The organism is Methylotenera sp. E1MeOHC1 (assembly GCF_058745595.1).
The window spans coordinates 1,211,099-1,268,769 of record NZ_CP196025.1 but is presented as its reverse complement, the minus strand read 5'-3'; the positions used below and the strand labels follow the sequence as shown (position 1 = coordinate 1,268,769).

The following is a 57,671-nucleotide window of genomic DNA, read 5'->3' as shown; positions in this document are numbered from 1 at the left end:
GGGTGTGCCTCAGCCTTTGAACGTGACTTATTACGAGCAGCGTGCCAGCGCTGGGCTGATTGTCACTGAAGCAACACCAATTTCGGCCATGGCGCACGGCTACCCAGCATTGCCCGGTATTTATACCGACGCACAAGTTGCCGGATGGAAGAAGATTACCGATGCAGTGCACGCCAAAGGCGGCAAGATTGTGATTCAGATCTGGCACGTAGGCCGTATCTCCCATCCTAGCCTGCTGCCGGAAGGTGCACTTCCAGTTGCGCCATCTGCCATTAAGCCAGCAGGGCAGGCATTTACTTACCAAGGTTTGGTAGATTATGTAGAGCCGCGCGCATTGGCGCTAAGCGAGCTGCCAGGTATCATTGCTGATTATGTGCATGCAACGAAAGCTGCGTTGGCCGCAGGGTTTGATGGTGTAGAGATACATGCGGCTAACGGTTATTTATTGGACCAGTTCCTGCGTGATGGTACTAACAAGCGCACAGATCAGTACGGCGGTAGTGTTGAAAACCGCGCACGATTTCTATTAGAAGTAACTAAGGCTGTGGTGGATGCAGCCGGTGCAGATAAAGTTGGTGTGCGTATTTCGCCTGTTAATCCATTTAACGATATGCAAGACAGTAACCCGCAAGCGCTGTTTAATTATGTGGCAGAAGCACTGAATCAATTTAACCTTGCCTATTTACACGTGGTAGAGGGGGGTATTCACGGTGGTGGTTTATCTGATCCGTTTGACTTTGATGCGTTACGCAAGCTATTTAAAGGCGGTTACATGGCTAATTTAGCTTACGATAAAGCGCGAGGCAATGCAGTGATTGCAAATGGTCATGCAGATGTAGTGGCATATGGTGTACCATTTATTGCAAATCCTGATTTAGTCGCGCGCTTTAAACTAGATGCGCCACTAAATGAAGCGGATTCATCATCATTTTACGGTGGCGCTGAAAAAGGCTACACCGACTACCCATTTATTGAGGAATAAATTAAATATGCATAACCCGGCCATTACACAAGTAACCATTGATAACACGCTAGCAAACCGATGGAGCGGGCGCGCCTATGATGCGGCTAAAGGCGTGACGCAAGCGCAAGTGATTGCTTTGCTAGAGGCCGCAAGATGGGCACCTTCTTGCTTTGGTGATCAGCCTTGGCGTTTTGTGGTTTGGGATAAAAATACAGATGCTGCCAGCTGGCAGCAAGCATTTGATTGCCTGGTGCCAGGCAATCAGGCTTGGGTGAAAGATGCACCATTACTGTTGTTAATCTGTGCGGATACATTGTTTGGGCATAACCAGAAAGCTAACCGCTGGGCGCAGTACGATACCGGCGCGGCAGCAGAAAATGTATGCTTACAAGCATCGAGTATGGGCTTAATGGCGCATCAGATGGGTGGTTTTGACCCTGATAAAGCACGCACTACGTTTAATATCCCAGAGCAGTACACCTTGATGGCGATGATGTCTGTTGGTTACCAAGCGGATATTGCTACTTTAGAAGGTGATACTTTAGCAAGAGAAACCGCACCGCGTACTAGAAAGCCTTTGTCTGAATTGTTTTTTGGTGCAACATGGGGTAAGCCAGTACCAGGTTTGAGTGAATAGCCCCATTGCGAATCTAAAACTTAACGAAAGATATGGCTTCTGATAAACTGCTATTTTTAGGCGTTACCTTACTCAATTAAAGGCAAAATTATGGCAGTTATTGCACTTACCAAAGCTAATTTTAAAGAAACAATAGAAAACAATCCTTTTGTGATTGTTGATTTTTGGGCGCAGTGGTGTGATCCATGTGTTGCTTTCACGCCTACTTTTGAAGCTGCGGCAGAGAAAAACCCAGACATCGTATTTGGTATGGTCAATACTGAAGCTGACCCTGAAATCGGTGAATATTTTGAAGTAACGCAAATTCCAGGTATTTTAGTGATTCGCGAGCAAGCAGGGATTCATGCGCAAGTGGGTGAAATTGGCGCCCCTGCATTTGATGAAGTTATCAAATGGGCACGTGATTTTGATATGACACCTGTGCGCGAGTATTACAAACAACAGGCGCAGGCAGCTAACTAATATCAGCTAGCATCCTGACAGTAACAATAAAAAAGCGGCCTAGCGCCGCTTTTTTATTGTATTGCTTCTATTGTGCTTTTTCTATCTCACCGGCTTTTACTCTAGATGGTGAGCAATTGCAGGGCTAAAAAGAGCCAGTTGTATATAGCCTAACCAAGTAGAATACGCCAACAGCCATCATGAAGTACATGGGCAGGTCGCCGCTTTTTTTAGTTTCTGATTTATTAGGTGAGCTGACCCACTTGTTCAGTAGCCATAGCGCCAGAATGATGACCGGAATCATCAGCATACTGGTGGTAGATTCAAACAGCTTGCTCATCAGGGTTGAAAGCCAACCATCTTCACGAAACAACTCTAAAGCAAGGCCAATAATACCCACAAGCATAAGACCCATGCGTATCGTAGCAGCCAGCACACTGGCTTTGCTCTCTGGCTTAATGTCTTTATTTTTTAGATATTTGTTAGGCTCTTGCTTTGCCATTTTTTTGCTCCTTAAGCGCTTATTTAATCTGCACTGAGAAACTTCATCGGGTCTACAGATTTACCTTGCTGCCTGATTTCAAAATGTAGTTTTACTGAATTGCTGTCGGTATCGCCCATTTCTGCAATTTTTTGGCCGCTAGTCACTTGCTGACCTTCTTTGACCAAAATCAGGCTGTTATTTGCATACACAGATAAATAAGTGGCGCTGTGTTTTACGATTACTAACTTACCATAGCCGCGCAAATCGGAGCCGCTGTAAATGACTTTGCCTGGCGCTGCTGCTTGCACTGACTGGCCCATTTTCCCCGAGATATCTATCCCTTTATTGCCTGCATCGTTAAAGTTGGCAATGACTTTACCTTTGGTTGGCCATGCCCAAGTTAAGGCGCCAGTCGGCTCTAGCTTGGGTTTTGTTTCAGCAACGGCGTCAGCTGGCTTAACTTCAGGTTTTGATTCCACCATTGGTTTTTCAGCTATTTTTTCTGCAATCGGTTTTTTAACGGCATTAGCAGTGGGGGTAGGCGTGCTGGCAATGGTCTTTGCCACTGGGAGTGGCTGCTTGTAAGCAGTATCACTGTATGGTTCCCGCAGTGCTTTGGGCTCGTTAATACTGATTGCGACCGGAGGTGTCTGTATTTTGCTGTTTGCTTCTGGGGCATTGTCAGCACCAATCGCATAAGTGACCACGCCATTGTTGTTATCCTGTGCGGGGCTAGGCTGTGCACTGGGTTCTACCGTGGCTGGTGCTTCATTTAAAGGCGCAAACTTAAGGGTTTGTCCAATTTTAATCAGGTAAGGCGCGCTGATATTATTAACCTGTGCAATTTCTTTGTAGTCGTAACCATACTCAAGGCCTATGCTATACAGGGTGTCGCCTTTTTTGACCACGTAGCTTGCCGGGCGCCAGTCTGTGCCAGCTTTGTGTGCGGCAACTTTGGTTTGCGGTTTATTGGATTTAGCATGCGGTATGCGATCAATCACCGGTGCCTGAGTGGTGCTGCATGCAAAGTTCAGCAATGAAATCAATAAGATGATGAAACAGCGTGATGCATTCATTGTGAGGTGGTGCCGCCGAGTAAGGGAACAAATTTTACAGGCTCCAACTGCGTCTGACGGTAGTCATTGGCAGACACGCGCTCTACAAGGTACAGGATTTGCTCATCGGTACCAACCGGGATGACTAAACGGCCGCCAACCGCTAGCTGTGTTAATAAATCCGGCGGAATATGGCTTGCCGCAGCGGTAACGATAATGGCGTCAAATGGTGCTAGCTGCGCTAAACCCATATTACCGTCTGCATGGTCTAGCTTGACGTTGATGCATTTGAGTTTGCGTAAATGATCGCGCGCTTTTAACAGTAAAGGGCGAATACGCTCTACAGAGTAAACCTCTTTAGCCAGTTTGGATAATACGGCCGTTTGATAGCCGCAACCCGTGCCGATTTCGAGCACTTTCTCTAAAGGCTGGCCATTACGCAGCAACTCAGACATACGAGCAACGATATACGGTTGCGAGATGGTTTGTCCAAAGCCAATTGGCAGAGATACGTCTTCATAAGCACGAATCGAAAGGGCTTCATCAACAAAAATATGGCGTGCTGTGCTGCCTATCGCGGAGAGCACCACTTCATCTTTAATGCCTTGCTCGCGCAGTCGATTAAGCATGCGGTCACGCGTACGTTGCGATGTCATGCCGATGCCAGCTTGCGATGATTTGATTAATGCCACGATTTTATTTCCAGTATTATTAGCTAGATAACCATTGTTTGATGTCATTCAGCTGTGCGTGGCAGGTTAAATCAACTTGAATGGGTGAAATTGAAACTTGCTTATTTGCAACGGCATAGAAATCTGTACCTACCCCGCCATCATTAGGTTGCCCTGCAGCACCAACCCAGTATACCGTCTCATTACGCGGTGTTTTAAGCTGCACCACTGGCTCTGCCTTATGGCGTTTACCTAGGCGTGTTACTGTACGCCCTTGTAATTCTTCGTACGGGATATCCGGCACATTGACATTGAGAAGTGTTGGTGCGCTGAACCCGTTTTTTTGATAATGCTGAATCAGTTCCACAGCGACTCTTGCTGCCGTTTCAAAATAGGTGGAGTTATGCTGTGACATAGAAACTGCGATAGATGGGATGCCAAGCAGGTAGCCTTCCATAGCCGCTGCCACTGTACCTGAGTAGATGGTGTCATCGCCCATGTTGGCACCATCATTAATGCCGCTGATGACCATGTCCGGCATAGTGTCCATCAAGCCTGTGAGTGCAATGTGCACGCAATCTGTCGGTGTGCCGTTCACGTAAAAAAAGCCGTTAGATGCTTTTTTTACGCTTAATGGGCGGTCGAGCGTGAGTGAGTTACTCGCACCGCTGCGGTTTCTTTCAGGCGCAACCACGGTAATATCTGCAATTTTTGCAATATGTTCGGCCAGTATATTTAAACCTGGTGCGAAATAACCATCATCGTTTGAGAGCAGTATTTTCATCTGTAGCTTATAAATCGTATTTTCATGCCTAAATTATAGTAGAAGACAGTATGTTTGGCGCGGTATCTATGTAAAAACTTATGTGTGTTTATGGGTTTTTTACGCTGTTTTGTGGCGGTTGGCGTGTCAGCCTTGCGTAAAAAATCGTGCACGTAAAAAATAAGATAGTCAGGGCGACTTCTGCTAACGCAAGTTGGGCGGAAATTCCCACATCAGCCCATGCGCGCACTACGCCTTCAGTGAAGTAAAATAAAATGAACATACATGACCATTGGTAGGTGTAGCGCTTGCCCCGTAAGATGCCAAATAACGGTAGCAATAGCGGCAATACCTTGAATATCAGTAATGAGCCGCCCGGTTTTAATGGGGCTAGAACAGCTTCCCAGGCCAAGGTTAATAGTATGAGCGCAATGAGGCTAATAGAAGCGCCCAGTTGGAGTCTTTGTATCATTTGAGGTTTATTCACGTTGGAGTTTGCTTACGTTAGGGGTTATTCAGGTTTGAGTTAAGCGTTGATTGATTTTGAAAGGCTGACCAAGGCTGCGCGTGCAGATTGTGCATCATGGATAGGCGTTGCAAACGCAAAGCGTAATGTGATGGTTTGACCGTTAACCATAGCGGCAACATCAAATCCGTCACAATCAATGCCCAGCATATTGGCTTGCGTGGCTTCAACGCCGTGTACATGCCGGCAATAGGCAATCAGGCTGTCGGCATGGTCTGTATTCATGTGATCGAGGATGTGCGCTTCCTGAGCAGCTAGCAATGCATCTGTAGGCATATCTGTCATCAGGTCACTCCCTGATAGCCAGCCCATTTTGCCAAAACCTGCAATATAGCGACATGTTTCAATTTGGATGCGATAAAAAGCAAAATCATGCATATCAAAGTAACCACTGGCTTGTGGCAGATAACGCAGATAGCGTGTGCGTAGGTCAGCATCTTCATTTTTATCAATGATATGTGCGTTACCTAGCAAGGTAAGTCTGGCATTGGCCTGCAAGTCCTCGGCGCCGGCAAATACCAGCAATGATACTTTCGGGTTGGTTGCGATGTTTTTGGTGTGTTCTGCAATGTTGCTAATTAAAATAATGGGTTGGCATTGATGATCTAGCACAAATGGCGCAACCGAGCTGAACGGATAGCCTTCAAACTTTGCCGAATGGGTTGATAGTATGGCGGTGCGAGTGCTTCTTAGAAACTGTCTCGCTTCTAGCTGTAGCTGGCTCATGATTTAAAGTTTTCTCGCGAGTTTTAGCGCGGTCTCCGCAAGGCGTTTGCCTAAGGCAATACACAGTTTTTTTTCATCATCTGTGATGGGCTTGTCATCCATAGTGCCGCCAATATGGCTTGCACCGTAAGGGGTGCCGCCAGAGGTGGTGGCCGATAGGGCTGGTTCGGAGTACGGTAAACCCACCATAATCATGCCATGGTGCATTAGCGGCAGCATCATGGTGAGGAGTGTGGTTTCGTTGCCGCCATGCATAGAGCCTGTAGAGGTAAATACAGCTGCTGCTTTGTTCGATAGCGCCCCCTTTAACCATAAACTGGTGGTGCCATCTAAAAAGTATTTCATCGGTGCAGCCATATTGCCAAAGCGGGTAGGGCTGCCTAATGCGACCCCAATACATTCTTCCAAATCTTGCAGCTCTGCGTATGGGTCGCCAGTGCTTGGGATGTCAGATTCGGTTGCTTCACAATTTGCAGACACTTTAGGTACCGTGCGAATGCGTGCTTTAATGCCATCTACGCTTTGCACACCGCGCGCGACCAACTGCGCCATCTCGCGCACTGCGCCACCTTGGGAGTAGTATAGGACTAGGATTTCGTTCATTTTTTTCTTTTATCTTTAATACGTTGTTTTTTTGCGTCTAGCTCGAATAAGCCAATGATGTTGATTAGGTCGCTAAATTTAGCATAACCATAGTTGCGAGAATCAAAGGCAGAGTAATTTTTTACGATATGCTTTTTAACCTCACCCGTATTCGCAAAGCCGTCATCATCTGAAAGCGACTCTATCGCGGAGCGAATTAATGACACCAGCTTTGTATCCATTGCTAATTGTTGAGAAGTTTTCTTCACAACAGGGGCTAGCAGTGTATTGTCGTTATTCGTGGGCGGATTCGATTTAGTTTCAGTTATTGTTTTAGATTTTTCAGACTTAACACTTGAAGTGTCTTGATTCGTTGTAATGATTTCAGTTGGTTTATCTAAAGAAAGAATCTCAATATAGATAAACTGGTTGCACGCGGCTCTTAGTGACTCAGGTGTTTTTTGTTCACCAAATCCATAAACTAGTTTACCAGACTCGCGGAACCGAATTGCCAGCCGTGTAAAGTCACTGTCGCTGGAAACAATACAGAAGCCATCAAGCGGTGCGGTGTAGAGCAAATCCATTGCATCAATAATAAGTGCGCTATCGGTTGCGTTTTTACCTTTGGTGTTAGCGTACTGCTGTATAGGCTGGATGGCGTGTTTTGGTAATATCTCTTTCCAGCGCACTAATTGACTTTGTGTCCAATCCCCATAGATGCGCCTGACACTTGCATCACCAAATTTGGATATTTCTTCAAATAATTCGTCAATGATAGGAATAACGTTAAATGTGTTATCTGCATCGATTAACACGGCTAGTCTTGGATTGTTTTTGTCTGCACTCATGTTGCTGAATCCAAATCTTATTTGAAGCTGAAAGTATATAACACATCGACGGCACTTTCATTGCCGGCTTCGGCGCGCAGTGCCCAGCGTGGTGTGATATTGAATGTGAGTCTGGCAATATCTTGCAGGCCGCTTATGCTTTTGGCATAGCTGAGGTAAAGCTGCGAGCTTAGTCGTTTACCCAGGGTGACCGAGGCGTTTTCTGCATCACCGCCGGCGAAGCTGAATTCATCCAGCCCGGCAGCACGTGCTATCTGGCTTTGTAATGGAACGGACTGCCCCTGAGAGAATAATGCACCTGCTGCTAGTGAGAGTATTGCAAAGTCTGATTTGCCTGCTTGTTCTGTGCCGTGGCCTAATACCAGCCATGCGAGCTTATCGGTATCCGGTACATTAGGGTCTGAAACCAGTTTAATCTCCGGGATTAAAGCGCTACCTGTAATTTCAACACCTGCATTGACTGGCTTGCTATCGCGCATGGCACGGATATTTAAGCCTGGATTATCCATCACGCCGTTAAAGTTTAATATGCCACGCTCTATGTTGAGTATTTGACCGTAAGCCATGAAGGTGCCTTTAGAAACAGCAATACTGCCTTCTGTGTGTGGTCTGTATTCAGTACGGCCGGTTAGTGTCAATGCCCCGGTCAGTTTTGCGTCCAAGCCGCGCCCGCGTAAGGTAAAGTCATCACCTAATTGAATATGTAGTCCGTTTAACAGCACTTGCAATAATGGCTCTTTTTTAATTGCGGTTTCCCCTAAGATAATCACATCATCGCTGAGCGTAGGGGTATCTTCTTGCGCCATTTCTATTAGGCCGTTGTTGACGGTGAAGTCACCTAAAATGCTAAGCAGGTTGTCAGCAAGGATGGTTTTGCCCGTCCCGCTAATGACTAGCAGGCGGTCAGCTCTAGAGAAGATGCTAAATTGATCGGCGTTCCAGCTCAGTTCTGCTTTGGGCTGCCCCTGCTCAAATCGCACCCAGCCGTTAGCACTCAGTTTGCCTGCGCCACCTTGCCAGATAGCTTGTTCGATTTGTAGTTGATTATTTTCAAAGTGTGCTTGGAAATTACCGTTGTTGAGCTGGATGCCCTCTGAGGGTAAGTTGAAGTTGATATTGTTGCCATTAAGCGTGCCGCTCAGGTTAGGCTGTGCCATGGTGCCATTTGCGGATACAGTTAATGCGATTTTCCCATCTAGGTCTGCATCCATCAAGGTTGTGGGCATGGGGAGCCAGGCTAGTGTACTGAGTTTTGCGCTGGCAGAAAGCTGCAGTGGTGCGTTGTTGAGTAAGCTAAAGCCTGCATCTGTTTTTGTGAGCTGGCTTGCAAGTTTTGCACTGATTGTGCCAAAGTTTTTACCATCGATATCCGTCTCAATACGTAGCGCATTGTCCACCACGTCAAGCGTCAGCTTTGCGGTTGATAGCCCTAGTGGCTGCGTGCTGCCATCTGGTTTTGTTAATGTGAAATCACCGTCGTCACGCCATAGGCCAAGGTGCGCATTGATTGAATTTTGCGTCTCTATCACCCATTCTCCTGAAAAACTGGGGCTGCCTTGTAGCGTGCTGGGCAACGACAATAGCTCTGGCGGTAGATCGCTCAGGCTCAGTTGAGTTAACTTGCCTTTGCTGGCCAGTTTCCCGTTGCCTAGAGCGAGCTGCTCGATATCGATGTTGCCATGATTCAGCACCAGATTCGCTTGTGTGAGTGTGATGCTGTCGATATCTGCACTCAGTGTTGCCGGTGCTTTGAGCTTGACTGGTGTTAGCCCAGAGTAATCCAGCTGTTGCAACAAGCCTTGCCACTGTCTTTTTAGCGAAGATGCATTGGTGGGTGAGTTTAAAGCAAGCCCGCCTTTTAACGTACTTTGCAATTTAGCATCGTTGCTATTAGCGCTAATGGTGATGACATGGTTTGCTTGTGTGCCGTTTAAGGTGATGTTGCTATTAAATGGCGCATTGTTGCCGTATTGGACGGTATTTGCTGCAATTGTTGCAGTCATCGTGCCACTATCACCGGCTAAAATGTTGGCATCACCGGTTAATTCGTTAATTTGTAAGCCATTTGTCAGGTGTAGTTTTTCACCAAGTAATTTGATATTTAGCGATGGGCTATCCAGCGCACCATCAATTACACCGCTCGCGCTAACCTTCCCAGCTAACGCTGGATCGAATGTTGCAAGGTTTGGCAGGTCAGCCTGCCAGGTTAGGTGGGTATTTTGTGCATTGATATTACCGGCACCTTTAATTTTGTTGGCGGCAACGCCCAGCTCGAATGTGAGCTGCTCTAGTGCGCTGGCGTTGACCTGCGCATTGGCAGATACAGCAACAGCTTGCGTTTGCCAAGTGCTGTCATGACTGTTGAGTTTGAGCATCACATTGGGCGCGGGTTTAAGTGCACCCTCTAGCGTTAAATCTAAATTAAGCTTGGCTGCAGGGTAGTTGCCTAAGCGTTCGGGACGTAACGCTAAAAGCTGGCTATGCACATGGATTGCATAATCATGATTCAGCTCAACTTGGCCATGCATCAGGAGCTTGGCCGCCGCTTGTTCACTCTCAGATTTTGACAGGCTGAGTTTGCCATCATGTGATGCTAACCAAGCACTGGTATCAATATTGAGCCTATTTAGGTCACCACTTAATTGTGCGTTTAAGTCATAAGGGTAAGGTGACTCGGTATTTTTGATTGAAAAGTCGCCTTTGAGCGCAAACGGGTTGGCGGCACTCATGTTGATGTGTGCTGCGGCATTACCCCACGGAGTTTGGGCGTGCGATAAACTGAGTTTTAGCGTGTTGGCGTTACCTTCAAATGCTAACTTTACGTTGTAAAAAATCAGGCGCTCATCTTGCGTAACAATGACGACTTCGCTGATTTCAGACTGTAGTACCGAGATAGGAAGCGGCAGGTTGATGCGCTTGGGCAGCGGTGCTTGCTCAGATTCACTATCACTGTTTTTAATGGTGATGATCAAGCGTTTGGCTTTTAATTGTTCAACCACCAGTTTGCCATCGCCAAAGGGTGAGAGCTGCCAGCGCGCGCTGAGCTTTTCTAGTTTCAGGTGGATATTGTCTAAATCATGGCTGAAGCTATCTAAGCTTGTGCTAACGCTAATGGGCATCTCGCTATGTGCGGGTGAAAATAGCAGCAAGCTGATGCTAATCAGCAGAATATGTAAGTAACTGCGCGCCATTAGAATATCACCCCGATATTAAAATGCATGCGGTAATCGTTCGTTTCTTGACCGTAGGCGATGTCAGCACCAATCGGGCCTACAGGGCTTTTCCATCTTGCGCCCAAGCCATAGCCATACACTGGTTTTAAATCTTTAAGGCTATTTGCTGCATTACCAAAGTCGGTAAAGATGGCTGCACCCCATTCTGGCGTTAACCATTGAATCACCTCAATGCTGCCTGTGGCAAGGTAGCGTGCCCCGACGATTGCATCGCCTTCAGTTACGCCTAGGCTCTGGTAGCCATAGCCACGGACAGATTGGTCGCCGCCAGCACGAAACAGGAAAGTAGCTGGTGCGCTGTTTTTCCCATGCACCATGCCAAGCTCGGCACGGGCGATTAACTGCGTGCTTTTGGTGATGGGGTAATAGGCTTGTGTTTTTAAATAGCTTTGTAGAAAAGTACCACTAGCAAGCGACGCCAAGGGTGCGCCATTAAACTGGGCATTGAATAAATAGCCACGCGTAGGGTTGAGGTTGTTATCTGTGCGCCGGAGCGTGATGCCGTAACCTAGGGTAGCAGCGTAATTGTCAGAGGAATCTGCACTATCTAGATTCACATGCTCTGCTAACAGATTGGCACCAACGTATTGTTCGCGTTTGAGTGAGCCCCATGCGCGCTTTACACCGGTTTGTGTGACTGTGGTAGTTTGCCCCTCAATTTCTGTTCTGGTGGCGGCGATATTGGCGCTGTCACGATAGCCAGTTGCCGTAGTGGGTAAGCGAATCGTGCCGGATAGAGATTGTAGTTTTTGCTCTAACCTGAGGCTGGATGTCATGCGCCAGTTACGGTCAAATACATTTAGGTGCTCTACGGTCAGCTGTGTGCGCGCCCCTGTGTTGGTACTAAAACCCGCACCAGTGCTGACCTTAATTGATTTGTTTTCATCCACTTTAATTTTAATGGGCGCCTGCTGCTGAGTGCCAAGCACAGCTTTGCTATCTGCAGTAACTTCTACCGTCCGGAAGTAGCCACTTTCCTGCAGACGGGTTTGAAAAGTGAGTAGCTGAGATTGGCTATACACTTCATTCGGTTTAATCGGGTTTAGATTATGTATGATGCTTTCCGGATAACGTTGCAGGCCTTCGATTTGTAGTTCGCCAAAATGTATAGTGCTGCCGCTGTCTATTGCAATTTCTAATGCCGCAGTTTGTTGCTTAACATCAATGCTGGCTTTGGTATCAGTGATAATTGCGTTTGGATAGCGATTGACCAATAACTTGGTCAGTAAGCTTCGTTTTGCCGCGGTCCAAGCAGCCTGTTGAAACTGTGCACCAGCCGGTAGCGGCCATTTTTCACGCAGTTGTTGCTCGTTGGGTATGCCTTGGTGCGCTTGTGTGATGTCACCAGTAAACGTGATGTTGACACTGCCAACCAGAGTAGGTACGCCGGGGTTAACTGACAGTACGGTGAGATTTTCAAGTTGGTCTTGCGTGGATTTCACGCTCACCTCGGCTGAGAAATAGCCCTCTGTTGCGAGCAGTTCTTTTATTTGCTTGGGTGCTTCAGCGGATAGGCGTTTCCACTCGTTGGGAGACATGCGTGGGTTTGTGCGCCACTTCATGATGTCGAGATGATTTTCTAACAGGGTCTTTAACGGGCTAGGGGCTTCGATTTCTACTTGGTAGCTCGCGTTATCGGCATACGCGAGCACTCCCCAACACAACAAGACTATGTAGATGATCAGGCTTCTAGTCAAATTCAGAAGCCCTTTTATCATTCATATTTACATGCATTTAAACTCACTTAATTGTTTTTACAAGCTCCGCCGCTTTACCTGTGTAGCTCGCAGGTGTCAGTGCCAGTAAGGCTTGTTTTGCATCCGCTGGGATAGCCAAATCACTAATAAATGCATGTAATGAGGTCTGGTTTATACCACCTTTACCACGTGTCAGCTCTTTTAACTGCTCATACGGGTTCTCAATCCCATAGCGGCGCATTACTGTTTGAATCGGCTCGGCTAGTACTTCCCAGCTGTTGTTTAAGTCTTCATCCAAACGTGCAGGGTTCACTTCAAGCTTATTCAAACCGCGCAGGCAAGAATCATAACCTAACAGTGTGTAGCCAAATGCTACGCCCATATTACGCAATACGGTAGAGTCGGTTAAATCACGTTGCCAGCGGGAAATTGGTAGCTTCTCAGCCATATGGCGTAACACCGCATTGGCTAAGCCTAAGTTACCTTCGCTGTTTTCAAAGTCAATCGGGTTTACTTTATGCGGCATGGTAGATGAGCCAATTTCGCCTGCTTTTACTTTTTGTTTGAAGTAGCCTACAGAGATATAACCCCAGATATCGCGGTTGATATCAATCAAAATTGTATTGATACGCGCTAAGGTGTCGTACAACTCTGCCATGTAATCATGTGGTTCAATTTGTATGGTCATTGGGTTGTAAGTTAAGCCTAATGACGTTACAAAACGTTCTGCAAAGCTTTCCCAGTCGAAATCAGGGTATGCAGACAAGTGAGCATTAAAGTTACCAACCGCACCGTTAATCTTGCCAAGAATTTCATTGTTAGCTAATTGTTTTTGCTGACGTTGCAAACGGTATACCACGTTGGCTAGCTCTTTACCCATAGTGGTTGGTGATGCAGTTTGGCCGTGGGTGCGTGATAGCATCGGTTGGTTAGCCAACTGCTCTGCTAATTCAGTTAAGCGTGCGATCAGGTTGTTTAAGAACGGCAACATCACGCTGTCACGCGCAGTTTTGAGCATCAAGCCGTGTGATAAGTTGTTGATGTCTTCTGAAGTGCATGCAAAGTGAATAAATTCACTGGCTTTTTTTACTTCAGGGTTGCTGTCGAACTTTTCTTTTAGCCAGTATTCCAGCGCTTTTACATCGTGGTTGGTACGTGCTTCAATCGCTTTCACTTGTGAAGCATCTACCTCACTGAAATTGGTAATAGCCGCATCTAACTCTAGGATGGTTTCTGCGCTAAATGGGGCGATTTCTGCTAATTCCGGTGCGCCGGCCAGTGCTTTTAGCCACTCAATTTCTACCCATGCGCGGTGTTTAATCAGCGCATATTCACTAAAATAAGGACGTAAAGCGTCAAGTTTAGATTGGTAGCGGCCATCAAGAGGAGAGAGTGCGTTTAATGTTGTAAGTGACATAGCAAAAAGAAATGAGCGTTTTATAAAAGTGCTATTTTACCTTAGTAGCAGAGTGGGGCAAAAAGTTTTTATTTTCATATCAATTGATTAGTCATGTGGTGCGTAAAGCTGCTTGGATTGTTCATGCAAAATGCATGCAAATTTCGGTCTATAATGGGCTCATCTCCATCAACCATCACGTTTAACACATGCCTCAAGAAAAAACTGGTCAACTTCACGCTTCATGGCAAACGATGATTGGTGTTGAGCTTGATAAGCCCTATATGCAATCACTACGCGCTTTTTTATTGCAAGAAAAAGCCGCTGGCAAGACGATATTTCCACCTAGCCCATTGATTTTTAATGCGTTTAATCACACGCCGTTTGATAAAGTACGCGTGGTGATTATTGGGCAAGATCCGTATCATGGAGTCGGCCAAGCGCATGGCTTGAGCTTTTCAGTGCCGGAAGGCGTCGCGCTGCCACCCTCGCTACTCAATATTTTTAAAGAAATTGAAAGTGACCTTGGCGTTAAAATGCGGGGAAAAGGCGATTTAACGTCTTGGGCGAATCAAGGTGTACTGTTATTAAATGCAACGCTGACGGTGGAGATGGCAAATGCAGGCTCGCATCAAAAGCGTGGCTGGGAAGCGTTTACCGACGCGGCAATTGCGGCTTTAAACTTACATCGGGAAGGCTTAGTGTTTGTGCTGTGGGGCAGTTATGCGCAGAAAAAAGGCGAGATGATAGACCCGAAAAAACATTTGGTATTGAAGTCGGTTCATCCATCGCCGTTGTCTGCACATCGAGGTTTTTTTGGTAACCACCAATTCTCGAGTATTAATGAGTATCTGACAATGCGCGGTGAAACGCCGATTGATTGGCAGGTTTAGTACATGACGGACAAAATGGAGATTTTGCCCGCCTATACATCAGGGGTTAGCCCTGCCAGAGCATATCTACAAATGCATTAACAGGCATTGTTTCTAGTGTTTTTTGCGCTAGGCATAACTCTAAAATTTCCGCTTGTTTCTTCGCATCAAATCTACGTGCTAAATTCACTTTGAATTTTTTCACTAATTCAGGGATGCCTTCACCACGGCGACGGCGGTGCCCGATAGGGTACTCAACTGCGATGTTGCTTGAGCTAGTACCATCTTTAAAGAAGATTTGAATCGCGTTAGCAATTGAGCGTTTCTCTGGGTCTAGGTAGTCGCGCGTGTATTCTGCTTTTTCTACACAGCTCATTTTGCTGCGAATCGCATCTATGCGTGGGTCTGCCGCGGCTGCATCTTCATAATCCTGAGCAGTCAGGTTGCCTTTTAATAGGCCGATGGCTGCCATGTACTGAATGCAATGGTCGCGGTCGGCTGGGTTGTCTAACGGACCAGTTTTATCAATGATGCGGATTGCAGATTCATGGGTGGTAATGACGATTTTGTCGATTTCGGCAATTTGTTCTACAGTTTGCAAGCGGTTGCCAACTTCTTTATTTAGCTGCAACGCACATTCCACCGCTGTTTGCGCGTGGAATTCGGCTGGAAACGAGATTTTGAACAGTACTTGTTCCATCACATAAGAGCCGTAAGCGCGTTGGAATTTAAACGCATTGCCTTTGAATAGCACGTCGTAGAAGCCCCATGTTTTTGCGGTGAGCGCAGATGGGTAACCCATTTCACCTTGCATGGTCATCCAAGCCAGCCTGACTGCACGTGAGGTGGCATCGCCAGCCGCCCAAGATTTACGCGAGCCAGTATTCGGGCTGTGGCGATAGGTACGCAAACTTTGGCCGTCTACAAAAGCATTAGAAACGGCATTGATAATGTCTTCTTTATTGCCGCCTAGTAGTTTGGTCACCACTGCGGTAGAGGCGATTTTCACTAAAATCACGTGGTCTAAACCCACGCGGTTAAAGCTGTTTTCAAGGGCGAGCACGCCTTGAATCTCATGTGCTTTAATCATGGCCGTGAGTACGTCTTTTACCGTGAGCGGAGCTTTGCCTTCGGTAATATTTTTGCGCGACATATAATCTGCCACCGCCAAAATGCCGCCTAGGTTATCAGATGGGTGGCCCCATTCCGCAGCCAACCACGTATCGTTAAAGTCTAACCAGCGGATCATGGCGCCGATATTGAATGCGGCCAGGATAGGGTCAAGCTGGAAGCTAGTGCCCGGTACTTTTGCGCCATTAGGCACGACGGTGCCAGTAATCACTGGGCCGAGTAACTTGGTGCAAGCTGGGTAATCCAGTGCTTCAAACCCACAGCCTAGTGTGTCCATCAGGCAATTGCGTGCGGTGTCGTATGCCTCGTCGCTATTGATTTCAAAATCTGCAACGTAATTAGCAATATCAACAATGACTTGGTCAGGTGCGGGACGGACGTTTGAGATGTGCGACGACATGTTTTAGGACCTTTAATATGAAAGTAATTTAATTGGGTTCGTCATTTCCGCGAAAGCAAATCCATATTTTTATCCTCCGTTTAAACATGGACTCTGCTTTGGTGGAAATGACAGAGTTAATTGTTAACGTTGCTCCAGCGGTACATATGCCCGATTTTCTGGGCCCACATATTCCGCATTTGGGCGGATGATTTTGTTATCTATGCGCTGTTCAATTACATGGGCTACCCAGCCTGTGGTGCGTGATATCACAAATATCGGGGTGAACATGCCGGTAGGTATGCCCATCATGTGATAACTGGAGGCGCTGTACCAATCCAGGTTAGGGAACATTTTTTTCTCACGCCACATGGTTTCTTCTATGCGGGCGGAAACATCAAATAGCGTCATATTGCCGTTATCTTCACATAACTTACGGCTAACAGCCTTGATAGACTCGTTTCTAGGGTCGGCAATGGTGTATACCGGATGACCAAAGCCAATGATGATTTCTTTGCGCGCCATGCGTTGCATGATGTCGGCCTCGGCTTCATCAGCCGTTTTGTAGCGTTCAATAATTTCCATCGCTGCCTCGTTAGCTCCGCCATGTTTTGGGCCGCGTAATGCGCCAATCGCACCGGTAATGCATGAATACATATCAGATAAAGTACCCGCCACTACACGTGCCGTAAAGGTAGAAGCGTTAAATTCGTGCTCTGCATACAGCACGAGCGATGTATTCATTGCGCTGATGTGTAAATCTGACGGTTTTTTGCCATGTAGCAAATGTAGAAAATGTGCGGCAATCGAGTCTTCGTCAGATTCCACTTCTATGCGTTTTTGGTTGTGACTAAAGTGGTACCAGTAAATCAAAATAGAGCCAAAACAGGCAATTAGTCTATCGCCCAAATCTTTTGCACTTTCAGTGTTACGGTCGCTTGCCTCAGGCTCTAGTGTGCCTAGCATAGAGCAGCCGGTGCGCATCACATCCATTGGGTGTGCGTTAGCAGGGATGTGCTCTAACACTTTTTTTAAGTCATCTGGCAGACCGCGTAACTTTTTGAGCTTTTGGTGATATGCCGCTAGCTCTGCTTTATTCGGTAGCGCACCATGAATCAATAGATGAGCAACTTCTTCAAACGTTGCAGATTTAGCTAGTTCGATAATGTCATAGCCGCGGTAATGTAGGTCGTTACCAGTGTGGCCAACGGTACAGATAGCAGTGGTGCCAGCTGAAATGCCGGCAAGCGCTACGCCTTTTTTCTTTTTAGGTTCTTGAGTAGTGGTGGGTTGTGTCATGCTACTTTTCTCCCTTAAATAATGCGTCTAGCTTTTGCTCGTAAGCGTGGTAGTTCAAATGCTCATACAGTGCTGCGCGTGTTTGCATGGTGTTGACTACATTGGCTTGTGTGCCATCTTTACGCACAGCCTGATATACATTGAGTGCAGCCTGGTTCATGGCTCTAAACGCAGAGAGTGGATATAGCACCATGCTGACATGGGCGCTGCGTAACTCATCTACGGTAAATAAAGGTGTGCTGCCAAACTCGGTAATATTGGCGAGCACTGGCACTTTGACTGCATCTGCAAACTGTTGATACATGCTGAGCTCGGTAATTGCCTCAGGGAAAATCATATCGGCACCAGCTTCAACGCAGGCACAGGCGCGATCAATTGCGGATTGCAAGCCTTCTACGGCAAGCGCATCAGTACGCGCCATAATCACGAAGTCTGGGTCTGTTTTTGCGTCAACAGCCGCTTTAATACGATCTACCATTTCAGCTTGGCTCACAATCGCTTTGTTAGGGCGATGTCCACAGCGCTTAGCTTGCACTTGGTCTTCAATATGTACAGCGCCTGCGCCCGCTTTAATAATGCTTTTAATGCTGCGTGCGATGTTAAATGCACCGCCAAAGCCGGTGTCGATATCCACCAGTAAAGGTGTTTCTGTCACATCGGTGATTCTGCGTACGTCGATCAGCACATCCTCAAGGGTCGATATGCCTAAATCTGGAATACCTAATGAACCTGCAGCAACTCCTCCCCCGGATAAATATAAAGCCTTATAACCAGTTTGCGTGGCGAGCAGGGCGTGGTAAGCGTTGATGGCACCGATGATTTGTAAAGGTGTTTCTGCGCTTAATGCGGCTCTAAAGCGTGTACCTGCAGTTGCTTGTTTATTCATGTTGCTGATTTCCTTCAGTTCATTTAATCACGCAGTATTGCCATGCTGGCGTGAGGTGGTATTCAAGCCCAAACTATCGGCATGAGTACATGCTGATAGTTGTTTTGTGGACGCTGGGGGCTTAGCTTGTTAAAAAAACGCTTCAACCGCAGCAGCTGGAATCTCGACCTTGGTTAATCTGGCTTTTTGCAAAACTTCCCAAAAGTATCGGTAGGTTGCACGGTCATGTAATTCACCGGCGTATTGAATTGGCCCCCATTCCGCTTGCTGTGCGGCAAGCATGATGTTTGCTGCATCAATCACTTCATCAAAATTAGGTTTCATTGCATCTACAATGGCCTGAATTTGTGTCGGGTAAATGCTCCACATGCGCATAAAGCCAAACTCATTACGTGCGCGGCTGGCATCGCTCAATGTTGTTTCTACATTTTTTAAATCTAGCGTAACGTTATGCGCGGGGACAACGCCATTAGCGAGTGCTGCTGCCACTACTTCTGATTTCGCACGGGCTAGTAATCTGTGCTCAAACTGGCCCGGGCTGCGCATTGCACTGGCCGGGATGGCGCCATGGTGAGCACTCACAAAATCCATCAAGCCGAAATCTAATACTTGCAGCCAAGGCAGTGCGGCAATTTCATGCACTTGTTTGAGTGCGCCATGGGTTTCAATCAGTATATGGATAGGGATCACGCGACTAATATTGTTCTCTTTCGCCACGGCCTGAACGTACTCAATCATTTCACGTGCTTGATCGATGCTAGTACATTTAGGGATGGTGATATAAGTCAGTACCTTGCCCGCACCAGCTACTAGAATATCGATATCTAGTTTCCATGCTGGGTGTGTGTAATCATGGATGCGCGCACCAGCCATTTTGTGTTTGTTGGCGTCTGAATTTAATACCCGCACAATCATCTCTGCGTGTTCGCGCTCTTGCCCAGCAGCGGCGCCATCCTCGCAATCGCAAGTAATATCAAATACCGCACCTATGCTATCTTGTAGTGATAGTGCTTTTAATATGAGCTTTTCACTACCGGCAAAATGCTCGCAGGCAGGAATCAGCGGAAATGGTTTTTCTCCGCCAAATAGTGCTTCATTCGGGTGTTTTTTATAAGTCACAGCCATTATTTGTTTCCTTTGCGAGGCATCAGTACGGTGTAATCAAGATCAAGTACTACATTGGGGTGGTAACTGTTAAATTGCTTGGTTTCTGCTAAATCGGCAGGATTCATGTTCTTAATGCCAACCATGCGCAGCCTGAGTGCGCCAATATCGCTTCTATTAGGTAGCTCCCAGCTATCTAGCACTTCAGTGAAGGTGTAGATGGTGTCGCCGGCAAAGCTTGGGTTGGCGTGGGTGCCTGCATTAATTGCCGCAATGCTGATTGCATTTTCCAGGCCCTCGTAGCTCAATGCGCGGCATGCCGAAATGACAATACCGCCATATACCAAGCGTTTACCAAAGGTTGAGCTTTGCATTAAGTGCGCGTCAAAATGTAAGCGCGCATTATTTTGATAAAGGCGGGTAGCCAGTGAATGGTCACTTTGGTTAATGGTCATGCCGGCCGCGTGATTAATGCGCTCGCCTGTTTGGTAGTCTTCCCAATAGAATTGGCCGCCTGTTGCTTGTTGGTCAAAGTTGCCAGCTGTTAGGTATGCTGGGATGCTTAATTGATCCGCTGCAACAAATGCTGGCAATTCAGGTATTGTCGTTTCCGGTGCTGGCACATTGGCGTCATTTTTATGTACCATCACCCAGCGCACCCAGCTTAAAACTGGCTGATTATGCTGGTTAACGGAGGTGGATCGTACATAGACTACACCGTTTTTACCGTTGGAGTTTTGTTTAAGCCCAATCACTTGGCTGGATGTGCTTAGGGTATCGCCTACAGATACAGGCTGTAAGAAGCGAACATCTGCGTAGCCCAAGTTTGCCACTGCGTTTACGGAAATATCAGGTACAGTTTTGCCAAATGCGATATGAAACGTAAGTAGGTCATCTATTGGAGTGGCGTGGTAGCCCACGCTCTGCGCAAAGGGTTCGCTGCAATGCAATGGATTACGGCTGCCGGTTAATGCGATATAGAGCGCGACATCGCCTGCGGTAATGGTGCGTGGCGTGGCGTGATTAATCACTTCATTAAGTGTGAAGTGTTCAAAAAACCGGCCTGATGATGTTTTGTTTGATTGCATGATGGTCGCCATTTATATGTATTCTTCTTCAAGCTCGGTAATTGCTTCATGTAGTTTAATTAAGCGTTGTGCTGCTTTAATGTGGTGATGTTCCACTAACTTGTCGTTAACTACCACGGTGCCACGGCCAGCCTCATTCGCCTCTTTTAGTGCTGTGATGATCAGTCTGGCGTTGGCGACTTCTGTCGCTTTTGGTGTGTATGCATCATTGCAGTAGGCAATTTGGGCAGGGTGTACTAATGATTTTCCATCCATGCCCATGTCGCGGCCAATGCGGCATGCATATTCAAAGGAGTGCATATTTTTAAAGTCGCTAGTAATGCCATCAATCACTGCTTTACCATAAGCGCGTGCGGCTAAAATCACCAAAGATAATGAGGTTAAAATCGCCACGCGTTCATGGGTAACATGCGCATGCAGTTGTGAGATAAGGTCTGAAGTTGCCATCACAATACAGATGACACGGTCAGAGGCTGCGGCAATTTCTTTTGCGTTCAGCACCGCAATCGGGCTTTCTATCATCACCATCATCGGCACGTCATGTCCGCCAGCATCATCGAGCAGCTGTTGTGCTTTTAATACATCTTCGCGTGATTCAATATTAGGGAACAGAATTGCATCCGCACCGATATTCGCCACCGCTCGAATATCATCATGACCCCAGATTGAATCAAGGTTATTCACACGTACTACAACCTCTCTAGAGCCATAGCCACCTTGTTTGATTGCGGCTACTACATTGGCTCTGGATTGTTCTTTGGCGTCAATAAGGATAGGGTCGCCCAAGTCCAAGATGACAGAATCGGCTGCCAATGTGCGTGCTCGATCAAGATAGTGTTGATTGCAGCCCGGTACATATAGCACGGAGCGTCTTGGACGGATGTGATGTTCCATAATCAATATGACTTTATAAAAATGTTGATTTGATTATATAGATGAAATTAAACTAGTGTCAACATTTATCTTATGTCTTATATAAGATATAAAACACTGGACTAATTTAATTCGGCATGATATAAATTCAACCATGGAAATTAAGCATACTTGCTGTTAACTAAAATGCATAGGTTGTGAAATTATGGATAAGCAATTGAGTTCACCCAGCTACAGGCCTTTATATGATCAGATTAAAGTGTTAATCACACAGAGTTTGATTGGCGGCGAGTGGAAGCCTGGTGATGTGATCCCTAGTGAAATAGAGTTGGCTGCGCGTTACAAGGTAAGCCAGGGTACGGTGCGCAAAGCGATTGATAGTTTGTCTGCTGAAAATATTTTGATTCGTAGGCAGGGTAAAGGCACTTTTGTTGCTACGCATAGTGAAGAGGTGACTAAGCTTAGATTTTTAAGATTGACTGCGATTGATGGCAAAAAAGAGTTGCTGCACAACGAACTGATCTCATGTGTTAAATCAAAAGCAGATAACTATATTGCCAAAATTTTAGAGATTAAAGCTGGTGCGGCCACTATAGAAGTGAAGCGCTTGTTGACTTTCTCCGGTCGGCCATTGATTTACGATCATCTTGTGGTGCCTGCAGTTTCGTTTAAGGGGCTTAATGGCAACAAGGTGGAAGAGTGTAACGGTTCAATGTACAGCATGTATGAGTCACAGTTTGGTGTGCGCATGATTCGTGCGGAAGAGCGCTTGAAAGCGGTTGCCGCAAATCAGGAGGTGGCAAAATCCTTGGGTCTAAAAGAGGGTTATCCCTTGTTAAGTATAGAGCGTGTTTCTTTCACCTATGGTGATAAGCCCATGGAGTGGCGCTTGGGTCTGTGTTTGACCGATGACCATCACTACATGAGTGAGCTTGAGTAAGTGAGCTAACTTGAATAAATATTTTTTAAAACTAGCATTGATGCTGTCTGGCTCGCTTCTTGTGCTCTCTGCGCTTGCTTTTCTGTCCTTGCAGATTTTGAAAAACATTTTGACAACTTTGAGTTGTAAATTAAGGCTAAAAAAATGGATGACCTAAAAAAGCGCGCATTGGATTACCACCAGTTTCCTAAACCAGGAAAGTTGAGTGTGGAGTCGTCAAAATCTTGTATTACGCAAGATGATTTGTCGCTCGCATATACACCAGGTGTTGCCGAGCCGGTGCGCGAAATTCATGCAGATGCAAGTAATGCCTACAAATATACCAATAAAGGTAATTTGGTTGCGGTGATTACCGATGGTACTGCGGTACTGGGTTTGGGTAATATGGGTGCATTGGCGAGTAAGCCAGTGATGGAAGGTAAAGCCGTATTGTTTAAGCGTTTTGCTGGCATTGATGTGTTTGATATTGAGGTGAATGCAAAAACACCTGATGAATTTATTGAAACCGTGGTGAATATAGCGCCGACTTTTGGCGGCATTAATTTAGAAGATATTGCGGCGCCACACTGTTTTTATATAGAGAATGAGCTGAAAAAACGTTTGGATATCCCAGTGTTTCATGATGATCAGCACGGAACAGCGGTGATTGTGGCTGCAGCATTGCTCAATGCGCTGACCTTGCAGGGTAAAAACATGGCAACGGCAAAAATCGTATTTCTAGGTGCGGGTGCCGCTGGCTGTTCTTGCGCAAAATTGCTGAAAAGCATGGGCGCTAATCATATTACGATGGTAGATAGAACCGGCGTTTTAGATACTAATCGACCAGATCTGCATGATAACAACCGAGCCCTTGCCATTGCGCCGAGTGCGTTAAAAACGCTGGCAGATGCCATGCAAGGCGCGGATGTGTTTATTGGTGTTTCCGCCAAAAATGCACTTGATGCAAGCTTAATCAATGACATGGCGGTTAACCCGATTATTTTTGCTTTGGCAAACCCAGACCCAGAAGTGCTACCGAGTGTAGCGCATGCTATACGTGGTGATGTGTTGATGGCAACCGGGCGTAGTGATTTTCCTAATCAGGTCAATAATGCGCTGTGTTTCCCATATTTGTTTAGAGGGGCGTTAGATGCTAAGGCTAAGCAAATCACAGAGGCGATGAAAATTGCCGCAGCGCATGCCTTAAGTGAGCTTGCGCGTGAGCCAGTGCCAGCAGAGGTGTTGGCTGCTTATAATCTGCACTCACTTGCGTTTGGCAAAGATTATATTATTCCTAAACCATTTGATCCGCGCCTGTTAGCGCGAGTATCAAAAGCAGTAGCTGAGGCAGCATAAGTGGCTAAAAAAACTCCCATCCGCAATCGGCCCAAGAATCTTAATCTATTTACGATTCGCTTGCCTATCAATGCTGTGGTGTCGATTTTGCATCGCATGAGTGGCATGTTGCTGTTTTTATTGATTCCGGCATTAATTTGGGCGCTGCAAACCTCACTCAGTAATGAGTCAAATTTTGATAAGTTGGGTGTGATGTTTAGGCACTGGACGTTAAAGCTGATTTTAATTGGTTTTTCCTGGCCGTTTTTTCATCATTTGTATGCAGGGCTAAGGCATTTAGGGCAAGACGTGCATTGGATGACGACGCTCAATAAAGCGAGATTCTCCAGCCGCATAGTGTTGGGGTTAGGCGCCTGTTCCATGCTTAGTTTTGCTTATTATATTTGGTAACAACCACCGTTATGTTGATAGAACTACTAACAAAAAAATATCCGGGCATGCGTTTATGGCTCACGCAGCGTATTTCGGCAGTGATTATGGTGATTTATCTAATGCTGATGTTGCTTGTATTAGCAATTAAGCAGCCGCACGATTATGTGTCATGGCTAGATTTAATGTCACCTTGGTGGTGGCGGTTGTTAACGCTAGTGTTTTTTACCAGTTTATTTACGCATGCTTGGCTTGGGGTGCGGGATGTATTTAAAGATTATGTGTTTAACCTAAAGTTGCGTGCTGTGATGCAAGTGACGGTGGATATATTGTTGATTGTTTACCTGTGCTGGGTATGCATTATTTTATGGAAGCTTTAGTCTCATATGAATATACAAAATCATCAGTTTGATGCAGTGATTGTTGGTGGTGGCGGCGCAGGCTTGCGCGCCTCGCTACAACTCGCCGAGGCCGGTGTTAAGGTTGCCGTGCTGTCTAAGGTTTTCCCCACACGCTCACATACAGTGGCGGCACAGGGTGGCGTGGCCGCTGCTCTGGGTAATGTGTCTGGAGATAACTGGCTTTGGCATATGTACGACACGATTAAAGGCTCTGATTACCTAGGTGATCAGGATGCGATTGAGTTTATGTGTAAAAACGCCGCCAAGGCGATTATTGAACTTGAGCATTTTGGCATGCCGTTTGACCGCCTAGAAAACGGCAAAATATTTCAGCGCCCATTTGGCGGGATGACGCAGAACTTTGGTGAAAAACCTATTTCACGTACTTGTGCTGTGGCTGACAGAACCGGCCATGCCATGCTGCATACTTTGTATCAGCGCAATATTCGTGCAAATACACAGTTTTTTGTCGAATGGTTTGCACTGGATTTAATTCGCGATGCGGATGGCGATGTGCTGGGTGTGATTGCGTTAGAAATTGAAACTGGCGATATTCATGTGATACAGGCTAAAACAACGTTGTTAGCTACAGGTGGTGCAGGGCGCATATTCCAAGCCAGTACCAATGCCTTTATTAATACTGGTGATGGGCTGGGTATGGCGATACGCGCTGGTTTACCATTGCAGGATATGGAGTTCTGGCAATTTCATCCGACTGGCGTACTGCATGCTGGTGTGTTGATTACCGAAGGTGTGCGTGGTGAGGGTGGCTATTTGGTGAACTCTGAAGGCGAGCGTTTTATGGAGCGCTATGCACCTAATGCCAAAGACTTAGCAAGTCGTGATGTGATTTCACGTTCAATTGCCACAGAAATTAAAGCCGGCCGCGGTGTGGGCAAAAATAAAGATGCAGTGTACTTAAAACTAGACCATTTGGGTGAGGAGTTGATTAATAAGCGCCTGCCGGGTATCCGTGAAATTGCTAAAACCTTTGCCAATGTTGACCCAGTGGTTGACCCGATTCCGATTGTGCCAACAGCACATTACATGATGGGAGGTATTCCTACCAATTTAGATGGGCAAGTGGTTGAGCCGGAAGATGGTGGCGAAAAGGTCGTGAGTGGCTTATATGCCGTAGGTGAGTGTGCCTGTGTTTCCGTACATGGCGCAAATCGCCTAGGCTCTAACTCGTTATTGGATTTAGTCGTGTTTGGTAAAGTCGCAGGCGACCAAATGGTGAAACAGATTGCCTTAAACCAAGCACACAAGCCGTTGCCTAGTGATGCAGCTGACAAAACATTGGCGCGGGTTAATCGTCTAAACCAGCAAACCAATGGTGAAAATGTGGCTGAAGTTGGCGCGGCCATGCGTAGTGCCATGCAAGCGCATTGCGGCGTGTTTAGGTTCCCTGATCTGCTGGAAGATGGCGTGACTAAAATCAATGAGATTGCCGAACGTGTGAAGCATATTGAGATTAAAGATAAGAGCCAGGTGTTTAATACCGCGCGCATCGAGGCGTTGGAGCTGGACAATTTAATCGAAGTGGCTGTGGCGACCATGCATGCTGCCAACAACCGCAAAGAAAGCCGCGGTGCACATGCACGCGAAGATTTCTCCGAGCGTGATGATGAAAACTGGTTAGCGCATTCACTTTATTATAAAAAAGACCACCAGCTGCTTTATAAGCCTGTGCGTTTGCAACCATTAACTGTAGAGCCATTTATACCTAAAGCGAGGGTTTATTAATATGAAGTTTTCTATTTATAGATACAACCCGGACACGGACAAAAAGCCTTACATGCAAGACTATGACATTGAATTGCAAGAAGAGGACCAAATGTTGCTGGATGCGCTGATTCGTATCAAGCAGCATGACGATACCTTATCTATGCGTAAATCCTGCCGTGAGGGTGTGTGTGGTAGTGATGCCATGAACATTAACGGTAAAAATGGCCTAGCCTGTACCACTAAGTTGTCTGAGCTTGAGCAGCCTGTGGTACTTAGACCCATGCCGGGTTTGCCAGTGATACGCGACTTGGTGGTTGATATGACGCAGTTCTTTGAGCATTACAACTCAGTAAAACCTTATTTGATTAACGATGACCCGTTACCTGAAACTGAGCGCCTGCAAAGCCCGGAAGACCGGGCAAAGCTGGATGGCCTGTACGAGTGCATTATGTGTGGCGCCTGTACCACGGCTTGTCCTAGTTTTTGGTGGAATCCTGACAAGTTTGTAGGGCCGTCTGGCTTGATGCAGGCTTATCGATTTATTGTTGATTCACGCGATCAGGCAGAAGCAGAGCGTTTGGAAAACTTGGAAGACCCATACCGCTTGTATCGTTGCCACAACATTATGAACTGTGTGGACGTTTGCCCGAAAAAACTTAACCCTAATGCAGCGATTGCCAGCATTAAAGATTTAAAAATTGAGCGGGCAAAAGAGGCGAAAGCCACGAAAAAAACGGTGTCTATTAAGGCGATTTGAGGTGGCATGATGATGAATGCAGAAAACCTGAGAGATGCAGAGCAAAGACGCTTTGCGTGGCGTTGCAGAAGAGGCTTGCTAGAGCTTGATATTGTGCTGCAAGACTTTGTGCAACATCACTACGATGCATTGACCTTAGAAGAGCTGCAAGTGTTTGATGCGCTACTCGCATTGCCAGACAATGACTTTTGGATGCTGATTAATAATACCAGCGCCATGGGTAAAGCGCTTGGGGCGCAAGAGAGCGCCAGAAGCGCCATGATTTATAAAATTAAAACTGCCCGATTAAATAAACCCGAGTCAAGCAAACTACAGGAGGCTGAATAAGATGATGATGCATATAGGTGAAGAGCCAATCGCTTTTGACGCCAAAGCGCTGGGCGATTATTGGCCTGGCATCCAGTTGTATTATCCGCCGGTCAAGTATGCGCCTAGTCTGGGTATTTATGAAGACATGGAGCAGGCTGCTGCGCGCATGAAAAAACATGCGCATTTTACGCAAGCACACACCCTCATTTTTGACTTGGAAGACGGTTGCCGACAAAAAGCCATGAGTCGTGATCTGCTGCGCAAAGAGCTACCATTGCTGCGCAAAACCAATGAGCGTGTCACGGTTGCTATCCGCGCCAACTCATTTAGAACCGATGAGTACGAGCAGGATATGCAATTGGTGCGCGACATGGGCGACTATATTGATGTAGTGATGCTGGCCAAAGCAGGTGAGGCGTATGGCGCGGCAGAGGTGCGTGATTTATCCAGTTTCCTATTGAGCGTTAATCCGCATATTACGATTCAGCCTATTATTGAGCACCCTAAATCGCTAAAAATAGCACCAGACTTGATGCAGTACAGCACGGTTAAACATGTGGTGTTTGGTATTCATGACTTTTCAAAAGCGATGGGTATACAAATTACGCCTGAAAACTGGATTGATGAACTGCAGTTTTACATGAATACATTGATGTTTGAAGCACGTATCGCCGGTAAAGGTGTGATTGGCGGCGTGGAAACGCTAATCGGCGCGAGTCCGATGCCGGAAAAATATCTTGAGCCACATGATGTGCGCCGCTGGCTTGATTTGCATGGTGATAATGAGTCGCGCGTAGTTTACAAACATGCTTGTAAAGAGGCGGCAATGGGCTTAACTGGCAAACAAGTCATACATCCAGGGCATATACATCTTTGTAAAACTGCATACACGCCATCCCCAACCGAAATTGCACAAAAAGTATGTATTTTGAAGGCGGCGATTGAGGCGGATGCTTTGCTGGGTGGTGCGATTAAGTTTGAAGGCGAGATGTTGGATCCGCCAATGTTTGGTAAAGCCTTACAAACATTATTAAGGGCGCATGCATTACGCGCGCTTAAATCCAGCGATATGGAATTTGCTTTACATGTTTTGCAACTACTACCTGCACAGGTTGTGCGAGAAAACTGGCCATATGGAGTGCTTTTATAATGTTGACTGACTTTCCAAAGTGGGATTGGCAAATTCCAGAGTATTTTAATATTGGTGTGGCTTGCTCAGACCGTCATTTAGGCACGGCGCAAGCAAATGAAATTGCGATGATTGTTGAGGATGATGCCTTAGGTACCTCCACCATTACTTTTGCAGATTTGGCACTTAAAACTGATTTATTTGCGCAAATATTACGTGATTTTGGTGTTAAAGTCGGCGATCGAGTGCTGATTCGCTTGCCGAATAGTTTGGATTACCCAATCGCGTTCTTAGGTGCGATGAAAATGGGAGCGATATCTGTACCCACATCTACCTTGCTTACCGCAGAAGAAGTTGCATATTTGGCAAAAGATTCAGGCGCAACCGTACTGGTGACCGATGCGGCGGCGTGGGCTGGGATGCAGTCGCAACTGGAAGGTGCGTTGGGTAATACGCCTAACCTGAAACATGTGCTACTGACACAGCTGACGCAAATGCCTGCAGCCGGCAAATTGGTTGTGCACGATTTGCAGCAAACAATGGCTAACGTAAAAGCGGTAGACGCAATGCCGCGCACTAAAGCTGAAGATCCTGCTTATCTGGTCTATACCTCTGGTACTACCGGTTATCCTAAGGGCGTGCTACATGCGCACCGCGCTTTATTAGGGCGTCAGCCCGCAGCACAGTATTGGTTTAATTACAGCGAGCAAGTGCAAGATAGAATCATGCACTCAGGAAAGTTTAACTGGACCTATGTACTAGGTACTGGTTTGATGGATCCGCTGTATTTGGGTAAAACCGTGATTGTGCATGAGGGTAAAAACGATGCGCAAAAATGGCTGGATTTAATCCAAAAACATCAAGCCACTATTTTTATTGGCGTGCCTACTATTTACCGCCAGATTTTACAAAAAACCACCACGGCCAAAGAACAGTTGCCTAGTATGCGCCACTATATGAGCGCGGGTGAGCACTTGTCAGATGAGGTGTTAACGCAATGGCGTGCGCGTTTTGGGTTAGATATCTATGAAGCGGTTGGCATGAGTGAGTTTTCATACTACCTCTCGCAAAGCAAGTACCGTCCTATCCGTGCTGGTTCAGCTGGTTTTCCGCAGCCTGGGCACGATATTCAGTTACTTAATCCAGACACGCGTGAGCCTGTAGCCGCGGGTGAAGAGGGCATGATTTGCGTCACGGATACAGACCCTGGTTTGTTTTTACGTTACTGGAATCTGGATGAAGAAACTGCCAAATATAAGCATGATAGCTACTTCTTTACCGGAGATTATGCAAAATATGATGCTGATGGCTACATCTGGTTCTTAGGGCGCAAAGACGACATTATTAAAAGCTTTGGCTACCGTGTTTCACCCTATGAGATCGAGCGTGTGTATAAAGGCCATCCAGATGTGTCAGATTGCGCTGCCATTGGTGAAGAGATTGAGAAAGATAAGCTGCTAGTGGTGATTTATGTGATATTGAAGCCAGAGGCTAGCATCACGCCGGATGATTTATTGCATTTTGGTAAGCAGCATCTGGCAGCTTATAAATCGCCCAAAACGGTTTATCTGGCAAAAGATTTTCCACGCACTAAGAATGGTAAAATCTTACGTAAAGATATCAACTCAACCATTGCCACAGCAAAATCAACACGATAAACCAATACGATGACTACGATTAAACAAGAGGACTTTATTGCCAGCATTGCAGATGCTTTGCAGTATATTTCTTACTACCACCCCGCTGATTTTATTCAGGCGTTAGCCGCTGCTTATACGCAGGAAGAATCTCCAGCCGCCAAAGACGCGATTGCGCAGATTCTGACTAACTCGCGCATGTGTGCAGAAGGCAAGCGCCCATTGTGTCAGGATACCGGCATTGTGGTGGCTTTTGTTAAAGTAGGGATGAATGCACGTTTTGATGCTGAGCTTTCATTGGAGCAGATGGTCAATGAAGGTGTGCGTCGCGCTTATTTGTTACCTGAAAATAAGCTGCGTGCCTCGATTGTGAGTGACCCGGCTGGTAAGCGTGCCAATACTAAAGACAACACCCCGGCTGTGGTACATGTAGAATTGGTAACTGGCGATAAGGTTGAAGTGAGCATCGCAGCTAAAGGCGGCGGTAGTGAGAATAAAGCAAAACTAGCCATGCTTAACCCGAACGACAGCATTGTTGATTGGATATTAGAGGTAGTGCCAACTATGGGCGCCGGCTGGTGTCCGCCTGGTATGCTGGGGATTGGTATTGGCGGTACCGCTGAAAAAGCCATGTTGTTGGCTAAAGAGTCACTGATGGCGCCGATTGATATGCACGAGCTGAAAGCAAACGGCGCGCAGAATAAAATTGATGCTTTAAGGTTGGAAATCTATGAAAAGGTCAATAATCTGGGGATTGGCGCACAAGGCTTAGGCGGCTTAACTACCGTACTGGATGTGAAAATACTAGATTATCCAACGCATGCGGCCAGCTTGCCGGTGGCGATTATTCCTAATTGCGCGGCTACACGACACGTACATTTTGAGCTGGATGGCAGCGGGCCAGCAGTTTTGGAAGCACCAAGTCTGGATGATTGGCCTGATGTGCATTGGGCACCAAGCGCACAATCGTTAAGGGTGAATCTGGATACGATTACGCAGCAAGAGATTGAAGCATGGCAGCCAGGACAAACCTTGCTGCTAAGCGGTAAGTTGCTCACCGGTAGGGACGCTGCGCATAAACGTATGGTGACCATGCTGAATAATGGTGAAAAGCTGCCAATAGACTTTACCAATCGCTTTATTTATTACGTGGGCCCTGTAGATGCGGTGGGTAATGAGGCCGTAGGGCCAGCAGGCCCAACCACAGCGACGCGTATGGATGATTTTACAGAAGCTATGCTCAGCCAAACCGGGCTGTTAGGTATGATAGGTAAGGCTGAGCGCGGGGAAGAAACGATTGCAACCATTGCCAAGCATCACTCAGTTTATTTAACGGCAGTGGGTGGCGCAGCTTATTTGGTGAGCAAAGCGATTAAGAAAGCTGAAGTGCTAGCATTTGCTGATTTGGGCATGGAAGCCATTTATGAATTTACCGTGCAAGACATGCCAGTAACGGTTGCAGTTGATAGCCACGGTAGTTCAGTGCATACCACTGGCCCTGCGGAATGGCAACAAAAGATAGCACAGCGTAAAGCCCTTGATGAGGTGATTGTCATTCATCCAGCTTAGTAGGTAAGCACTAGTAAATAATCATTAGTTAAGTGATAGACTGAGTGAATTATTATCTAGATTTTTACTCTTAACTCATGCAAAGGAGTAAGTTGATGAAATCACATGGAATTAGGTTGTTTATCTTAGTTGCTGGGGCGGCTGGTTTGATGGTTGGTTTAATGGCGGTGATGCCTGCGCATGCTGCTACTATCCTTGATGTGCTGACCGATACCCAAGGCCGCTATACAGGGCCTACCGTTGAAGAAAACGTGGTGTCGATGGACACCGATAAAAACGGATTTGCCGATGCTAGCGAGGTGCGTGCTTTTTTAGAGCTCAAGCATGGCAAAGGCTATGAAAGTGAAGTCTTAGAAAGATTCGAAGCTTCGCTTAAAGGCGCGAGCTGTGGTACCCCTTTCGCAGGGGCATCGCAACTAACAAACTAGTTTGGCTGATTATTAGATTTTGCAGGTGACGTACACGGTGAAAGTGCGCTAATCCTCACAAATGCATGAATCATCACACATGCATTAATCAACATTAAGTTAAGCTAGTTTATAATAAACACAATTTTATTTAACTAGAAATCTAAGCAGAAAATCGTTATGTTAAAAGCCTATGCAGCGCACGTGCAAGAACGTGCTTCACAACAACTTCCTCCATTACCATTATCAGCTGAACAAGTCGCACAACTTGTAGAGCTACTCAAAAACCCGCCAGCGGGTGAAGAAGAACTGTTGGTCGATTTGCTAGAGAATCGCGTACCAGCAGGTGTGGATCAGGCTGCCTATGTGAAAGCAGCGTTTTTGTCAGACATTGCGCACGGTAAAGCTGTATCACCGTTAGTCAGCGCTGAAGCAGCGGTTGCCTTATTGGGCACCATGCTAGGTGGCTACAATGTACAGGCTTTGGTCGGGCTGTTAGATTTATCTGCGACTAACCCAGCCATGGCGGATGCTGCGGTTAAAGCCTTATCGCAAACGATTTTAATGTTTGATGCATTCCATGATGTTGATGAAAAAATGAAAGCAGGCAATGTGCATGCTAAACAACTCATCGAGTCTTGGGCAAATGCAGAGTGGTTTACCAATGTGCCAAAATTGGCTGACGAAATTAAAGTCGTTGTATTTAAAGTGGATGGTGAAACCAATACTGACGATTTAAGCCCAGCTCAAGAGGCATGGAGCCGCCCAGATATTCCATTGCATGCAAAAGCGATGCTAGTGACTAAAATGCCTGATGGCTTAAAAACGATTGAAACCTTGAAGCAAAAAGGTTTGCCACTCGCTTATGTGGGTGACGTGGTCGGTACTGGTTCATCACGTAAATCAGCCATTAACTCTGTACAGTGGTTTATGGGTAATGATATTCCTAATATTCCTAACAAACGCACTGGTGGTGTGATTCTAGGCACCAAAATTGCGCCAATTTTCTTTAACACCGCAGAAGACTCAGGCGCGATGCCGATTCAATGTGATGTGTCAAAAATGCAAACGGGCGATGTCATCACCATTAAACCTTATGCAGGCCAAGTGTTAAATGCGCAAGGTGAGGTCATTAGCACGTTTGAGCTAGCACCAACCACCATGCCGGATGAAGTGCGTGCTGGCGGCCGTATTCCATTGATTATTGGCCGTGGTTTAACTACCAATGCGCGCCATGCACTAGGTTTACCAGCATCTGATTTATTTATTCAATCTATTGCACCAAAAGATACAGGCAAAGGCTACACGCTGGCGCAAAAAATGGTGGGTAGAGCATGTGGTTTGCCTGAAGGTACAGGCGTGCGCCCTGGTGCGTATTGTGAGCCTAAGGCCACAACGGTTGGTTCACAAGATACGACTGGCGGTATGACGCGTGATGAGCTTAAAGAGTTGGCGTGTTTGGGCTTCAGCGCTGATTTAGTGATGCAAAGCTTCTGCCACACAGCCGCTTACCCAAAACCAGTTGATATTAAATTACAGCACAGCTTGCCAGAGTTTATGAGCAGTCGTGGCGGCGTTAGCTTACGCCCAGGTGATGGCGTGATTCACTCATGGTTAAACCGCATGGTGTTGCCAGATACGGTTGGTACAGGTGGCGATTCACACACACGTTTCCCGATTGGTATTTCATTCCCAGCGGGCTCTGGCTTGGTTGCCTTTGCAGCAGCTATGGGCGTGATGCCATTAGATATGCCTGAATCTGTATTAGTGCGTTTTAAAGGTGAAATGCAGCCTGGCATTACCTTGCGTGATTTAGTGAATGCAATTCCTTACGCAGCTATTCAAGAAGGCACTTTGACAGTTGGTAAGCAAGGTAAAAAGAATGTATTTAACGGCAGAATCTTGGAAATTGAAGGTTTGCCAGATTTAAAAGTAGAGCAAGCGTTTGAGTTTGCCGATGCCTCTGCTGAGCGTTCTGCTAACGGCTGTACGGTGAAGTTGAACAAGGAGCCAGTGATTGAGTTCCTGACTTCAAATATCGTGTTGTTACAGAACATGATTGATAATGGTTACCAAGATCCACGCACATTGCAACGCCGTATTGCAAGCATGCAGGCTTGGTTGGCTAAGCCTGAGTTATTAGAGGCCGATAAAGATGCTGAATACGCACATGTGATTGAGATTGACCTCAACACCATTACTGAGCCATTAGTAGCTTGCCCTAACGACCCAGACGACATCAAACCATTAACAGCGGTAGTCGGCGATAAAATTGATGAAGTATTCATCGGTAGCTGCATGACTAACATCGGTCACTATCGCGCGGCGGCTAAAGTGTTGGAAGGTTCAGGCGGTATCCCTACGCGTTTATGGATTGCACCACCGACCCGTATGGACGAAGCGCAATTACGTGATGAAGGTGTTTACTCTGTATTTGGGGTTGCCGGCGCCAGAACTGAAGTGCCAGGTTGCTCATTATGTATGGGTAACCAAGCGCGTGTAGCAGATAAGGCCACTGTGTTTTCAACCAGTACGCGTAACTTTGACAACCGCATGGGTAGAGATGCTCGTGTGTACTTGGGTTCAGCGGAATTGGCTGCGGTTTGTGCCAAGTTAGGCCGTATGCCGACACATGCAGAGTATTTGGACACGGTAGGCAACAAACTGGCTAACACAGCTGAAATTTACAAATATCTGAATTTTGATCAAATGACAGACTACACGCCAGCATTAGAGGCGCTTTCTAATGGTAAAAAAGTCATTCCTATCACCGAGCAAGTTTAAGTGATTGGTCAGATGGTAGTACACTGTTTGTTTCAGTTGATTCAGCAATGACCGCACAATTAATATGACCAAACCTCTGCCGCAGGACAATCGGATAATTTTTGACCCAAAGATCATCACGCCGCCACCTCAACGTGGCGCGTGGAAGCGGATGTTGCCGTTAAGTCTGTTGCTGGTCGCGGTTATCTGTGCTGCCTGGTATTTTGGCTGGGACGCCAAAGCAGTGGGGGCTGGTGTAATACTGTTTGGTGTAGTGTCTAATGTATTTGTTTGGATTATCGGTGTTATTGGCTTGGTCCCTGTCGTTGGTCCCTTGATTGTCAAGGTACTAAGCCTCTCCATCATTTGGCTGCTGAATGCCATTGGCTATATTGTTTCATTTGTCGCCATTAAACGCGGCTATTCAAAAGATGTACTCACTTATCGCGGATTAACCATTGCGTTAATCATAGGTATTATCATTGGCTATGTTATCGGCCATTTTCTGTAGTTCTATTCGTTTTTTCTGATATGTTTAGCCAATTAACCAATGTAGCTTGGGTGCAAACCGCCATGCGCCATGTGCGTAAAGTTGCAGATTTTATGCCTGCCGTGTTCTTTGTGGGAGGGTTCGCCTGGGATGCACTAACCATAGGTCGCAATGTTGCCGCCTTGGATTTATGGATATTCGCAGGCTACCTGTTTTGTGCTGCAGTCATTCTTTATCTGATTGGCCGCCCGATTCCTCTTGAGAACAGCTCGAGTAAGTTGGTGTCTGTGGTTAAAAAGCATTACTCACCACGCGTGCCTTACTTTTTATTGCAATTTTTGTTTGGCAGCCTGTTCAGTGCTTTATTTATTTTGTATTTTAAAAGTTCTAGTCATTGGCTGGCATGGCTGATGTCACTGGCGCTGGCAGTATTGTTGGTGGCGAATGAGTTTTTAGAAAGCGAATACAAACGTTTCACACTAAGCTGGTCTATGTTCGGCTTATGTGCCATGTTGCTATTTAACTTTGCCTTGCCGTTTATATTGGGCAGCATACATGCGGTGTGGTTTTACTTAAGTACGCTACTTGGCGCCAGTTTGGCATTTTGGCTGTATAAGAAAACACCTAACCACTTGGGGAGCATCAAGCCAGTTGCTGCCATTGCAGCGCTACTCATGTTGGCCTATGCGGCGGATATGATTCCCCCTGTGCCTTTGGTCAAGCGTGATGTGGTGGTGGCCTTTGAGTTAGAAAAAGCCAATGGACAATACCGGTTGTCGCAGCAGGCGTCCCCATGGTGGGTATTCTGGCGTAAAACCAGCAATGATTTAGAAATGACACCAGGGCAGCGTGTGTATTGTTTTTCTTCTATATTTGCTCCGCCAGGCTTGCAAGCAAAGCTATATCATCGTTGGCAACATTACGACAAAAAGCAAGGCTGGGTGACGCAGTCACGCATAGGTTTTGACTTATCTGGTGGACGTTATGAAGGTTTTAGAGGTTATACCTACAAGAGCAATTTAGCGCCGGGTGAATGGCGCGTGAGCGTGGAAACTGAAAACGAGAAAACGATTACCGTGCATAAGTTTTCTGTACAGCAGGTAGAGGTAGCACCACAGCGAGTGGTGCTACTATATTAAGATTTAGTGCTCGGTCGGTTGTGGATGTGACATGAGTTTGTCGATATAAGCAATTGCCACTGCAGATAGCACAAACGTCATGTGAATCACGGTTTGTGCAATCAATACTTTATCAGATAGGTTTTGTGCATTGATAAAGGTCTTGAGCAAGTGAATTGACGAAATGCCGATGATAGCAGTCGCCAGTTTTACTTTTAATAGGTTGGCATTCACGTGAGATAGCCAATCCGGTTCATCTGGGTGGCCTTCCAAGTTAAGGCGTGATACAAAGGTTTCATAGCCGCCTACAATCACCATAATCAGCAGATTTGAAATCATCACTACGTCAATCAAACCCAGCACGATTAGCATAATATCTGCTTCAACGATTTTATTTGCGCTTGCTACCAAGTGAATAAGCTCTACGCCAAAAAAGAACACGTATACCGCTTGTGCCACAATCAAGCCCAAATACAGCGGTAATTGCAGCCAGCGGCTACCAAATAAAATATTAGTCATAATGCTGCCTTGTTTATAGGCGGTCGCATGTTGTTTTGATTTTTCTTGCATTAGTAAAAGCCTTTAAATTAATTACGAAACTTAATAACGTAAACGTGGGTGTATTGTAGCAGTTAGATTAAGGGTAAATTTACTCAATCTGGCTGTCTAACGTGAAGTTTGCGGCCGTATCCAGTGCCAGTAGTTCGGTTAAAACTGGCATGCTCTCTGCCAAAGTTTTAGGTAGGGTCCACGGTGGGTTAATCACAAATAAACCGCTACCATACATGCCAAACCCTTCTGCTGACGGCGCCGCAACCGATAAAGTGACATGTAACCAGTTAGGTAAGTTCAATGCCAAGAGGCTATCTCGCATTTCTGATGGCTCTGGGCGCTGTAATAACGGGTACCAAATGATGTAAGTGCCAGTAGGAAATCGCTTCACACTGTCTTTAATTGCATCCACAACATATAGATAATCCTGCTTATCTTCATAAGGCGGGTCTATCAGTACTACCGCGCGGCGGGGTGGGGGTGGTAAGCATGACTTTAGGCCTTTAAAGCCATTTTGCATTTCCACTTTGACCTGTTTGCCAAAGCCTTCAAAGTTATCTGACAATAGCTCGTAATCGCTAGGGTGTAGTTCAAACAGGCGCATTTTGTCATCTGCTCGCATATGCGATTCAGCCACCATGGGTGAGCCTGGGTAAAACTCCAGCGTATTGCTGGTGTTAAAAGATTTAATCTTGGCGACATAATCAGCAAGACTGTGCGGCAGGTGCTGTGCAGATAAAAGCTTGCTGATGCCTGCTTCAAACTCTGCATTTTGGGTTGCGTAACCCTGTTGCAGGCTGTACATGCCTGCACCTGCATGGCTGTCTATATACCAGAATGGTTTGTCTTTTTGTGCGGTATGGGCAAGCACTAAACCTAGTACGTAATGCTTAAGTACATCGGCGTGGTTGCCTGCATGAAATGCGTGGCGGTAACTGAGCATAGAATCATGAAAAATTGTGATAAGGCGACATTATCCCAGATTTTTGGGTTAGCATTTAGCTTATGAATACATCTACACACCACAAGCACGATGATCACGATCATTATTTCGTCCCATTTTTATTAATTCTTATTTTTGCAATCGTAGAAGCCGTTGGTAGCTGGTACACCGGCTCCTTAGCGCTGTTAAGTGATGCGGGACATATGTTTTCCGATGTTGCCGCACTTGGCTTAGCTTGGATAGCGTCTGTAATGAGTAAGCGTGCCAATGTTGCACGCCACCGCTCTGGGGTGAGCTATGCAGAGCTAGTTGTTTCCATCATCAATGCAGTCGCTATGTTGCTGGTAGTGGTCTTTATTGTGATAGAGGCAATTACGCGGTTTCAACAGCCGCATCAAGTGCAGGGGTTTGGTTTAATTGTTATTGCCAGCATCGGTTTAATTGTTAATTTGGTGGTGGCTAAACAATTGCATCATCAGGCGCATCATCATGGCGAAAGCTTAAATAATAGTGCTGCTTTTCTGCATGTTTTAGGCGATTTATTAGGCTCTGTTGCCGCAGTGGCCGCGGGTGTTGTGATTTACTTTACAGGCTGGATGTTGATTGACCCTATCTTGTCATTGTTAATTTCATTGTTGTTATTGATGCTGACTTTAAATTTAATGCGAGATATTTGGTTAACCTTACAAGGTCAGCTTACTAAATACCATCAACACGCACATGACCACGAGCATCATCATGAGCACGAGCACTAAATCAACTTAGTAACGTTAATTGCAGCCGATGCTCATGGCTCGCGGTTTTATGTAGGTAGTTTTCTGTCGGTAGTGTAAGTGCATCAATTAAAGGAGAATGAAGCATGCCATATGTGAACATCAAATTAGCTGGTGAAGTTACGCGCGAGCAAAAAGCGCAAATCGCCAAAGAAATCACCGAAACATTAGAGCGCGTCGCGCATAAGCCAAAGTCTTATACCTATATTACGTTTGAAGAGGTTGCTTATGAAGATTGGGCCATCGCAGGTGAGTTGTTAGATGCCTAGCGTTGTTTAGGTTAGATAGTCGTACAGATTATTGCTTGTAATATCTGGCATGCTTTTGCATGCGTCAATGATGTTGTGTCCCCGTTGTTTTAATAATCATGTATATTCTTGTGCGCTCGCTTTTGGCGGGCGCATTCTTAAATAATAATATTTCGAGGTTTTTATGAGTAAATTTATGACAGCAATGTTGGTTTCATTGTTTGCGTTTACAAACCAAGCATCTGCTGCGATTGACGAAACAATCCGTGTGAAAGAAAGTATTGAAATCAATGCGCCAGCGGATAAAGTATGGGCAGCGGTAGGTAGTTTTGCTGATATGCGCTGGCACCCAGCAATCGCTAAAACTGAAATCACTAGCGGCCAAGCTGCAGAGGTTGGCGCTACGCGTGTATTAACCACACAAGATGGCGGCAAAATTAATGAAGTGCTAACTAGTTTTGATGCTGATGCTAAAACCATGAAGTATGAAATCACAGAAAGCGTATTGCCACTACGTGAATATGGTGCAACTTTAAAAGTTAAAGCCAGTGCAGACGGCAAGGCAACTGTGGTTTGGAGTGCAAACTTTAAACGTAAAGATCCGGCAAATCCGGGTGCTGCTGGTCAAGATGATGCAGCAGCTAAAGCCGCGATTTTAGGTATTTTTAAATCAGGTTTAGAAAACATTAAAAAGATTTCAGAGTAATTCACCTCTGGTTTGATGATCACGGTAAATATTCATTTTGTAATATTTACCGTGTTTGATTTAATCCAATTCAATTAATGGGCTGTAAAATACGCTCATGTTCGATGCCAAGCCCATTCTAAAAAACTTGCCCAACCTGCCGGGCGTCTATCGCATGATTAACGCTAGCGATGAGGTGATTTATGTTGGCAAGGCCAAAGACCTCAAGAAACGCGTTTCCTCTTACTTTAATAAAACCTTACCCAGCCCGCGCACACGCGTGATGGTGAGTAATATTGCACGTATAGAAACCACGGTGACGCGCAGTGAAGCAGAAGCGCTATTGCTGGAAAATAACCTGATTAAAGGCTTAATGCCGCGCTATAACGTGTTGTTTAGGGATGATAAGTCATACCCCTATATTACATTGACCGGTGATGAGTATTCTCGCCTAGCGTTTCATCGTGGCGCGCAGCGCAAAGGTAACCAGTATTTTGGGCCATTTCCTAACTCGGTAGCGGTGCGTGAGAGTATTCAATTACTGCAAAAGGTTTTTAAATTGCGCACTTGTGAAAATACCGTATTCGCCAACCGTAGTCGTCCATGTTTGCAGCACCAAATAGCACGTTGCACTGCGCCGTGCGTAGGCTTTATTTCGGCAGATGATTATCGTAATGATGTACATCAGGCCGCCATGTTCCTGCAAGGTAAGACCACTGAGGTAATCGATACCATTGCCGAGCAAATGAATACTGCTGCGGCTAAGCAAGATTACGAGCTCGCAGTTGTGTTTAGAGACCGCATACAGGCACTGCATCAGGTGCAGGCTAAGCAGTTTGTTAGTGACTTTAACGTATCGGACGCTGATGTGATTGCCGGCGCGGAGTTGCAGGGGCAGCACTGTGTGAATTTGGTGATGATTCGTGGCGGACGTCACTTAGGTGACCGTAGTTATATGCCAAAGAACACCGATGGTGAAACATTGGAAACCACGGTGCAAGCCTTTTTGGCACAGCATTATGTTGCCCAAAATACACCGCCACTGATTGTGGTGGGCGTTAAAATCGAAACCGAGTTGATTGAAGAAGTGTTAAGCGAGCAAGCTGGCCGTAAAGTAAAAATCAATACCAATCCTATCGGCGACAAGCGCGTGTGGTTGAAAATGGCGCAAACTAATGCTGATTTGGCATTGGGGCAGCGTGCCGCCACCTCTGCCAATCAGGAGGCTAAATTGCTTGCACTGCGTGAGGCCTTGCGCCTACCTGATAGTACTGAGCGTATGGAGTGCTTTGATATTAGCCATACCATGGGCGAGGCCACAGTAGCTAGCTGTGTCGTGTTTGATCGTGGCGATATGCAAAATAGTGAATACCGCCGCTATAACATTACGGGCATTACCCCGGGTGACGATTACGCGGCGATGCGCGATGTGCTTACCAGACGCTATAAGAAAGTGGCGGCGGGTGAGGGTAAGCGTCCGGATTTGGTGTTTATTGATGGCGGTAAAGGCCAGCTTGGTGTGGCGATTGAAGTGATGGCCGAAGTTGGGCTGGACGATATCCTGCTGGTAGGTATTGCCAAAGGAGAGGATCGTAAACCCGGTCTGGAGACCATGATCTTTTCAGATACTGGTGAGATGATTAATCTGGAGAAAGATAACAAAGGTCTGCACCTATTGCAGCAGATTCGCGATGAAGCACATCGTTTCGCCATTACCGGGCATCGTGCTAAACGTGCCAAAGCCAGATTGCATTCCAGCCTGGAAGATATTGAAGGGATAGGTGCAAAACGTCGTAAGGCGCTGCTTACCCGTTTTGGCGGTTTAGATGGCGTAAAAAATGCTAGTATTGATGAACTTGCCAGTGTTGAAGGCATCAGCCAAAGTTTGGCTGAGAAAATATATGGCGAATTGCATTAAGCTACCGCTAAGAATCGTTACTTTTTTGGATATCACTCTATGATTTGCAATATTCCAACCATGCTGACATGGCTACGTATCTTACTGATACCAGTATTTGTGGTTATTTTCTATTTGCCAACCAATCCACACGCTTTTGGGGCTATCCCTGCACATTGGGTCAATTTAACTGCGACTGCCATTTTTGCCGTGGCTGCATTTACCGATTGGCTGGATGGCTACTTAGCACGCAAACTTAACCAAACTTCATCATTTGGTGCTTTCTTAGACCCGGTCGCTGATAAGTTGATGGTGGCTGCTGCGCTAATTGTATTGGTTGAATTTGAGCGTGTAGGCGCGGTGGTGGCATTGATTATTATTGGCCGTGAAATAGCCATTAGCGCATTGCGTGAGTGGATGGCGGGCGAAGGGCAGCGCAGTAGCGTAGGTGTTGCCATGATAGGTAAGGTGAAAACAGCAGTGCAAATGGTGGCAATTTTATTTTTATTGTATTGGGACAGTGTAGAGATTGCGAACGTGGGTACATTCCCCACAAAATTATTTGGACAGGTGTTAATCGTGATTGCGGCATTTTTGACATTGCTATCAATGGCTTATTATTTACGTGCCGCGATGCCGAAAATTAAGCGCAAATAATTTAATAAAAAATGCGCATCTAGTACTTGACGATATCTTCAAACCCTCTATAATGGCGCCTGTCTTAACGACACGCGGGAATAGCTCAGCTGGTAGAGCGCAACCTTGCCAAGGTTGAGGTCGCGAGTTCGAGCCTCGTTTCCCGCTCCAAATAATAAACGGCGAATGCATAATAGCTTCGCCGTTTTAGTTTTAAAAAGTATGGTTTTTGGTTTTATAATCAATCATAAATACTTTATGATGTATAGTAATAATGCTAGAAATGGCGCGATAGCAAAGCGGTTATGCCGCGGCCTGCAAAGCCGTTTAGGCCGGTTCGACTCCGGCTCGCGCCTCCAGTGTTTTTAGCATAGATTTATCGCGGGAATAGCTCAGCTGGTAGAGCGCAACCTTGCCAAGGTTGAGGTCGCGAGTTCGAGCCTCGTTTCCCGCTCCATCTGCAAAACGGCGAATACAGTTATGTATTCGCCGTTTTTGTTTTTACGCGTGTGAATTTAAGTCTGAATCAGAAAATCCATCTTCACTCCACGTCGTCTCAGCGTTAAACTGCCTAGTGTTACAATATGAAGCAATCAACAAAATTTTGAGTCTATATTCATCCATGAATACACCGAATGATAGCGCTGCTGATGAGGTTATGTGCCAATGCAGTGGCACCACGCGCGGCGAACTGCAAAAGTACTTTGAGCGGGGTATGGATATGGAAGCAATCTCGCAATGGACTGGCGCGCTTTCTGGCTGCGGTGGTTGCGAGTGGGATGTTGCTGACTTTCTGAAAGAATTAGCTGAGCAACAAAAAAATCGTGTGTGACCTCCAGTTGGCTCACTCTAGTTTTAGGTTGAGTAACATTACTGATATATCCTAAAAACTTGTATTAACGAAATTCACACGGTTGTTTGTTGTCAACCATCCGAATGGATAGGTGCGTATTCCTCTAGAAATTAATAATATTTAACATTATTTCTATTGTAGTGAGCGCTTAATACTTAGTACGATACGTAGATTCGTAGCATAATGTAATCAAAATTGATTCTAAGAAAGTGAATTCATGCGCCAGGATGATGTGAGCCAGTTAGCTAGTGAAGGTGTTGTTGATACATTGCTAGAGAGTCTACTCTTGGTTTGCCGCTTGCATGGTGTAGCTACTTCACGCGATGCACTGGCTGCAGGTTTACCGCTACGTGATGGAAAAATGACGCCAGCATTAGTGAAGCGCTCTGCAAGCCGCGTGCATTTGGCCACTACTATTTTAAAAAAATCATTGGATAAAACCAAGCAAGAATTTTTACCGGCTATTTTGCTGTTAAAGGATGATGAAGCTTGCGTGGTGACCAATGTAAATCTTGAGAGCAAGTCCGCAGGTGTTATTTTCCCCGAGCTAGGTGACGCTGAGGTTGCCGTGCCCCTAGATGAGCTAATGGCCAGAAGCGCGGGCTATTTTATTGTCGCTAAACTCAGGTTTACTTTTGATCAGCGTGCGCCTAGTGTTGGCAAGGTCACCGTACGACATTGGTTTTGGGGCTCTCTGGCGGAGAATAGCCGTATTTACCGAGATATCATGGTGGCTGCATTTGTGGTTAATATGTTTGCATTAGCCATGCCGCTGTTCACCATGAATGTTTATGATCGTGTGTTGCCTAACCGCGCCACAGAAACCCTGTGGGTGATGGCGCTTGGTATCTCACTGATATTTATCGGTGATCTGGTGCTGCGTACCATGCGCGGTTATTTTCTGGATTGGGCCAGTACCAGAATCGACATTAAGCTTACCGCACGTATTATGGAGCAGGTGTTGGGCATTCGTTTAGAGCAGCGACCAAATTCTGTAGGGTCTTTTGCTTCTAATTTGCGCTCGTTTGAAACTGTGCGCGATTTCATTACTTCTGCCACCATTACCACCCTGATTGATATTCCGTTTGGTTTGATCTTTATCGGGGTGATGGCTTGGATTTCTTGGCCGATGATCATTCCTGTCCTGCTAGGTGCAGTGGTGATTCTTATTTACTCATTTAGCGTGCAAACCAAAATGCATGATTTATCTGAAACAATGTACCGTGCTAGCGCCACCAGAAACGCCACCTTAATTGAGAGCTTGGTGGGCTTGGAGACAGTGAAGGCTTTAGGGATTGAAGGGCAGATGCAGCGTAAATGGGAGCACAGTGCGCATTTCTTAACGGAGGTTTCTAGCAAGTTACGTTTGCTGTCGTCATCTATTAATAATGGTGCTGCAACTATGCAGCAATTAATCACCGTCAGTTTGGTGATTCTTGGCGTTTATCTAGTGATTAATGGCGAGCTGACTATGGGTGGCTTGATTGCTTCTACCATGCTTGCTTCACGCGCATTAGTACCGATTGCGCAAACTGCAGGTTTGTTAACGCAGTACCATAATGCGGCAACCTCGCTCAACTCTCTTGATGAAATTATGCAAAGACCGGTAGAGCGTCCTGCCGATAGTACTTTTTTATCCAGGCCCGTATTTAATGGCGATATTGAGTTTAGAGAGGTTTCCTTTAGCTACCCAGGTGCTGAAAGCAATGCACTTACTAAGGTTTCTTTCAAAATTAAAGCGGGTGAGCATGTGGCAATTCTTGGGCGCATGGGCTCCGGCAAATCGACTATACACAAATTGATTCTTGGCTTATACCAGCCCACAGAGGGTGCTGTGTTGATTGATGGCATCGACGCGCGTCAAATTGATCCGGCAGAATTACGACGTAGTATTGGTTATGTGCAGCAAGATACGCAATTGTTTTATGGTTCTATGCGTGACAACATAACGATTTCGGCACCGCATGTGGATGATGCTGCCGTCATTGCTGTAGCACAGATTGGTGGGATTGATGAGTTTGTAAACTCGCATCCTAAAGGCTTTGATATGCTAATTGGTGAGCGTGGCGAAACTTTGTCTGGCGGACAGCGGCAGGGGGTAGGGGTGGCTCGTGCCTTTATTAACAAGCCGGCAATATTGTTATTGGATGAGCCTACCAGTGCCATGGATCATTCCGGCGAAGACGCGATTAAGACACGCTTGGCTGAAAGTACCCAAAACAAGACTTTATTGTTAATCTCGCACCGTTCATCACTTTATGCGTTAGTGAATCGTATCATCGTGATTGATTCCGGGCGAGTGGTGGCTGATGGGGCCAAAGAACAAGTGACTGACGCATTAAGAAACGGCAAGATTGGTAAAGCGCTATGAGTGAAGACTTGTTTAAAAAATTAGGGACGATTAATCATTTCCTTAAAAGCCAAACTTGGCTGACCAAGCCTATTTACTACTTTTTGGATAAATGGACGCCGACTGAAACCAAAGAAGATTTACCTTGGCACGAAGAGGCTGATTTGGTGATTTTGGAGCAAACGCCAGTGAGGGCTAGGCTGCTTCTGTATACGATTGCGGCGTTGATGCTGCTGTTGATGTTATGGGCTTTCTTTGCTCGGGTAGACGAGGTAGTGCGTGGTGATGGCCGTGTGATTCCATCTAAGCAAGTGCAGGTGATTCAATCACTAGATGGCGGGATAGTTTCAGAGATATTGGTGAGTGAAGGTGAGTCAGTCGCGGTAGGTGCGCCATTGATTCGTATTGATGAAACACGTGCGGTATCCTCACTGCGCGAGAATCAATCTCAGTATCTAGCATATTTAGCGAAGCAGTATAGGCTGAGAGCATTGGCAGAAGGTACAAGCTTTAACCCGCCTGACGAGGTGAAGAAGCAGGTACCTGAGACCTACGACCAAGAATATGCGCTGTATAACTCCAGCAAAGAAGAGTTGACGTCTGCGATTGCCATTGCGCGTGATCAGATGGTGCAGCGCGAAAAAGAGTTGCTTGAAGTGCAGTTTCGCAAAGAAATTGCTGAAAAGAACTATGAGTCTTCTAAACGCGAGCTTGCAGCAAACAAGCCTTTGTTAGCCAGCGGTGCCGTGTCTGAGATTGATATTTTAAAGCTGGAGCGAGAAACGAATAAAGCAAAAGGTGATATTGACCAAGCGCGTGCCCAGATCAGCCGAATTGAGAGCTCGATTGGTGAGGCGAGGCGCAAGGTTTCTGAAGTGCAGCAGACCTTTCAAAGCAAGGTGCGTACGGAATTAAATGATATTACGGCACGTTTGAATAGTGTCTCTGAGGTCAGTGTTTCACTTAAAGATAAAGTAAATCAATCCACGCTGAAATCTCCGGTTAACGGTAAAGTAAGTCGGCTCTTTTTCAATACCGTAGGCGGGGTGATTCAGCCAGGTAAAGAGGTGTTGGAGGTGGTGCCGACGGATGATGCTTTAATCTTGGAGACTAAAATACAGATTAAAGACATTGCTTTTATTAGCCTGTTACAGCCGGCCGTAGTCAAGTTGACTGCTTACGACTACACGATTTATGGTGCATTAGAGGCGGTAGTGGAAAATATTTCACCGGATTCTATTGTGGATGAAAAAGGTAATGCCTACTATATTGTACGCGTGCGTACGCTTAAATCTAATCTTGGTAAGGGGCTGCCGATTATTCCGGGGATGGTGGCGCAAGTTGATATTATGACTGGTAAAAAAACCATACTTTCTTATTTGTTAAAACCAGTTTTAAAAGCAAAATCATACGCTTTCAGTGAGAGATAGATGCGGGATATATTTGTTAGTAATTTATCTGAACGCATTAGTCATTGGGTTGATGCATTTCCAGAGTCAAAAATCATTACGGACTTTGTGCAGAGCATTCAAAAGTTAGATGCTGCCACAGTTGATTGTGATGGATTGCTATTTTGGTTACATGTGAATGAAGAAAAGCCGGATCGGTTAAGTCACATGATTACCAATCTTATCAATCAATTTTCATCCGCAAAGATTGTGGTATTGGCCAATACACCGAATCAAGCCGATTGCTTTGCTGCATTAAGTGCTGGGGCAGTGGGCTATGCGCATGCTTATTCACCGCCTGCGATGTTAAAGGAAATCAAGACTGTTATTGGTCATGGTGGTTTATGGTTGGGACAGGAGTTGTTGCTACGTTTGATTGAAACCTCTACGAAATTGGCTGGCAATCAGCCGGCTTACGTAAGTGGCTTGCTAGCCCAATTGACCAGCCGTGAACGAGAGGTAGCGGTTGAGGTGGCAAAAGGCTTGAGTAATAAAGAGGTGGCAAAGCTGCTGAATATTACAGAGCGCACCGTTAAAGCACATTTGGCTGCAACTTTTGAACGCTTAGGTGCTAAAGACCGATTGCAGCTAGCGTTAATGCTCAATACACACTAGCTGGCACCAAGTTTTGCGCTGTTAGTTTTAATCGTACCTAGCATCGCGAACTTATGCATCAGGCTTAACCTGAGTTTAGCCTAACCCTAGCGTTGCTCTAACCTCGGACTGGCTTTAATTCAGAGCGAAATACCTGGGCCTGTCATTCCATCAATACCCAGTAGCTTCAGTGCATTAATTTCATCGTTGTTTTGTACGCCTTCGGCAATGGCGATTACGCCAATCGAATGTGCAATCATGCAGAGGCCTCTTAGTAGCGTTTTATTAGCTTCATTTTTATTAATATCGCGAATCACCGACGCATCAATTTTAATGTAGTCTAAACCAATATCATGTAGCTCACCCAAGCGTGAGATGCGTGTGCCTACATGTTCTATACCCACTTTGCAGCCCAGCGCTTTTACTGCGATGCAGAATTTTCTGAACTCTGGTAAATGATCAAAAGCGCTTTGTTCAGGTACCTCAAAATATAGCTTATCTGCAATCTGAATTTGCTGCTTAATGCTAGTCATTGCCGCATCAATAAAGGCTGGGTTGCAAATGGCGCTGGCTGAGATGTTGAGCCCGATAGGCATGGCGCCATTGGCTAGCGAATTAACCGCTGTTTGTAATACAAGTTCATCTACCCGATTAATTAAATCTAACTTGTCTGCCCATGTGATGAACTCCCCTGCGCAGAACCACTTTCCATCGCTGGCAAGCTGTAACCTGACGGGTGATTCGTAGTGGATTAAGTCACCCATTTGATTAACCACAGCGTAGCTTTCTAGCTTGATTCTTTTGTTATCCAGTGCTGAAGTGAGTAGGTTTTTCCACTCTTGCAAATTGTGGTCCTGATATTGATTCAGTTCACCGGAATTGATGACATGTAAATTGTTGCTAGCTTCGGTGCCGATGTCATCCAGTACGTGATGTACCGAGTTTATGATGTGTTCCGCACTGTCAGATTTGGTGATCCGTGCTGAGATGGTGAGAAAGTTGACCAAGATATCTTGGCCTGTAATATGGCTTACTTTTTCAAATACACTGTTGATGCTAGTGCCAAGGCTGTAGCAATCTGCGGGCTGGTTTGAGAACACTGAAAAATCAGCACCGCTTAGTCGGCTGGCAGATAACGTGGTGTTTTGCTCACATAAGTGCTGTAATGCATCCGCAATCGTTTTTAGCAGTTGATTGGTTTCTTTGTAACCCAATTTCTGGTCAATTTCTGCAATGTTCAGTATTCTGGTAATTACCATCACACCTTCATTGAAGTATTCTTCGTGGCTGATGCTGGCGTTGACTTTTTTAACAAAGTAATCATGGTTCATTAAGCCTGTTACATGGTCAAAGTTGTTATCAAATCTTAGTTCTTCTAACCTTGCGGACTCTTCTGTGACGGTCTTTTTTACGCGGTTGGAGAGGGTGTTCATGGCGTTGACTACAGACTTAAACTCTTTAGTTTTTGGTACATTAATCATAATGAACCGGCTTTCACCGATTGCCTGCGCTTGGTCTACTACATCGTCAAGCGGCTTTAGGATTTTTTTAAGTAACTGGCCACCTAAGTAGCAGCTAATTAAGCCGATTAGCAGCACCCACAGTGCAATTTGTATAGTTGAATCCCATAGTTTGTTGTAGGCAAAAGTGGTGTTACTTTCTAGTTTTAATGTGCCAAACTGTGCCCAGCCTTCTTGGATATCAGCGATGCCTGGTTCTACTTGTAGTGGGATAGCATTGATAAACCACTGTGGTGCGTGGGTTTTTAGGTTTTTATTCACGCGCTCGCTTAGTGGCTTGCCATTAGCATCCAGTAGCGCAATGTATTGATAGTAGCCAGAGTCAAACTGTGCGGAAAGTAGCAGGTCCAGCGTGACGGGGTCTTTGGGTAGCTGGGTCATCGATAGCGCGAGGGTGACTGCGTTATCGTTATTTTTCATCTGTAGCTGCTTTTCTAGATATTGTTTGCTAGATAAAGTGCTTAAGATAAAGCTGCCGCTAGACGCTAAGGCTAAAATTAAAATAATGGCTAACCACAATTGTTTAATTAGTGACATAAGTTCATCCTTACTTTCATTTATTCAATTCCATCTGCGCGCATGCGTGCTAGTACATCTCGCCATCTTGATAGGTTGGATTGGGAGTCTGATTTTGGTTTTGCGCTATTGCCAACCCACAGCCCCTTATCGTTAAAGCTAAATACCGGTGATAAGTCTTTTCTGCTTGATGCTGGAGATATCTGCGGTATCAGATTATCTAAAATGAGGGGTTCTGATTGCGGTGTCGCATAGTAGCTCAGCACCATATGTGCCTTGACAACTTTTCTATTATTTTCTAAAAGCTCAGCTCTAACGTAGGTGAGTCTTAGTTTGTCATTGGGGATGTTAACTGCTTTTAGAAACATATATTTAGCAATGCTAAAGTCTTCGCAGTCGCCTGCATGCAAACCTAAAGACTCAAGCGGTGTTGCCCAGTAATCCGATTGTCCCCATACGTAGGCGTCGTCTGCAAACATGACTTTTTGGTTAAAAAAGTTATTAATTTGGGAGAGCTTTTCGGCTTCGCTTGCGTTTTTGAGTGTAATGGTGAGTTGTTGCAGCTCTAAGAAATCATTAGCAGCCTCATCCCCATATTTTTGCTTTGCTAGGGAGGCAAGTTTGTTGAAGTCGTAACCTTCAGCTGCGATGTAGCTAAAAAACAATGACAAAAACATCATCACAGCGATGCATAGTTGCAACCTCAGTGTGCCTAATGTTTTGTTAGTGATACCAGCCACGCATGCTCCAAAATTTAATGTCGTAACGACATTGGTTTTTAGGCATCATACCCTAACTGACTTGGATTTTTACACTTGCTGAACTAGCAGGTCTTTGTATTGGCCATTAGTACAATATGTTTTAGCTAACTTAAGGTGTTTAATGCTAAACAGCTCATAAAAGTTTAACGGCAACATCTAATATTTCTTAGGATATTAACATGGCATTAATCGGCAAAATCATTGCAATGACAGGTACTGCGTCATTAATTTCAAATAACGGCAACCAACGTGATTTGAGATTAGGCGATAACATTCAGACTGCAGATACGATTAAAACAGGTATTGGTGTTGAGGTAGACTTGCAATTGGCGAATGGTCAGGTCATTCACATTGCTGCTGAGCAGTTAGTGGCATTTGATGATGCGATGCTTAATACCTACGTGGCAGATGCCACAGATAGTGCAATTAATGTAGCTACTATTGATACTGTGATTAAAGCAGTTGAAGAAGGTAAAGATATTAATGAGGTTTTAGAAGAGACGGCCGCTGGTGTGGGTGTTAGTGAGGAAGGGTTTGGATTTGTAGATTTATTAAGGATTACTGAAAGTGTTACACCAATAAGTTTTGAGTTTGAAAGTGCTGGTCGCGTGGATGTTGAATTTACGACTCCTAATTCTGTGCTTTACGCTCAATTTGCAATCGGTAGTGTAAATGGTAGTGGAGGTGCTGGCACGATTGATGAAAGTGTTAAAGTCGCAAAATTTACCGATAATTTTGTTAATGGCGTCAGTTACACCACATCTTCAGGTCTGAGTGGGCTTACAGGTGATACTGGTATTGCTGGTCAGTTTAACTATAGAGTAGGCGATACAGTCACTTTCAAAATTGGCAATATCGTTGTTGGGCAATTCAGTGCAGATGCTATTCATGGGGATATATTATTCCTGCAAGATATTGCTGGTACTTCGCTATCTGATGCTAACAGTATGTATGTGGAAAATATGGCAATTCTTCTGCAGGCGTTGGATGCTGGCTTGCAGGACTCCAACCCAATTGACGGGGTTTTGCGTACCAATGACATAGTAAATAGTACAGGCAGTTTTGCCGATAATATCAATATCTCTCAATCCATTCGGGATTTATTTGCTACCTATATCAATCTGAATATGGCGACATCTGACAAGGTGGAACTGTCAAGAGCTCTGGCTTTTGCGAATGTTGAGTTTACGGCAGATAGTGAAAGGGATGCCAGCGGTAACAATGTTTTTGAAACAGTGGCGATGCAGCACGTTGTTGATACCATCCAAGATTTGGCTGGCAATCGCACTCCTACTGAATTCGAGTCGAGGCAGGCTGATCAGTTGGAGATCCCGGGTGGGGTCATTAAATATAATTTTAATGAAGCGAACGGTACTATTACATTTAATGCCGCCGATTTGCTTGCAGGAGCAATAGGACATCAAAGTAAAGTAGAAAACTTAATAGTGAGTCAAGTGAGGTTGGCTGCAGGTTCAGCTGGCGTAGGTGAGTTGGTTGATAATGGAGATAAAACCTATACTCTTAATCTTAACGCAGGCATTACTCCATATGATATTGAGAACCTAAAGGTTGATTACCGCGTAGAGGACTGGACGGTTTTCCGTGACGTAACATCTAGCACGCTAGATACCTATAAATCACATCTGTCCGCTGACATTGCAGATGTGCCTGAAGATGCTGGTTATACGGAGTTCACGATCAAGAGCACATTAGCTTTTGATGTAGATCAGCAACTTACAGTTAAATTTTCGCCGGAAGATGGGCTCGGTATTGCCGAATATTCTGACGACTTCAATGTGCCAATTCTGTATTCCAATGACGGTGGTGCGACTTGGCAGGAAATGCAGGTTATTGGTAATTACACGCGAGATGATTATGACAAACCGTTACCGCTGTTTGCCTTCAATCTGAGTGCTAATAACCAAGAAGTCATTATACGGATTCCGATTTTTGATGATCCCTACAACGAAGTAGGTGTGAGCGGTAGAGAAGTTACGCACAATGGTATTCTGCAGGGTGTTGAGTTAATTGACATGCTGGTCGAAGGTGATAACTTCTATACGGAAAGGTTACAGCCGGGAATTATTGATAATGATCCTAGTAGCACCAAGCCGATCGTTGAGATTAACTTTGCGATAGTGAGCGAAGAGGACGGAGAGGCTGTGCTTACCGTGTATCTGGTAGACGCAGATATGAATCGGATCACTTTTGCGGAGGACGTGACTGTTTGGTACGAAACAGCAGATTTGAGTGCAACCGCAGGACTAGACTATACGCCGATAGTCAACGCATCAATTGTAATTCCAGCAGGTCAGAACAGTGTCCAGATTAGAGTGCCAATTATTGATGATACATTGGTGGAAAACATCGAATTTTTGAAGGTGAACCTTACTGATGTTTCTCCCAATGCTGTGTTGGGAGATCCAGAAGCATCGATTCGTATTTATGATAATGATGGGATCCGGATCCAGGGGCAAATTAACCCGGAAGGGAGTGACGTTGTTTTCGCGGTTACGCTAAACGACATCGATCCTGATGCGGTACTGAAATTGCTTCCGACCAGTTCTGGTGCTACTGCTACAGCGTTTGCGGATTTCGATCCGAGTACGTTAAAGGCATATTACATAGATGCCTTGGGTAATGAAGTATTGTTGGTTCAGGCTCCGAACGAGGGCTTTGTCTTGCCGGGTGGCGTTACCCAATTCTTTGTGAGCTATAAGAGCGTTGAGGATGCCAATTTCGAGCCGAACGAAACTGTACGCGTTCAAGTCTCGGCGACACTTCCCGACGGGACGGCAAGATTTGGTCTGGGGACTGCCACCATCGTTGACAACAATGGTGTGACCATCACCTTAACGCCTAACGTGACAGCAGATGACATCATCAATGCTGGCGAAGCGGCCGGTAACATCAACATCACCGGCACGGTAGGCGGCGACGCCAAAGTGAACGACGTGGTCACCCTGGTGATCAACGGCAACACTTATACCGGCCTAGTACAAGCAGGTTTAACCTTCAGCATCCCAGTGGCAGGCGCAGACCTCGTGGCCGACCCTGACAAAACCATCGACGCCTCAGTGAGCACCACCGATGCCGCTGGCAACACCGCGACTGCGAGCGACACTGAAGGCTACAGCGTCGACACCAACAGCCCAAGCGTGGTGGTCAACATCGTTGACGCCAACCTCAACGTGGCAGACACCGTATCTAACGTCAGCTTCACCTTCAGCCAAGCGCCGGTAGGCTTCACGCTGACTGACATCAGCAGCACAGGCGGCGTCGTCACTAACCTGGTCGCCACCGCAGACCCATTAGTATTTACCGCCACCTTTACTGCCAATGCAGGCTTCGAAGGCACCGGCACCGTGACTGTAGCTGCAGGCAGCTACACCAACGCAGCCGGCAACGCTGGCACCGCCGGCTCTGACAATGTGGGTATCGACACCGCAGCGCCAGTACCGACCATCACCTTAACGCCTAACGTGACAGCAGATGACATCATCAATGCTGGCGAAGCGGCCGGTAACATCAACATCACCGGCACGGTAGGCGGCGACGCCAAAGTGAACGACGTGGTCACCCTGGTGATCAACGGCAACACTTATACCGGCCTAGTACAAGCAGGTTTAACCTTCAGCATCCCAGTGGCAGGCGCAGACCTCGTGGCCGACCCTGACAAAACCATCGACGCCTCAGTGAGCACCACCGATGCCGCTGGCAACACCGCGACTGCGAGCGACACTGAAGGCTACAGCGTCGACACCAACAGCCCAAGCGTGGTGGTCAACATCGTTGACGCCAACCTCAACGTGGCAGACACCGTATCTAACGTCAGCTTCACCTTCAGCCAAGCGCCGGTAGGCTTCACGCTGACTGACATCAGCAGCACAGGCGGCGTCGTCACTAACCTGGTCGCCACCGCAGACCCATTAGTATTTACCGCCACCTTTACTGCCAATGCAGGCTTCGAAGGCACCGGCACCGTGACTGTAGCTGCAGGCAGCTACACCAACGCAGCCGGCAACGCTGGCACCGCCGGCTCTGACAATGTGGGTATCGACACCGCAGCGCCAGTACCGACCATCACCTTAACGCCTAACGTGACAGCAGATGACATCATCAATGCTGGCGAAGCGGCCGGTAACATCAACATCACCGGCACGGTAGGCGGCGACGCCAAAGTGAACGACGTGGTCACCCTGGTGATCAACGGCAACACTTATACCGGCCTAGTACAAGCAGGTTTAACCTTCAGCATCCCAGTGGCAGGCGCAGACCTCGTGGCCGACCCTGACAAAACCATCGACGCCTCAGTGAGCACCACCGATGCCGCTGGCAACACCGCGACTGCGAGCGACACTGAAGGCTACAGCGTCGACACCAACAGCCCAAGCGTGGTGGTCAACATCGTTGACGCCAACCTCAACGTGGCAGACACCGTATCTAACGTCAGCTTCACCTTCAGCCAAGCGCCGGTAGGCTTCACGCTGACTGACATCAGCAGCACAGGCGGCGTCGTCACTAACCTGGTCGCCACCGCAGACCCATTAGTATTTACCGCCACCTTTACTGCCAATGCAGGCTTCGAAGGCACCGGCACCGTGACTGTAGCTGCAGGCAGCTACACCAACGCAGCCGGCAACGCTGGCACCGCCGGCTCTGACAATGTGGGTATCGACACCGCAGCGCCAGTACCGACCATCACCTTAACGCCTAACGTGACAGCAGATGACATCATCAATGCTGGCGAAGCGGCCGGTAACATCAACATCACCGGCACGGTAGGCGGCGACGCCAAAGTGAACGACGTGGTCACCCTGGTGATCAACGGCAACACTTATACCGGCCTAGTACAAGCAGGTTTAACCTTCAGCATCCCAGTGGCAGGCGCAGACCTCGTGGCCGACCCTGACAAAACCATCGACGCCTCAGTGAGCACCACCGATGCCGCTGGCAACACCGCGACTGCGAGCGACACTGAAGGCTACAGCGTCGACACCAACAGCCCAAGCGTGGTGGTCAACATCGTTGACGCCAACCTCAACGTGGCAGACACCGTATCTAACGTCAGCTTCACCTTCAGCCAAGCGCCGGTAGGCTTCACGCTGACTGACATCAGCAGCACAGGCGGCGTCGTCACTAACCTGGTCGCCACCGCAGACCCATTAGTATTTACCGCCACCTTTACTGCCAATGCAGGCTTCGAAGGCACCGGCACCGTGACTGTAGCTGCAGGCAGCTACACCAACGCAGCCGGCAACGCTGGCACCGCCGGCTCTGACAATGTGGGTATCGACACCGCAGCGCCAGTACCGACCATCACCTTAACGCCTAACGTGACAGCAGATGACATCATCAATGCTGGCGAAGCGGCCGGTAACATCAACATCACCGGCACGGTAGGCGGCGACGCCAAAGTGAACGACGTGGTCACCCTGGTGATCAACGGCAACACTTATACCGGCCTAGTACAAGCAGGTTTAACCTTCAGCATCCCAGTGGCAGGCGCAGACCTCGTGGCCGACCCTGACAAAACCATCGACGCCTCAGTGAGCACCACCGATGCCGCTGGCAACACCGCGACTGCGAGCGACACTGAAGGCTACAGCGTCGACACCAACAGCCCAAGCGTGGTGGTCAACATCGTTGACGCCAACCTCAACGTGGCAGACACCGTATCTAACGTCAGCTTCACCTTCAGCCAAGCGCCGGTAGGCTTCACGCTGACTGACATCAGCAGCACAGGCGGCGTCGTCACTAACCTGGTCGCCACCGCAGACCCATTAGTATTTACCGCCACCTTTACTGCCAATGCAGGCTTCGAAGGCACCGGCACCGTGACTGTAGCTGCAGGCAGCTACACCAACGCAGCCGGCAACGCTGGCACCGCCGGCTCTGACAATGTGGGTATCGACACCGCAGCGCCAGTACCGACCATCACCTTAACGCCTAACGTGACAGCAGATGACATCATCAATGCTGGCGAAGCGGCCGGTAACATCAACATCACCGGCACGGTAGGCGGCGACGCCAAAGTGAACGACGTGGTCACCCTGGTGATCAACGGCAACACTTATACCGGCCTAGTACAAGCAGGTTTAACCTTCAGCATCCCAGTGGCAGGCGCAGACCTCGTGGCCGACCCTGACAAAACCATCGACGCCTCAGTGAGCACCACCGATGCCGCTGGCAACACCGCGACTGCGAGCGACACTGAAGGCTACAGCGTCGACACCAACAGCCCAAGCGTGGTGGTCAACATCGTTGACGCCAACCTCAACGTGGCAGACACCGTATCTAACGTCAGCTTCACCTTCAGCCAAGCGCCGGTAGGCTTCACGCTGACTGACATCAGCAGCACAGGCGGCGTCGTCACTAACCTGGTCGCCACCGCAGACCCATTAGTATTTACCGCCACCTTTACTGCCAATGCAGGCTTCGAAGGCACCGGCACCGTGACTGTAGCTGCAGGCAGCTACACCAACGCAGCCGGCAACGCTGGCACCGCCGGCTCTGACAATGTGGGTATCGACACCGCAGCGCCAGTACCGACCATCACCTTAACGCCTAACGTGACAGCAGATGACATCATCAATGCTGGCGAAGCGGCCGGTAACATCAACATCACCGGCACGGTAGGCGGCGACGCCAAAGTGAACGACGTGGTCACCCTGGTGATCAACGGCAACACTTATACCGGCCTAGTACAAGCAGGTTTAACCTTCAGCATCCCAGTGGCAGGCGCAGACCTCGTGGCCGACCCTGACAAAACCATCGACGCCTCAGTGAGCACCACCGATGCCGCTGGCAACACCGCGACTGCGAGCGACACTGAAGGCTACAGCGTCGACACCAACAGCCCAAGCGTGGTGGTCAACATCGTTGACGCCAACCTCAACGTGGCAGACACCGTATCTAACGTCAGCTTCACCTTCAGCCAAGCGCCGGTAGGCTTCACGCTGACTGACATCAGCAGCACAGGCGGCGTCGTCACTAACCTGGTCGCCACCGCAGACCCATTAGTATTTACCGCCACCTTTACTGCCAATGCAGGCTTCGAAGGCACCGGCACCGTGACTGTAGCTGCAGGCAGCTACACCAACGCAGCCGGCAACGCTGGCACCGCCGGCTCTGACAATGTGGGTATCGACACCGCAGCGCCAGTACCGACCATCACCTTAACGCCTAACGTGACAGCAGATGACATCATCAATGCTGGCGAAGCGGCCGGTAACATCAACATCACCGGCACGGTAGGCGGCGACGCCAAAGTGAACGACGTGGTCAC

The 57,671-nt window shown here is 46.8% G+C and carries 49 protein-coding genes and 3 tRNA genes (2 of these 52 running past the window's edge); 31 read left to right on the top strand and 21 right to left on the bottom strand.

Features of this window, described 5'->3' with window-relative positions; translation table 11 throughout:
• The 3 genes from ACSSU7_RS05715 to ACSSU7_RS05705 all read left to right on the top strand — a co-directional run.
• Nucleotides 1-982: the 3' portion of an alkene reductase gene (locus tag ACSSU7_RS05715; RefSeq protein ID WP_492517744.1), read on the top strand. It extends 98 nt beyond the left edge of the window; the window shows 982 of its 1,080 coding nt (coding positions 99-1,080); its start codon lies beyond the left edge, outside the window; its stop codon occupies nt 980-982.
• Between the two features lie 7 nt (nt 983-989).
• Nucleotides 990-1,601: a nitroreductase family protein gene (locus ACSSU7_RS05710; RefSeq protein WP_492517743.1), complete on the top strand. Its 612-nt coding sequence runs from the start codon at nt 990-992 to the stop codon at nt 1,599-1,601.
• 90 nt (nt 1,602-1,691) lie between these two features.
• Nucleotides 1,692-2,063, top strand: a complete 372-nt coding sequence (locus ACSSU7_RS05705; protein ID WP_492517742.1) for a thioredoxin family protein — start codon at nt 1,692-1,694, stop codon at nt 2,061-2,063.
• A gap of 124 nt (nt 2,064-2,187) precedes the next feature.
• On the opposite strand, the gene ACSSU7_RS05700 is transcribed toward ACSSU7_RS05705, so the two are convergent.
• The 11 genes from ACSSU7_RS05700 to purB all read right to left on the bottom strand — a co-directional run bounded on the left by ACSSU7_RS05700 (nt 2,188) and on the right by purB (nt 14,044).
• Nucleotides 2,188-2,544, bottom strand: a complete 357-nt coding sequence (locus ACSSU7_RS05700; protein ID WP_492517741.1) for a hypothetical protein — start codon at nt 2,542-2,544, stop codon at nt 2,188-2,190.
• 23 nt (nt 2,545-2,567) lie between these two features.
• Complete coding sequence (locus tag ACSSU7_RS05695) at nt 2,568-3,602, bottom strand: peptidoglycan DD-metalloendopeptidase family protein (protein WP_492517740.1); 1,035 nt, start codon at nt 3,600-3,602, stop codon at nt 2,568-2,570.
• Nucleotides 3,599-4,237, bottom strand: a complete 639-nt coding sequence (locus ACSSU7_RS05690; RefSeq protein ID WP_492517763.1) for a protein-L-isoaspartate(D-aspartate) O-methyltransferase — start codon at nt 4,235-4,237, stop codon at nt 3,599-3,601. The genes ACSSU7_RS05695 and ACSSU7_RS05690 overlap by 4 nt, the downstream gene beginning before the upstream one ends.
• A gap of 55 nt (nt 4,238-4,292) precedes the next feature.
• Entirely contained in the window at nt 4,293-5,036 is a 744-nt protein-coding gene (gene surE, locus ACSSU7_RS05685) for a 5'/3'-nucleotidase SurE (protein ID WP_492517739.1), read from the bottom strand.
• Between the two features lie 88 nt (nt 5,037-5,124).
• A complete protein-coding gene (locus ACSSU7_RS05680) occupies nt 5,125-5,487 on the bottom strand; it encodes a DUF2069 domain-containing protein (protein WP_492517738.1) in 363 nt (120 codons plus the stop codon).
• Between the two features lie 54 nt (nt 5,488-5,541).
• Nucleotides 5,542-6,267 (bottom strand): HugZ family pyridoxamine 5'-phosphate oxidase, encoded by a 726-nt coding sequence (locus ACSSU7_RS05675; RefSeq protein ID WP_492517737.1) that lies wholly within the window; start codon nt 6,265-6,267, stop codon nt 5,542-5,544.
• A 3-nt stretch (nt 6,268-6,270) separates the two neighbouring features.
• Nucleotides 6,271-6,870 carry an NAD(P)H:quinone oxidoreductase gene (gene wrbA, locus ACSSU7_RS05670; protein WP_492517736.1) on the bottom strand — a complete coding sequence of 200 codons (600 nt, stop codon included), beginning with the start codon at nt 6,868-6,870 and terminating at the stop codon, nt 6,271-6,273.
• On the bottom strand, nt 6,867-7,697 hold the full coding sequence (locus ACSSU7_RS05665) for an NYN domain-containing protein (RefSeq protein WP_492517735.1): 831 nt from the start codon (nt 7,695-7,697) through the stop codon (nt 6,867-6,869). The genes wrbA and ACSSU7_RS05665 overlap by 4 nt, the downstream gene beginning before the upstream one ends.
• A 17-nt stretch (nt 7,698-7,714) precedes the next feature.
• The gene (locus ACSSU7_RS05660) at nt 7,715-10,888 is read right to left on the bottom strand and encodes a translocation/assembly module TamB domain-containing protein (RefSeq protein WP_492517734.1); all 3,174 of its coding nucleotides are present in this window, start codon (nt 10,886-10,888) and stop codon (nt 7,715-7,717) included.
• Nucleotides 10,888-12,627 (bottom strand): autotransporter assembly complex protein TamA, encoded by a 1,740-nt coding sequence (locus ACSSU7_RS05655; protein WP_492517733.1) that lies wholly within the window; start codon nt 12,625-12,627, stop codon nt 10,888-10,890. Before ACSSU7_RS05655 ends, ACSSU7_RS05660 begins: the two co-directional genes overlap by 1 nt.
• A gap of 43 nt (nt 12,628-12,670) precedes the next feature.
• On the bottom strand, nt 12,671-14,044 hold the full coding sequence (gene purB, locus ACSSU7_RS05650) for an adenylosuccinate lyase (protein ID WP_492517732.1): 1,374 nt from the start codon (nt 14,042-14,044) through the stop codon (nt 12,671-12,673).
• Between the two features lie 188 nt (nt 14,045-14,232).
• Between purB and ung the strand changes: the two genes are divergently transcribed.
• On the top strand, nt 14,233-14,916 hold the full coding sequence (gene ung / locus ACSSU7_RS05645) for a uracil-DNA glycosylase (RefSeq protein ID WP_492517731.1): 684 nt from the start codon (nt 14,233-14,235) through the stop codon (nt 14,914-14,916).
• Between the two features lie 46 nt (nt 14,917-14,962).
• Here the strand turns inward: ung and ACSSU7_RS05640 are convergent, their stop codons facing one another.
• The 6 genes from ACSSU7_RS05640 to ACSSU7_RS05615 all read right to left on the bottom strand — a co-directional run bounded on the left by ACSSU7_RS05640 (nt 14,963) and on the right by ACSSU7_RS05615 (nt 21,676).
• Nucleotides 14,963-16,426, bottom strand: coding sequence for a bifunctional 2-methylcitrate dehydratase/aconitate hydratase (locus tag ACSSU7_RS05640; protein ID WP_492517730.1), 1,464 nt, complete (start codon nt 16,424-16,426; stop codon nt 14,963-14,965).
• 123 nt (nt 16,427-16,549) lie between these two features.
• Complete coding sequence (prpC, locus tag ACSSU7_RS05635; RefSeq protein ID WP_492517729.1) at nt 16,550-17,704, bottom strand: bifunctional 2-methylcitrate synthase/citrate synthase; 1,155 nt, start codon at nt 17,702-17,704, stop codon at nt 16,550-16,552.
• A 1-nt stretch (nt 17,705) separates the two neighbouring features.
• Nucleotides 17,706-18,590: a methylisocitrate lyase gene (prpB, locus tag ACSSU7_RS05630; RefSeq protein WP_492517728.1), complete on the bottom strand. Its 885-nt coding sequence runs from the start codon at nt 18,588-18,590 to the stop codon at nt 17,706-17,708.
• A 129-nt stretch (nt 18,591-18,719) separates the two neighbouring features.
• Nucleotides 18,720-19,715, bottom strand: coding sequence for an HpcH/HpaI aldolase/citrate lyase family protein (locus ACSSU7_RS05625; RefSeq protein WP_492517727.1), 996 nt, complete (start codon nt 19,713-19,715; stop codon nt 18,720-18,722).
• A complete protein-coding gene (locus ACSSU7_RS05620; protein ID WP_492517726.1) occupies nt 19,715-20,782 on the bottom strand; it encodes a MaoC family dehydratase in 1,068 nt (355 codons plus the stop codon). The genes ACSSU7_RS05625 and ACSSU7_RS05620 overlap by 1 nt, the downstream gene beginning before the upstream one ends.
• Before the next feature lie 12 nt (nt 20,783-20,794).
• Nucleotides 20,795-21,676 carry an HpcH/HpaI aldolase/citrate lyase family protein gene (locus tag ACSSU7_RS05615; RefSeq protein WP_492517725.1) on the bottom strand — a complete coding sequence of 294 codons (882 nt, stop codon included), beginning with the start codon at nt 21,674-21,676 and terminating at the stop codon, nt 20,795-20,797.
• A 184-nt stretch (nt 21,677-21,860) separates the two neighbouring features.
• Between ACSSU7_RS05615 and ACSSU7_RS05610 the strand changes: the two genes are divergently transcribed.
• The 14 genes from ACSSU7_RS05610 (at nt 21,861) to ACSSU7_RS05545 (ending at nt 36,628) form a co-directional block, all read left to right on the top strand.
• On the top strand, nt 21,861-22,595 hold the full coding sequence (locus ACSSU7_RS05610; RefSeq protein ID WP_492517724.1) for a GntR family transcriptional regulator: 735 nt from the start codon (nt 21,861-21,863) through the stop codon (nt 22,593-22,595).
• 144 nt (nt 22,596-22,739) lie between these two features.
• The gene (locus tag ACSSU7_RS05605) at nt 22,740-23,930 is read left to right on the top strand and encodes a malic enzyme-like NAD(P)-binding protein (RefSeq protein WP_492517723.1); all 1,191 of its coding nucleotides are present in this window, start codon (nt 22,740-22,742) and stop codon (nt 23,928-23,930) included.
• Nucleotides 23,931-24,320 carry a succinate dehydrogenase, cytochrome b556 subunit gene (gene sdhC, locus ACSSU7_RS05600; protein ID WP_492517722.1) on the top strand — a complete coding sequence of 130 codons (390 nt, stop codon included), beginning with the start codon at nt 23,931-23,933 and terminating at the stop codon, nt 24,318-24,320. It abuts the gene before it with no gap.
• 11 nt (nt 24,321-24,331) lie between these two features.
• Nucleotides 24,332-24,679, top strand: coding sequence for a succinate dehydrogenase, hydrophobic membrane anchor protein (gene sdhD / locus ACSSU7_RS05595; RefSeq protein WP_492517721.1), 348 nt, complete (start codon nt 24,332-24,334; stop codon nt 24,677-24,679).
• 6 nt (nt 24,680-24,685) lie between these two features.
• Nucleotides 24,686-26,446, top strand: coding sequence for a succinate dehydrogenase flavoprotein subunit (sdhA, locus tag ACSSU7_RS05590; protein WP_492517720.1), 1,761 nt, complete (start codon nt 24,686-24,688; stop codon nt 26,444-26,446).
• A gap of 1 nt (nt 26,447) precedes the next feature.
• Nucleotides 26,448-27,185, top strand: a complete 738-nt coding sequence (locus tag ACSSU7_RS05585; protein WP_492517719.1) for a succinate dehydrogenase iron-sulfur subunit — start codon at nt 26,448-26,450, stop codon at nt 27,183-27,185.
• Between the two features lie 6 nt (nt 27,186-27,191).
• Complete coding sequence (locus ACSSU7_RS05580; RefSeq protein ID WP_492517718.1) at nt 27,192-27,512, top strand: FAD assembly factor SdhE; 321 nt, start codon at nt 27,192-27,194, stop codon at nt 27,510-27,512.
• Nucleotide 27,513: 1 nt separating this feature from the next.
• Complete coding sequence (locus tag ACSSU7_RS05575; RefSeq protein ID WP_492517717.1) at nt 27,514-28,644, top strand: HpcH/HpaI aldolase/citrate lyase family protein; 1,131 nt, start codon at nt 27,514-27,516, stop codon at nt 28,642-28,644.
• Entirely contained in the window at nt 28,644-30,281 is a 1,638-nt protein-coding gene (locus ACSSU7_RS05570) for an acetate--CoA ligase (RefSeq protein WP_492517716.1), read from the top strand. The genes ACSSU7_RS05575 and ACSSU7_RS05570 overlap by 1 nt, the downstream gene beginning before the upstream one ends.
• A 9-nt stretch (nt 30,282-30,290) precedes the next feature.
• The gene (locus ACSSU7_RS05565; RefSeq protein ID WP_492517715.1) at nt 30,291-31,829 is read left to right on the top strand and encodes a fumarate hydratase; all 1,539 of its coding nucleotides are present in this window, start codon (nt 30,291-30,293) and stop codon (nt 31,827-31,829) included.
• A 95-nt stretch (nt 31,830-31,924) separates the two neighbouring features.
• A complete protein-coding gene (locus ACSSU7_RS05560; protein WP_492517714.1) occupies nt 31,925-32,257 on the top strand; it encodes a hypothetical protein in 333 nt (110 codons plus the stop codon).
• Between the two features lie 159 nt (nt 32,258-32,416).
• The gene (gene acnB / locus ACSSU7_RS05555; protein ID WP_492517713.1) at nt 32,417-35,020 is read left to right on the top strand and encodes a bifunctional aconitate hydratase 2/2-methylisocitrate dehydratase; all 2,604 of its coding nucleotides are present in this window, start codon (nt 32,417-32,419) and stop codon (nt 35,018-35,020) included.
• A gap of 64 nt (nt 35,021-35,084) precedes the next feature.
• Nucleotides 35,085-35,510, top strand: coding sequence for a hypothetical protein (locus tag ACSSU7_RS05550; RefSeq protein ID WP_492517712.1), 426 nt, complete (start codon nt 35,085-35,087; stop codon nt 35,508-35,510).
• A gap of 20 nt (nt 35,511-35,530) precedes the next feature.
• Complete coding sequence (locus tag ACSSU7_RS05545; protein WP_492517711.1) at nt 35,531-36,628, top strand: DUF2914 domain-containing protein; 1,098 nt, start codon at nt 35,531-35,533, stop codon at nt 36,626-36,628.
• A gap of 3 nt (nt 36,629-36,631) precedes the next feature.
• Here ACSSU7_RS05545 and ACSSU7_RS05540 read toward each other — a convergent pair whose 3' ends face one another.
• Nucleotides 36,632-37,177 (bottom strand): TIGR00645 family protein, encoded by a 546-nt coding sequence (locus ACSSU7_RS05540; RefSeq protein ID WP_492517710.1) that lies wholly within the window; start codon nt 37,175-37,177, stop codon nt 36,632-36,634.
• Nucleotides 37,178-37,256: 79 nt separating this feature from the next.
• Entirely contained in the window at nt 37,257-38,102 is an 846-nt protein-coding gene (locus tag ACSSU7_RS05535) for a 23S rRNA (adenine(2030)-N(6))-methyltransferase RlmJ (RefSeq protein ID WP_492517709.1), read from the bottom strand.
• A gap of 62 nt (nt 38,103-38,164) precedes the next feature.
• Between ACSSU7_RS05535 and ACSSU7_RS05530 the strand changes: the two genes are divergently transcribed.
• From ACSSU7_RS05530 to ACSSU7_RS05475, 12 genes are all read left to right on the top strand, one after another.
• Complete coding sequence (locus ACSSU7_RS05530) at nt 38,165-38,857, top strand: cation diffusion facilitator family transporter (RefSeq protein ID WP_492517708.1); 693 nt, start codon at nt 38,165-38,167, stop codon at nt 38,855-38,857.
• A 104-nt stretch (nt 38,858-38,961) separates the two neighbouring features.
• Nucleotides 38,962-39,144, top strand: coding sequence for a tautomerase family protein (locus ACSSU7_RS05525; protein ID WP_015831720.1), 183 nt, complete (start codon nt 38,962-38,964; stop codon nt 39,142-39,144).
• 163 nt (nt 39,145-39,307) lie between these two features.
• Nucleotides 39,308-39,829 (top strand): SRPBCC family protein, encoded by a 522-nt coding sequence (locus ACSSU7_RS05520; protein WP_492517707.1) that lies wholly within the window; start codon nt 39,308-39,310, stop codon nt 39,827-39,829.
• A 97-nt stretch (nt 39,830-39,926) separates the two neighbouring features.
• Nucleotides 39,927-41,726, top strand: coding sequence for an excinuclease ABC subunit UvrC (uvrC, locus tag ACSSU7_RS05515; RefSeq protein ID WP_492517706.1), 1,800 nt, complete (start codon nt 39,927-39,929; stop codon nt 41,724-41,726).
• Between the two features lie 39 nt (nt 41,727-41,765).
• Complete coding sequence (gene pgsA, locus ACSSU7_RS05510) at nt 41,766-42,362, top strand: CDP-diacylglycerol--glycerol-3-phosphate 3-phosphatidyltransferase (RefSeq protein WP_492517705.1); 597 nt, start codon at nt 41,766-41,768, stop codon at nt 42,360-42,362.
• 74 nt (nt 42,363-42,436) lie between these two features.
• Nucleotides 42,437-42,512: transfer RNA gene (locus ACSSU7_RS05505), tRNA-Gly, on the top strand.
• 114 nt (nt 42,513-42,626) lie between these two features.
• Nucleotides 42,627-42,700, top strand: a tRNA-Cys gene (locus ACSSU7_RS05500).
• A 22-nt stretch (nt 42,701-42,722) separates the two neighbouring features.
• Nucleotides 42,723-42,798: transfer RNA gene (locus ACSSU7_RS05495), tRNA-Gly, on the top strand.
• Nucleotides 42,799-42,963: 165 nt separating this feature from the next.
• Nucleotides 42,964-43,173: a (2Fe-2S)-binding protein gene (locus ACSSU7_RS05490; RefSeq protein WP_492517704.1), complete on the top strand. Its 210-nt coding sequence runs from the start codon at nt 42,964-42,966 to the stop codon at nt 43,171-43,173.
• A gap of 238 nt (nt 43,174-43,411) precedes the next feature.
• Nucleotides 43,412-45,565 carry a type I secretion system permease/ATPase gene (locus ACSSU7_RS05485; protein ID WP_492517703.1) on the top strand — a complete coding sequence of 718 codons (2,154 nt, stop codon included), beginning with the start codon at nt 43,412-43,414 and terminating at the stop codon, nt 45,563-45,565.
• Nucleotides 45,562-46,974 carry an HlyD family type I secretion periplasmic adaptor subunit gene (locus tag ACSSU7_RS05480; RefSeq protein WP_492517702.1) on the top strand — a complete coding sequence of 471 codons (1,413 nt, stop codon included), beginning with the start codon at nt 45,562-45,564 and terminating at the stop codon, nt 46,972-46,974. Before ACSSU7_RS05485 ends, ACSSU7_RS05480 begins: the two co-directional genes overlap by 4 nt.
• Nucleotides 46,975-47,607, top strand: a complete 633-nt coding sequence (locus tag ACSSU7_RS05475) for a response regulator transcription factor (protein ID WP_492517701.1) — start codon at nt 46,975-46,977, stop codon at nt 47,605-47,607. It abuts the gene before it with no gap.
• Between the two features lie 119 nt (nt 47,608-47,726).
• Here the strand turns inward: ACSSU7_RS05475 and ACSSU7_RS05470 are convergent, their stop codons facing one another.
• Together ACSSU7_RS05470 and ACSSU7_RS05465 are read right to left on the bottom strand one after the other, a co-directional pair.
• On the bottom strand, nt 47,727-49,643 hold the full coding sequence (locus tag ACSSU7_RS05470; RefSeq protein WP_492517700.1) for a bifunctional diguanylate cyclase/phosphodiesterase: 1,917 nt from the start codon (nt 49,641-49,643) through the stop codon (nt 47,727-47,729).
• Nucleotides 49,644-49,663: 20 nt separating this feature from the next.
• Complete coding sequence (locus ACSSU7_RS05465; protein ID WP_492517699.1) at nt 49,664-50,362, bottom strand: transglutaminase-like cysteine peptidase; 699 nt, start codon at nt 50,360-50,362, stop codon at nt 49,664-49,666.
• 200 nt (nt 50,363-50,562) lie between these two features.
• Here ACSSU7_RS05465 and ACSSU7_RS05460 point away from each other — a divergent pair, with 200 nt between their 5' ends.
• A protein-coding gene (locus ACSSU7_RS05460) for an Ig-like domain-containing protein (RefSeq protein WP_492517698.1) crosses the window boundary here: on the top strand, nt 50,563-57,671 show its start. Its footprint extends 9,091 nt past the window's final position; the window shows 7,109 of its 16,200 coding nt (coding positions 1-7,109); its start codon is at nt 50,563-50,565; its stop codon lies off the right edge, out of view.

Coding starts and splice junctions, on each gene's coding strand:
- ACSSU7_RS05710 (WP_492517743.1), top strand. CDS start 990: ATGCATAACCCGGCCATTACACAAGTAACCATTGATAACACGCTAGCA.
- ACSSU7_RS05705 (WP_492517742.1), top strand. CDS start 1,692: ATGGCAGTTATTGCACTTACCAAAGCTAATTTTAAAGAAACAATAGAA.
- ACSSU7_RS05700 (WP_492517741.1), bottom strand. CDS start 2,544: ATGGCAAAGCAAGAGCCTAACAAATATCTAAAAAATAAAGACATTAAG.
- ACSSU7_RS05695 (WP_492517740.1), bottom strand. CDS start 3,602: ATGAATGCATCACGCTGTTTCATCATCTTATTGATTTCATTGCTGAAC.
- ACSSU7_RS05690 (WP_492517763.1), bottom strand. CDS start 4,237: ATGACATCGCAACGTACGCGTGACCGCATGCTTAATCGACTGCGCGAG.
- surE (WP_492517739.1), bottom strand. CDS start 5,036: ATGAAAATACTGCTCTCAAACGATGATGGTTATTTCGCACCAGGTTTA.
- ACSSU7_RS05680 (WP_492517738.1), bottom strand. CDS start 5,487: ATGATACAAAGACTCCAACTGGGCGCTTCTATTAGCCTCATTGCGCTC.
- ACSSU7_RS05675 (WP_492517737.1), bottom strand. CDS start 6,267: ATGAGCCAGCTACAGCTAGAAGCGAGACAGTTTCTAAGAAGCACTCGC.
- wrbA (WP_492517736.1), bottom strand. CDS start 6,870: ATGAACGAAATCCTAGTCCTATACTACTCCCAAGGTGGCGCAGTGCGC.
- ACSSU7_RS05665 (WP_492517735.1), bottom strand. CDS start 7,697: ATGAGTGCAGACAAAAACAATCCAAGACTAGCCGTGTTAATCGATGCA.
- ACSSU7_RS05660 (WP_492517734.1), bottom strand. CDS start 10,888: ATGGCGCGCAGTTACTTACATATTCTGCTGATTAGCATCAGCTTGCTG.
- purB (WP_492517732.1), bottom strand. CDS start 14,044: ATGTCACTTACAACATTAAACGCACTCTCTCCTCTTGATGGCCGCTAC.
- ung (WP_492517731.1), top strand. CDS start 14,233: ATGCCTCAAGAAAAAACTGGTCAACTTCACGCTTCATGGCAAACGATG.
- ACSSU7_RS05640 (WP_492517730.1), bottom strand. CDS start 16,426: ATGTCGTCGCACATCTCAAACGTCCGTCCCGCACCTGACCAAGTCATT.
- prpC (WP_492517729.1), bottom strand. CDS start 17,704: ATGACACAACCCACCACTACTCAAGAACCTAAAAAGAAAAAAGGCGTA.
- prpB (WP_492517728.1), bottom strand. CDS start 18,590: ATGAATAAACAAGCAACTGCAGGTACACGCTTTAGAGCCGCATTAAGC.
- ACSSU7_RS05625 (WP_492517727.1), bottom strand. CDS start 19,715: ATGGCTGTGACTTATAAAAAACACCCGAATGAAGCACTATTTGGCGGA.
- ACSSU7_RS05620 (WP_492517726.1), bottom strand. CDS start 20,782: ATGCAATCAAACAAAACATCATCAGGCCGGTTTTTTGAACACTTCACA.
- ACSSU7_RS05615 (WP_492517725.1), bottom strand. CDS start 21,676: ATGGAACATCACATCCGTCCAAGACGCTCCGTGCTATATGTACCGGGC.
- ACSSU7_RS05610 (WP_492517724.1), top strand. CDS start 21,861: ATGGATAAGCAATTGAGTTCACCCAGCTACAGGCCTTTATATGATCAG.
- ACSSU7_RS05605 (WP_492517723.1), top strand. CDS start 22,740: ATGGATGACCTAAAAAAGCGCGCATTGGATTACCACCAGTTTCCTAAA.
- sdhD (WP_492517721.1), top strand. CDS start 24,332: ATGTTGATAGAACTACTAACAAAAAAATATCCGGGCATGCGTTTATGG.
- sdhA (WP_492517720.1), top strand. CDS start 24,686: ATGAATATACAAAATCATCAGTTTGATGCAGTGATTGTTGGTGGTGGC.
- ACSSU7_RS05585 (WP_492517719.1), top strand. CDS start 26,448: ATGAAGTTTTCTATTTATAGATACAACCCGGACACGGACAAAAAGCCT.
- ACSSU7_RS05580 (WP_492517718.1), top strand. CDS start 27,192: ATGATGATGAATGCAGAAAACCTGAGAGATGCAGAGCAAAGACGCTTT.
- ACSSU7_RS05575 (WP_492517717.1), top strand. CDS start 27,514: ATGATGATGCATATAGGTGAAGAGCCAATCGCTTTTGACGCCAAAGCG.
- ACSSU7_RS05570 (WP_492517716.1), top strand. CDS start 28,644: ATGTTGACTGACTTTCCAAAGTGGGATTGGCAAATTCCAGAGTATTTT.
- ACSSU7_RS05565 (WP_492517715.1), top strand. CDS start 30,291: ATGACTACGATTAAACAAGAGGACTTTATTGCCAGCATTGCAGATGCT.
- ACSSU7_RS05560 (WP_492517714.1), top strand. CDS start 31,925: ATGAAATCACATGGAATTAGGTTGTTTATCTTAGTTGCTGGGGCGGCT.
- acnB (WP_492517713.1), top strand. CDS start 32,417: ATGTTAAAAGCCTATGCAGCGCACGTGCAAGAACGTGCTTCACAACAA.
- ACSSU7_RS05550 (WP_492517712.1), top strand. CDS start 35,085: ATGACCAAACCTCTGCCGCAGGACAATCGGATAATTTTTGACCCAAAG.
- ACSSU7_RS05545 (WP_492517711.1), top strand. CDS start 35,531: ATGTTTAGCCAATTAACCAATGTAGCTTGGGTGCAAACCGCCATGCGC.
- ACSSU7_RS05540 (WP_492517710.1), bottom strand. CDS start 37,177: ATGCAAGAAAAATCAAAACAACATGCGACCGCCTATAAACAAGGCAGC.
- ACSSU7_RS05535 (WP_492517709.1), bottom strand. CDS start 38,102: ATGCTCAGTTACCGCCACGCATTTCATGCAGGCAACCACGCCGATGTA.
- ACSSU7_RS05530 (WP_492517708.1), top strand. CDS start 38,165: ATGAATACATCTACACACCACAAGCACGATGATCACGATCATTATTTC.
- ACSSU7_RS05525 (WP_015831720.1), top strand. CDS start 38,962: ATGCCATATGTGAACATCAAATTAGCTGGTGAAGTTACGCGCGAGCAA.
- ACSSU7_RS05520 (WP_492517707.1), top strand. CDS start 39,308: ATGAGTAAATTTATGACAGCAATGTTGGTTTCATTGTTTGCGTTTACA.
- uvrC (WP_492517706.1), top strand. CDS start 39,927: ATGTTCGATGCCAAGCCCATTCTAAAAAACTTGCCCAACCTGCCGGGC.
- pgsA (WP_492517705.1), top strand. CDS start 41,766: ATGATTTGCAATATTCCAACCATGCTGACATGGCTACGTATCTTACTG.
- ACSSU7_RS05490 (WP_492517704.1), top strand. CDS start 42,964: ATGAATACACCGAATGATAGCGCTGCTGATGAGGTTATGTGCCAATGC.
- ACSSU7_RS05485 (WP_492517703.1), top strand. CDS start 43,412: ATGCGCCAGGATGATGTGAGCCAGTTAGCTAGTGAAGGTGTTGTTGAT.
- ACSSU7_RS05480 (WP_492517702.1), top strand. CDS start 45,562: ATGAGTGAAGACTTGTTTAAAAAATTAGGGACGATTAATCATTTCCTT.
- ACSSU7_RS05475 (WP_492517701.1), top strand. CDS start 46,975: ATGCGGGATATATTTGTTAGTAATTTATCTGAACGCATTAGTCATTGG.
- ACSSU7_RS05470 (WP_492517700.1), bottom strand. CDS start 49,643: ATGTCACTAATTAAACAATTGTGGTTAGCCATTATTTTAATTTTAGCC.